We start from the raw sequence: 54,770 nt of genomic DNA on the forward strand, positions 1-54,770 counted from the left end.
ACCCGCGAAGAAATTCTCTATCAGGACTGTCGCTTCCTGCAGGCCGGTGATCGCGACCAGGCCAGCCTGGGTCTGATTCGCGAGGCTCTGAAAAACGGTGGTTCCTGCCGCGAAATCCTGCGCAACTATCGCAAGGACGGCACCCCGTTCTGGAACGAACTGTCCCTGTCGACGGTAAAAAATGCCGACGACGGGCAGACCTACTTCGTCGGCGTGCAAAAGGACGTCACCGTTCAGGTCAAGGCGCAGCAACGGGTTGTGCAGCTGGAAGCCCAGGTGGCGGCACTCGAAGCCGAAGTCGCTGCTTTGAAAGCGACGAACGGCGCAAACAAAACAACGAACTAATTGTCATTAACTACAATCACCAATGACTTTGTAATTATTCATTTCGAGTTAGCCATGCAGCGCGACGCCCTCCTCACTCAGGATGAGCTGGATTTCATCCAGACCATGCAACACAACCCGCAACTCAACGTGCGAGATGCGACGTCGAGCCTGCTGGTCAATGGTGGTTCGCAGATCCGTGATCTGCTCACGCGTCTGGCGGCCCATGAGCAAGTCACCATCCAGGCCAACTTCGAAAATCAGCAGATGACCTTCCCGCTGCATCTGGTGGAAGACGAATTCCACGCCCTGCACCTGCGCCTGGGTGTACCGAGCATTTATGAAGACGGGCCGATGGTGCGCCCATGGCGTCTGACCCTGGAAGAACCGGTGGCACTGGAAAATGCCAAGGGCCAGCCGGGTACGTTGTGGGTGCACGAGGTGTCGCACAAGGGTGTGCTGCTGGAAGTGCGCAACAAGACCAAACCGCCGAAGCATTTTGCCTTGTGGTTCAGCCCCTCGGGCTACGAGCGGATTTCCCTGCGCGGCACGTTCGAGCGGGAAACCGAAAGCGGCTTTTATGCCTACGAGTTAAGCCAGAGTGATGCCGACGAGACCGAGCGTCTGCGCCAGTTCATCCTGCAACAACATCGCCTGACCCACCCAGCCCTGCACACCTGATACTCAGGTGTCCAGCGTCCCCGCCAGAAACTGATTCATGCGCTGGCGCATGGTCGTCCCTTCATTGCCCAGACAGCCGACCGATGATCCGGCCAGGCTGTCCTGCGCCAGATCGGCCGTATCGCCCGCCAGCATCAACTGACAATCAAGACTCAACGCCAGACGGTTCAGCCGTCGCGGCAGCTCGGGGGTCGGGGCGTGATTGGAAAACAGCACCAGGGCCTGGGGTTTGACCCTCTCGCACACCAGCGTCAGTTCGTCGAACGGCTGACCGGTGGTCAACACCCTGACACCCTCGTCATTGCCGCTGAGAAACAGCGCCGCGACCAACAACTCAAGCTCGCGGCACTGACCGGCCAGTGCACTGATGATCACCTTGCGCGGCTGCACGCCCCGCAGCACGACAATCCGCTGCAGCACCTTGGCCCTCAGGAATCCGTCGAAGAACAGCCACTCACTGGTTTGCCCGAACGCATCCTGACGCTGCAGCATTTGCAGCCACAGCGGCATCAGGATGTCCTGAAACACCACGGGCAAGGCATAGGAGGAGAAAATCTGCCCGTAGACCCGATCGAGCAACTGATCGTCGAATGAGCTGACTGCCTGCCTGACCTGTTCTTGCCACTGGAGATAGTCCGCCTGCACCAGATCATCCGGAATGAAGTGGGCCAGCACCTTCGCTGGTTCGGTCTTGGCCAGGATCTTGCCAACCTTGCTCACCGCCACACCCCGATCGATCCAGTCGACGATGCTGCGAACGCGCTCGATATCGGTCATCGAATACAAACGATGCCCGCTTTCGGTGCGCATCGGCTGGATCAACCCGTATCGTCGCTCCCATGCGCGCAACGTCACCGGGTTCACACCGGTCAAACGCGCCACTTCGCGGATAGGGAAAAGATCCTCGCGCTCCAGCGCAACAGATTCCTGCGAAGCAGGGCGAACGTCTGTGATCACAGGCATTGGTGCGGACACGTCCTTGTTGGCAAAGTTGGATCCATTCTACTCCTGATGTCCCATGAGGGTTCAAGCGATCAAATGGAACGAAAGTCTCGGGTTCGTCACGAAAACAAGGAATAATCCTTGCTTGTCAAAAGACGCAGCCTCTACCCCGCGCTGCGTCAGGCGAAGTTCTTACCCGGAACGACGCACATGCAATACGGAGATACACAATGTCTACTTCCCCCGTCACGCTGATGGTCGCGCGTCGTGTCGCCAATGGTCGTTATCAGGATCTGATCGCCTGGCTGCGAGAAGGCGAGCAACTGGCCACCGACTTCCCCGGTTACCTCGGCTCCGGCGTACTGGCTCCGCCTCCCGGCGACGATGAATTCCAGATCATTTTCCGCTTCGTCGACGAACAGACCCTGCACGCATGGGAGCACTCGGCATCGCGCACTGCGTGGCTGGCCCGTGGCAGCGATCTGTTTGCCCACCCGACCGAACATCGGGTCAGCGGGATCGAAGGTTGGTTCGGTGCCGCCGGGCATCGCCCGCCGCGCTGGAAACAGGCCGTGGCGATCTGGCTGGCATTCTTCCCGGTGTCGCTGCTGTTCAATTTCGTCCTGGCTCCGCTGCTTGCGGAAATGAGCCTGTTGCCGAAGATCTTCGTCAGCACGCTGTGCCTGACCCCGTTGATGGTCTACTTCTTCATTCCGCTGTCGACCCGCCTGCTGGCCGGCTGGCTCAACCCGGCGCCTGCGCGCCCGTTGCCCAGCGCCCCGTCCACGCAAAATCGCTGAAGCCGTCGCTCGCGTCGCTGTTATAGTTTTTGCTCTGACTTCGACGCGAGCCGTACATGACTGCTTCCACAGCTCCCATCCTCATCACCGGCGCCGGCCAGCGGGTCGGTCTGCATTGTGCGCAGCGTTTGCTGGAAGACGGCCATCGGGTGATCTTCACCTATCGCAGCGAACGGCCGGGCGTGAAGGTGCTTCGGGATCTGGGCGCCATCGGCTTGCACGCGGACTTTTCCAGCGAAGCGTCGATCCTCGCATTCATCACCGAACTGAAGACCCACACCGACAGCCTGCGCGCCATCGTGCACAACGCTTCGGAGTGGCTGGCGGAAAACGACGACGGCGAAGCCCAAGCCTTCAGTCGCATGTTCAACATTCACATGCTGGCGCCCTACCTGATCAACCTGCATTGCGCCGAACTGCTGCAACGTTCGAGCCCTGCCGACATTGTCCACATCAGCGATGACGTCACGCGCAAGGGCAGCAGCAAACACATCGGCTATTGCGCCAGCAAGGCCGGGCTCGACAGTCTCACGTTGTCCTTCGCTGCGCGCTATGCGCCGTCAATCAAGGTCAACGGCATCGCGCCAGCCCTGCTATTGTTCAATCCCGACGACGACGCGGCGTACCGCGCCAAGGCGCTGGCCAAGTCCGCACTGGGCATCGAACCCGGCAGCGAAGTGATTTATCAGAGCCTGCGCTATCTGCTCGACAACCCTTATGTCACCGGCACGACCCTGACCGTCAACGGCGGGCGGCACGTCAAGTAATACGCCCCCGCGAGGATGCTCCATGACCCGTTCCCTGCCCGAGAATTACCGCGAAATCCTGATCGGTCTCGGTGAAAACCCTGACCGCGAAGGGCTGCTCGACACGCCAGTGCGGGCGGCCAAGGCCATGCAGTATCTGTGTCACGGCTACGAACAGAGCGTCGAGGAGATCGTCAATGGCGCGCTGTTTGCCTCCGACAGCGACGAGATGATCATCGTCGCCGACATCGAACTCTATTCGTTGTGCGAACATCACCTGTTGCCCTTCATCGGCAAGGCCCATGTGGCTTATATTCCGACGGGCAAGGTGCTGGGGCTGTCGAAGATCGCGCGACTGGTGGACATGTTCGCCCGCCGCCTGCAGATCCAGGAAAACCTCACCCGCCAGATCGCCGAGGCGGTCCGGCAAGTCACCGATGCCGCCGGTGTCGCGGTGGTCATCGAAGCCCGGCACATGTGCATGATGATGCGCGGTGTCGAGAAACAGAATTCGACCATGAACACCTCGGTCATGCTCGGCGCCTTCCGCGAGTCGAGCAACACCCGCCAGGAGTTCCTGCAATTGATTGGACGGAGCAAGTAAATGCCACAACTTCAACCGGGAATGGCGCGCATCCGGGTCAAGGATCTGCGCCTGCGCACCTTTATCGGGATCAACGAGGACGAAATCCTCAACAAGCAGGATGTGCTGATCAACCTGACCATCCTGTACGCCGCGCAGGAAGCGGTGCGTGACAACGACATCGACCACGCGCTGAACTACCGCACCATCACCAAGGCGATCATCGCCCACGTGGAAGGCAACCGTTTTGCGCTGCTCGAACGCCTGACCCAGGAGCTGCTGGATCTGGTGATGGCCAACGAATCGGTGCTGTACGCCGAAGTCGAAGTCGACAAGCCGCATGCCCTGCGATTTGCCGAGTCGGTGTCGATCACCCTCGCCGCCAGCCGCTGAACGTGTCTGGCGCTCCGGGCGTCAGACTTTTATCATCCGCGCCACGATTTGACTGCACAGAGCCCATCATGACCGAGCAACAACGCCTCGAACTCGAAGCCGCCGCCTTCCGCCGACTGGTCGCCCACCTGGACAGCCGCAAGGACGTGCAGAACATCGACCTGATGAACCTTGCCGGGTTCTGCCGCAACTGCCTGTCCAAGTGGTACAAGGCCGAGGCCGACGAGCGCCAGATCGAGGTCAGCCTCGACGACGCCCGCGAAGTGGTTTACGGCATGCCGTACGCCGACTGGAAAGCCCAATATCAGCAAGAAGCCAGCGCCGAACAACAAGCGGCGTTCGCCAAAGGAAAACCCCATGACTGATCTGAACACCCTGCGCGCCAGCCTCAAGAGCGGCGAACACGTTTTTGCCGACACCTTGTCCTTCATCGCCGCCGGTTACGACTACCAGCCTCAGGCATTCAACAACGGCGGCGTGGAAAACGCGGCCGGGCAGAATGAAGGTTCGTGCAAGACTCTCGGTCTGGCGCTGCTGGAAGGCCTGAGCGATGAAGAAGCGCTGCTGGCGTTTGGCGAGCACTACCGCTCGGTCGTGGCAACGCCCGAGGGCAGCGATCACGGCAATATCCGTGCGCTGATCCAGCAAGGTCTGGCGGGCGTGAAGTTCGAAGCGCAACCGCTGACACGCCGCTGATTCCGAGCGAATCGCAGGCATAAAAAAACCGGCCAATTGGCCGGTTTTTTCGTTTCTGCGATCTTAGAACGAAGCGTTCTGCAGACCGTCCAGGTAACGCTCGGTGTCCAGTGCCGCCATGCAGCCGGCGCCGGCCGAGGTGATGGCCTGACGGTAAACGTGGTCGGCCACGTCACCGGCAGCGAAGATGCCTTCGACGCTGGTCGCGGTGGCGTTGCCTTCACGACCGCCCTGAACCATCAGGTAGCCGTCTTTCAATTCCAGCTGACCTTCGAACAGCGAGGTGTTCGGGGTGTGGCCGATGGCGATGAACACGCCGTCGACCTTGATTTCGTCGAAGCTGCCGTCGTTGTTCTTCAGACGCGCACCGGTCACGCCCATGTTGTCGCCCAGCACTTCGTCCAGGGTCGCGTTCAGTTTCAGCTCGATCTTGCCTTCGGCCACACGGGCGTTGAGCTTGTCGATCAGGATCTTCTCGGCGCGGAAGGTTTCGCGACGGTGGATCAGGGTGACCTTACTGGCGATGTTGGCCAGGTACAGCGCTTCTTCGACAGCGGTGTTACCGCCACCGACCACGGCCACTGGCTTGTTGCGATAGAAGAAACCGTCGCAGGTCGCGCAGGCCGAAACGCCTTTGCCCATGAACGCTTCTTCCGACGGCAGGCCCAGGTAACGAGCGCTGGCGCCGGTGGCGATGATCAGCGCGTCGCAGGTGTAGGTGCCACTGTCGCCGGTCAGGCTGTATGGCTTGGAAGCGAAGTCCACGGCGTTGATGTGATCGAACACGATCTCGGTTTCAAACCGCTCGGCGTGCTCGCGCATGCGCTCCATCAGTACCGGGCCGGTCAGACCGTGGACGTCGCCCGGCCAGTTGTCGACTTCGGTGGTGGTGGTCAGTTGACCGCCGGCCTGCATGCCGGTGATCAGCAGCGGCTTGAGGTTGGCACGGGCAGCGTAGACAGCAGCGCTGTAACCGGCAGGGCCGGAACCGAGGATGATCACTCGCGAATGACGGACTTCAGACATGAACCTGTCTCCTGTTGACCGGCCGATACATCAGGCGCGGACGCCGGACTGCCGGCGAGAATAAAAAAGGACTGTGGATAACCTTGGGGAAGGCGTGAGCTCGACAGTCCTGTAAAAAGTTGGGTGCAGCGTATCGAGGGGGGCAAGATTAAGGAAATACGGTTTAACAATCCAGCTCATAGGTGGTCTCTATGCCGAGACACTGACGAGATGGATGTCTTTGTTACAGTGAATGTCGATCCCGCTGCCGCGCTTTCACAGGTTCTGCAAAGTCGGTAAGGTCGGCGCGTTTTCCCTTGCTCGGAGCACCTTATGCCCGCCCCTGTTCTGTCCGGCCCGCAATACCTGCGCGAAGGCCTCAAATTGGTCCTCAGCCCCGGCCTGCGCCTGTTCGTGCTGCTGCCGCTGGCCATCAACCTGGTGCTGTTCGTCGGATTGATTTATCTGGCCGGCCACCAGTTCAGCCTGTGGGTCGACACGCTGATGCCGTCGCTGCCCGAATGGCTGAGCTTTCTCAGTTACATCCTGTGGCCACTGTTCGTGGTACTGGTGGCATTGATGGTGTTCTTCACCTTCACGATGCTGGCCAACGTGATCGCTGCCCCCTTCAACGGTTTCCTCGCGGAAAAAGTCGAAGTCGTGGTGCGCGGCACCGACGACTTCCCGGCCTTCAGCTGGGGCGAACTGATCGCGATGATCCCGCGCACCCTGGCCCGGGAAATGCGCAAGCTCGGTTACTTCCTGCCCCGGGCGATCGGCCTGTTCATCCTCTCGTTCATCCCGGTGGTGAACATCGTCGCTGCGCCGCTGTGGCTGCTGTTCGGGGTGTGGATGATGGCGATCCAGTACATCGACTACCCGGCGGACAACCACAAACTCGGCTGGAACGAAATGCTCGCCTGGCTGCGTCAGAAGCGCTGGCAGAGCATGAGTTTTGGCGGCATCGTCTATCTGGTGCTGCTGATTCCGGTGGTCAACATCCTGATGATGCCGGCCGCCGTGGCCGGTGCGACGCTGTTCTGGGTACGCGAGCGCGGGGCCGAGAATCTGGTGACGCAGCGCTGAGGCCGCGTCACAAATCCATCATCCGAACGTCACAACCACGACATGGCCTCAGCCGACACTGAGGTCATGACGACAGCTCTGCATATCACCCTCATCAGCGAAACCTTCCCACCGGAAATCAACGGCGTGGCCAATACCCTTGGCCGCTTGTGCGACGGTTTACGCGCTCGCGGGCATCGAGTGGAACTGGTGCGACCGCGTCAGGCCGAGGATCCGCAGCGCAGTGAAGATGACGCTTTACTGCTGTGCCGCGGCTGGCCGTTTCCGGGTTACCCGGGCTTGCAATGGGGCCAGTCGTCGATGCACAAACTGCTGCGACGCTGGACGCGCCAGCGCCCGGACGTGCTCTATATCGCCACCGAAGGTCCGCTCGGGCTGTCAGCATTGCGCGCGGCACGGCGGCTCGGTATTGCCGTGGTCAGCGGCTTTCATACCAATTTTCAGCAATACACCCACCAGTACGGACTGGGTTTGCTGACGCGCTTGCTTACTCATTATCTGCGCTGGTTTCACAATCGTTCGGCCCTGACCCTGGTGCCGAGCGTCAGCCAGCGCCTGGAGCTGGAGCGTCGGCACTTCGAACGCCTGGCGCTGCTGTCGCGAGGGGTCGACAGTCAACTGTTTCACCCGGCCAAACGCCTGAATGCCTTGCGTGAGCAATGGGGTATTGGCGAGCAGGACATTGCCGTCTTTCACGTAGGACGCCTGGCGCCGGAGAAAAACCTCGGCCTGCTCAAGCGCTGTTTCGAAAAGCTCGCCGGCACTTATCCACAGCGCAACCTGAAGCTGATCGTGGTCGGTGACGGGCCGCAACGAATGGCACTGGAAAAGGAACTGCCCGAGGCGATTTTCTGCGGCTCGCAACGGGGCGAAGCGCTGGCGGCGCACTATGCGTCGGGGGATGTATTTCTATTTCCGAGCCTGACCGAAACCTTCGGCAACGTCGTGCTCGAAGCGCTTGCTTCAGGCCTTGGGGTGGTGGCTTACGACCAGGCTGCTGCGGCCCAGCATATTCGCCATGGCTACAACGGCGTACTGGCGATGCCCGGGGATGAAGAGGCGTTCTGCGAGGCAGCGGCATGGCTGCTGGAAGAGGATGAGAGGTTGCGCTGCGTACGCCTGAACGCACGCCAACACGCCAGCCGTCAGGGTTGGGCAGCTATCGTCGAGCAGTTTGAAAACCATTTGCTGGGGGCTTGCCGCGACCTGCGCGACAAGCCTCCCACTGCAATCAAACCAGCGTCATCAACGCCTCACGGCTGAACGGCAGAATGTCCTGCTCGCGGCCTTCGCGCACTTTCTGCGCCCAGTCCGGATCGACCAGCAGCGCACGCCCCACCGCCACCAGATCGAACTCGTCGTTGTTCAGACGCTCCAGCAGCTTTTCCAGGCTGGCCGGTTGCGCGACCTTGTCGGTGTTGACCATGAACTGCAGGAACTCGCCATCGAGGCCGACGCTGCCGACGGTGATCGTCGGTTTGCCGGTCAGCTTGCGTGTCCAGCCGGCCAGGTTCAGGTCGGAACCGTCGAATTCCGGCTCCCAGAAACGCCGCGTCGAGCAGTGGAAAATGTCCACGCCGGCGTCGGACAGCGGCTTGAGGAACTCGCCCAGCGCTTCGGCAGTTTGCACCAGACGCGCGGTGTAGTCCTGCTGTTTCCACTGCGAGAAGCGGAAGATGATCGGGAAGCCTTCGCCAACAGCTGCGCGTACGGCCTGAATCAGCTCGATGGCGAAACGTGAACGGTTGGCCAGGCTGCCACCGTATTCGTCGGTGCGCTGGTTGCTGCCTTCCCAGAAGAACTGGTCGATCAGGTAACCGTGGGCCCCGTGGATTTCCACGCCGTCCATGCCGATGCGCTGGGCATCTTTGGCCGCCTGGGCAAACGCAGCGATCACATCCTGGATGTCCTGTTGGGTCATGCCGTGCACCACGACCTGACCGTCCTTGAGTTTTTCCGACGGGCCGTAACCCGGCACGCTCGCGTCCGGCTCGGTGCCCAGACGGCGCACATTGCCGACGTGCCACAGTTGCGGAACGATCTTGCCGCCTTCGGCATGCACCGCGTCCACCACTTTTTTCCAGCCAGCCAGCGCAGCTTCACCATAGAAGTGCGGCACGTTCGGGTAACCGTTGGAAGCCAGGTGGCCGACGGTGGTGCCTTCGGTGATGATCAGGCCGACACCGGCCGCCGCGCGACGACGGTAGTATTCAATCACTTTGGAATTGGGTACGCCGCCCGGGGAAAACGAGCGGGTCATGGGCGCCATGACCACGCGGGTCGGCAGTTCGAGGGCACCGAGCTGGAACGGTTTGAACAGGGCTTGCACGGGCATGGGAGGCTCCACGGAAAAATGATTGCCAGGCATGTAACTCATATGACGGCGATAATATGCGCGGTTTCAACCAGCCGATAGCACTATTGATCTGAATGATTAAGGGTCAAAAGGCAGGCGAAAAAAATCGCAGCTCAATGGCTGCGATTTTTGTATTTCAACTCAGGGCTTTTTCAATCGCCGTAATCACCGAAGGATCATCCGGCGCCGTGCGCGGCGAGAAGCGGGCCAGTACCCGACCGTCCTTGCCGAGCAGGAATTTCTCGAAATTCCAGGTGATGTCACCGGGAAACTCCGCGCCCTCGCCCGCCAGCAGACGGTACAGCTGATGCCGGTCGTGCCCGTTGACTTCGAGCTTTTTCGACAACGGAAAACTCACGCCATAGTTGAGGCTGCAGAATTCCTGGATCTCCTGCTCACTGCCCGGTTCCTGACCGGCAAACTGGTTGCACGGCAGGCCCAGCACACTGAAGCCTTTGCCTTTGTATTGCTGATAAAGGTTTTCCAGCGCCGCGTACTGTGGGGTCAAGCCGCATTTGGAGGCGACGTTGACCACCAGCACGACTTGCCCCTTGAAGGGTGCCAGCGGTAGCTCCTGACCATCCAGGGCTGTCAACTTAAGGTCGTGAAAAGCACTCATGACGAACTCCAGATTCCCGTGTTCTACTCGAAACAGCCACTTGGCGAGACCACCAAGGACAGCCGCGGACTAAAAAGGCGCCCTCGGGCGCCTCTCCAGTTCTCTGAGCTTAGCGCAGAAAATCAGTGGTGATGGCCACCTTCGCCATGGACGTGACCATGAGCGATTTCTTCCTGGCTGGCGTCACGGATGGCAACGACCTTCACTTTGAAGTTCAGGCGCTGACCGGCCAGCGGGTGGTTGCCGTCGACGGTGACGTCGTCGCCGTCCAGGTCACGAATGGTGACGATCTGCATCTGGCCGTCCGGCGCCGAAGCGTGGAACTGCATGCCGACTTCCAGCTCGTCAACGCCTTCGAACATGCTGCGGCTCAGGGTGCTGACCAGTTCAGCGGCGTATTCGCCGTAGGCATCTTCCGGCTCGACGGAAACGTCCAGCTCGTTGCCGACTTCTTTACCTTCCAGGGCTTTTTCCAGACCCGGAATGATGTTGCCTGCGCCATGCAGGTAGACCAGCGGAGCGCCGCCGGCGGAGCTGTCGATGACCTCACCAGCGTCGTTGGTCAGGGTATAGTCGATGGAGACAGCCTTATTGGCGGCGATCAGCATGGGGCGAGACCTTTTGCATAAGAATGAAGAACGGACAAGTCTAAACAAGGATTTGCCCGAAAGCGAACACAACCCGGACAGACGGGATCGATTGGCGCCCGTGACCGTCACCGGATTCCATCAGGACGAGGATGGCCACTGGGTCGTCGAGTTGTCCTGCGGCCACACCCAGCACCTGCGCCACCTCCCGCCCTGGCAGTCCCGGGCGTGGGTGCTGGACGCCGCGCAACGTATTGAAAAAATAGGCCAACCCTTTGCTTGCGGTTGGTGCGCACAAGGCTCGGTTAGCGATAACCTTGGCGACTGAATTGCGGCAGATCGGCACACAGAGACGATCGCCATTGCCATGCACCCTTAGAGAATCCGCATGCAAACTTTTTTTATCGCGCCCACCGACTTTGGTGTGGGTCTGACCTCCATCAGCCTCGGGCTGGTGCGTACGCTGGAGCGGGCCGGGCTGAAAGTCGGCTTCTTCAAACCGATTGCCCAACCGCATCCGGGCGACACCGGCCCTGAGCGCTCCACCGAACTGGTGGCCCGCACCCACGGCCTGAAGCCGCCGCAGCCACTGGGCCTGGCCCACGTCGAGCGGATGCTCGGCGACGGTCAGCTCGACGAGTTGCTCGAAGAAATCATCACCCTCTACCAGCAGGCCGCCATCGGCAAAGACGTGCTGGTCGTCGAAGGCATGGTGCCGACCCGCAGCGCCAGCTATGCCGCGCGGGTCAACCTGCACCTGGCCAAGAGCCTCGATGCCGAGGTGATTCTGGTCTCGGCCCCGGAAAACGAAGTGCTGACCGAACTGTCCGGCCGCGTCGAGTTGCAGGCGCAACTGTTCGGCGGGCCGAAAGACCCGAAAGTCCTCGGCGTGATCCTCAACAAGGTCAAGACCGACGAAAGCATGGACGCCTTCGCCGCACGTCTGAAAGAACACTCGCCATTGCTGCGCACGGGGGACTTCCGTCTGCTCGGCTGCATTCCGTTCCAGCCGGAACTCAACGCCCCGCGCACCCGCGACGTCGCCGACCTGATGGGCGCCCAGGTGCTCAACGCCGGCGACTACGAAACCCGGCGCATGAGCAAGACCATCATTTGCGCGCGCACCATGCGCAACACCGTGGATCTGCTCAAGCCCGGCGTGCTGGTGGTAACCCCCGGCGATCGCGACGACATCATCCTCGCGGTCAGCCTCGCGGCCATCAACGGTGTGCCGTTGGCCGGCCTGCTGCTGACCAGCGACACCCTGCCCGATCCACGCATCATGGACCTGTGCCGCGGTGCACTGCAGGCAGGTTTGCCGGTCTTGTCGGTGAGCACCGGTTCCTACGAAACGGCCAACCTGCTCAACGGTCTGAACAAGGAAATCCCCGTCGATGATCGCGAGCGCGCGGAGATCATCACCGATTTCGTCGCCAGCCATCTGGATGCCAAGTGGTTGCACCAGCGCTGTGGCACACCACGGGAAATGCGCCTGTCGCCGGCGGTCTTCCGCTACCAATTGATTCAACGCGCCCAGGCCGCCAACAAACGCATCGTCCTGCCCGAAGGCAGCGAGCCGTTCACCGTGCAGGCGGCGGCGATCTGTCAGGAGCGCGGGATTGCCCGTTGCGTGTTGCTGGCCAAACCGGCAGATGTCGAAGCCGTCGCCCGGGCCCAGGGCATCGCGCTGCCGCCGGGGCTGGAAATCCTCGATCCGGACCTGATTCGCGAGCGCTACGTCGAGCCCATGGTCGCTCTGCGCAAGAGCAAAAGCCTCAACGCGCCGATGGCCGAGCAGCAACTGGAAGACACCGTGGTGATCGGCACCATGATGCTGGCGCTCGATGAAGTCGACGGTCTGGTCTCCGGCGTCATCAACACCACCGCCAACACCATCCGCCCGGCCTTGCAACTGATCAAGACCGCGCCGGGCTGCACGCTGGTGTCGTCGGTGTTCTTCATGCTGTTCCCGGAAGAAGTGCTGGTCTACGGCGACTGCGTGATGAACCCGCATCCAAGCGCCGCCGAACTGGCAGAGATCGCCCTGCAAAGCGCCGACTCGGCCGCCGCGTTCGGCATCACGCCACGAGTGGCGATGATCAGCTACTCCAGCGGTGAATCCGCCACCGGCGAGGAAGTCGAAAAAGTCCGCGAAGCGACTTTGCTGGCCCATGAACAACAGCACTCGCTGCTGATCGACGGGCCGTTGCAGTACGACGCCGCCGCCAACGAAACCGTGGCCCGGCAACTGGCGCCGAACAGCCAGGTGGCCGGTCGCGCCACGGTGTTCGTGTTCCCCGACCTGAACACCGGCAACACCACCCACAAAGCCGTGCAGCGCAGCGCCGATTGCGTCAGCCTCGGCCCGATGCTGCAAGGCCTGCGCAAACCGGTAAACGATCTGCCGCGCGGCGCGCAGGTCGACGACATCGTCTACACCATCGCCCTGACTGCGATTCAGGCTGCCAACCGACCTCTGGATATCTGACCCGATGCTGGCTTTTCTCCCTGCCACCCTGCGCGGCGTAATCGCCGCGCTGCTGCTGGCGCTGAACACGATCCTGCTGTGCTCGTTCCTGTTTCTTGTGGCGCTGATCAAAGTGCTGCCGTTCGACCTCGCGCGCCGCGCCTCGCGCTGGCTGATGAGCCACACCCACGAAGCCTGGATCAGCAACAACAAGGGCTGGATGAACCTGGTGCGCCGCACCCGCTGGCACCTCAGCGGTCTGCAAGGTCTGGACTATCAACACTCGTACCTGATCACCAGCAACCACCAGAGCTGGGTCGACATTCTGGTGCTGCAGTACGTGCTCAACCGACGCATCCAGCCGCTGAAATTCTTCCTCAAGCAGGAACTGATCTGGGTCCCGGTCATCGGTCTGGCGTGGTGGACACTGGGCTTCCCGTTCATGAAACGCTATTCGAAGGCCTATCTGGAAAAACACCCGGAAAAGAAAGGCAAAGACCTGGAAACCACCCGCAAGACCTGCGCGAAATTCCGCGACAATCCGGTGGGCATCTTCAACTTCGTCGAAGGCACACGCTTTACCGCAGGCAAGCACGCGCAGCAGCAGTCACCGTTCAAATACCTGCTCAAGCCCAAGGCCGGCGGCATTGCGTTCGTGCTGGATGCGATGGGTGAACAACTGGAATCGATCGTCAACGTGACCATCCACTACCCCGGCGGACGTCCGGGTTTCTGGGATCTGCTGTGCGGCAATGTGCGGGACGTGGTGGTGCACTTTGAAGAACTGAAGATCCCGCCGCAGTTCATCGGCAAGAACTACGACCAGGACGGCGAGTACCGCCTGCAATTCCAAGGCTGGATCAATCAGTTGTGGCAGGACAAGGATGCGCTGCTTGCGCAGATGCACCGCGAGTATCCGGATCGCCGCTAATCCCCTGCTTGATCGTTTCCGCGCTCTGCGTGGGAACGATCACAGCAAAAAAAACCCGCCGATGATCTCTCATCGGCGGGTTTTTCACTTCTGCACAGCGCTTAGATCGCGCCACGCTTGCGCAGCAGATCCAGCACTTGCTTGACGCTTTCATCCAGCGACAGCGACTGGGTATCGATCACCAGATCGGCATCCAGCGGCACGTCATACGGGAAGGATTCGCCCGGAATGTTGTCGCCACCCGCCGCATACAAACCTTGCGGATCACGCTCGGCGCACACGGTCGGCGACGCCTGAACATAAACCGTCAGCAGACGCTCCTTGCCGATCAGATCCTTAGCCTGTTCACGGCCTTCGGCACTCGGCGCCACGAACGCCGCAAGCGTCAGCAGACCGGCTTCGTTGAACTGACGTGCAACGTGTGCGGCACGGCGCCAGTTCTCGGTGCGACCGGCGCGATCATGCGGCAGACCTTTGTTGAGGTCGTGACGCAGATTCTGGCCATCCAGCACAAACACCGCACGACCGAGGTCGAACAGCTTGCGCTCGACCGCGTACGCCAAGGTGCTCTTGCCCGCGCCGGACAGGCCGCTGAACAGCACGGTGGCCGGTTGCTGACCGAAACGCTGAGCGCGTTCTTCGGTCGCTACATGGGCCAGTTTGCCGTGGTGCGTGGCAGCGCCATGGGTCACGGGCTGGGCGACGATCATGCCGGCGCCGACGGTGCCGTTGGTCAAACGGTCGATGACGATGAAGGCACCCGTGGTGCGGTTGCTGTCGTAACCGTCGAGGGCGATCGGCGCGTCGAGCGCGATCTTGACCTTGCCGATTTCGTTGAGCTGCAACGCGCTCGCCGGGCCTTCTTCGAGGGTGTTGACGTCGACCTTGTTGACGATGCTGGCGATGGAGCCCGGCACGTAACTGGTGGCGCGCTTGATGTCGTATTTCTTGCCCGGCAGCATCGGCTCTTCAGCCATCCACACCAGCATCGCTTCGAAGCTGTCGGTCACTGGCGGAACGTTGTCGGCATGGACCAGCAGGTCGCCACGGGAGATGTCGATTTCGTCTTCCATGGTCAGCGTCACGGCCTGGCCCGGGCCTGCATGCTCCAGCTCACCTTCGAAGGTGACGATGGATTTCACGCGGCTGCTCTTGCCAGACGGCAGCACCACGACTTCGTCGCCCTTCTTGACGATGCCGCTGGCGAGAGTGCCGGCGAAACCGCGGAAGTTCAGGTTCGGACGGTTGACGTACTGCACCGGGAAACGCAGATCGGTGAAGTTGCGGTCGCCCGCCACTTCCACGGTCTCGAGGATTTCCATCAGCGACTGGCCGGTGTACCACGGCGAGCGCTCGGACTTGTTCACCACGTTGTCGCCCTTCAGAGCGGACATCGGCACGAAGTGCATGCTGGTCGGCTTCATCTTCAAGCCTTCGGCGAACTTCAGGTAGTCGGCCTTGATCGACTCGAACACGCCCTGATCGAAGCCCTTGAGGTCCATCTTGTTGATGGCGACGACGATGTGCTTGATGCCCAGCAGGGATGCAATGAAGCTGTGGCGGCGGGTCTGGGTCTGCACGCCGTAACGGGCGTCGACCAGAATGATCGCCAGGTCACAGGTGGAGGCGCCGGTGGCCATGTTGCGGGTGTACTGCTCATGGCCGGGGGTGTCGGCGATGATGAATTTGCGCTTGGCGGTGGAGAAATAGCGGTAGGCGACATCAATGGTGATGCCCTGCTCGCGCTCGGCCTGCAGGCCGTCGACCAGCAACGCCAGGTCGATGTCGTCACCGGTGGTGCCGACTTTCTTCGAATCGCGGGTGATGGCTTCGAGGTGATCCTCGTAGATCATCTTCGAGTCGTGCAGCAGGCGCCCGATCAGGGTGCTCTTGCCGTCATCGACGTTCCCGCAGGTCAAAAAGCGCAGCAGCTCTTTACGTTCGTGCTGGCCCAGGTAGGCGAGGATGTCCTCGCTGATCAAATCAGATGCGTGCGACATGACAGCCCCTTAGAAATAGCCTTGACGTTTCTTGTCTTCCATCGAGCCGGCGCCATCGTGGTCGATGACCCGGCCCTGGCGCTCGGAAGTTCGCGTCAGGAGCATTTCCTGAATGATGTCCGTCAGGCTTTCGGCCTCGGACTCCACCGCGCCCGTCAACGGGTAGCAGCCAAGGGTACGGAAACGCACTTTCTTTTTGACGATGCGCGCCTTGTCCTCGTCGGACAGGTGCTCGAGGATACGCTCGTCGTCGATCATGATCAGCGTGCCGTTCTTCTCGATCACTTCGCGTTCGGCGGCGAAGTACAGCGGCACGATCGGGATGCCTTCGAGGTAGATGTACTGCCAGATGTCCAGCTCGGTCCAGTTCGACAACGGGAACACACGAATGGATTCGCCCTTGTTGACCTTGCCGTTGTAGACGTTCCACAGCTCGGGGCGCTGGTTCTTCGGGTCCCAGCGGTGTTTGCTGTCGCGGAACGAGTAGACGCGCTCCTTGGCGCGGGACTTCTCTTCATCGCGACGGGCGCCGCCGAAGGCCGCGTCGAAACCATGCTTGTCGAGTGCCTGCTTCAGGCCTTCGGTCTTCATGATGTCGGTGTGCTTGGCGCTGCCGTGGGTGAACGGGTTGATGCCCTGCGCAACGCCATCCGGGTTGACGTGGGTGATCAGGTCCAGGCCAAGCTCTTCGACCATCTTGTCGCGGAACTTGTACATCTCCTGGAATTTCCAGCGGGTGTCGACGTGCATCACCGGAAACGGCAGTTTGCCCGGGAAGAACGCCTTGCGTGCCAGATGCAGCATCACGGCGGAGTCTTTACCGATGGAGTACAGCATCACCGGGTTGTCGAACTCGGCGGCCACCTCGCGGATGATGTGGATGCTTTCCGCCTCCAGCTGTTTCAGATGCGTCAGTTTGTCGACCATGGCTACTCACGAAAGCTTTCTTATGAACGGCCAGCGGGCCGTGTTCGAGCGAGGAATCCTAGCACAGCGACCTCTTCTAATCAGGACGCCAACTAGATCGAAAGGGCATATGAATATGCCTGCCCGTTCGGGCGCTCAGATCGGATTCGGGCAGTCGATAAAGATGTGCTCCAACGCAAAACGTTTCGCCAGGTAATCGCCCAGCGCCTGCACGCCGTAGCGTTCGGTGGCGTGGTGGCCGGCGGCGATGAAGCTGATATCGTTTTCCCGGGCGCTGTGGAACGTCTGCTCGGAGGCTTCACCACTGAGAAACAGATCGACGCCGGCGGCGATCGCATTATCGATATAGCCCTGACCGCCACCGGTGCACCAGCCGACCCGACGGATCATCGCGCTGCCTTCGACCAGCAGCGGCTCGCGCCCCATGACTTCCTGCACTTTGCGGGCAAAGTCGCGCGGGGTCATCGGCTCGCTCAGTGAACCGACCAGACCGACGATCTTCAGATTGTCCGGATCCAGCGGTCCCTCGACGGTGATGTCCAGCTGACGGGCCAACTGCACGTTGTTGCCGACGTCCGGATGCAGATCCAGCGGCAGGTGATAGCCGAGCAGGCTGATGTCGTGCTTGAGCAATGTCTTCAGTCGGCGCTGCTTCATGCCGGTGATGCATGGGTTTTCGCCCTTCCAGAAATAACCGTGATGCACCAGCACCAGATCGGCTTCGGCCTCGACAGCGGCATCCAGCAATGCCTGACTGGCGGTGACGCCGCTGACGATGCGCATCACCTGCGGACGCCCCTCGACCTGCAGGCCATTGGGGCAATAATCGGCAATTTTCGCACTGCCAAGGTAACGGTCGGCTTCTTCGACCAGGGTGCTCAGGGCGACGGCCATGAAAGACTCCTAAATATCCCGTTCAGAGGCGCGCGCGGCCTCGTATAATGCGCGACATTATGGGCGGTCTGACCCCGCCTGCAACTTTTCCAGGACGTGCTTAATGCTCAAGGCGCTGCGTTTTTTCGGCTGGCCGCTGTTGGCCGGCGTGCTTATCGCTCTGTTGATTATTCAGCGTTACCCGCAGTGGGTCGGGCTTCCGAGCCTCGATGTCAACCTGCAACAGGCCCCGCAGACCACCAGCGTGCAGCAGGGGCCGGTGTCCTATGCCGACGCGGTGACCATCGCCGCGCCGTCGGTGGTGAACCTGTACACCACCAAGGTCATCGCCAAACCGGCGCATCCGTTGTTCGAGGATCCGCAGTTCCGACGTTTCTTCGGTGACAATTCGCCGAAGCAGAAGCGCATGGAATCGAGCCTCGGCTCCGGCGTGCTCATGAGCCCGGAAGGCTACATCCTGACCAACAACCACGTCACCAGCGGTGCCGACCAGATCGTCGTGGCACTCAAGGACGGCCGTGAAACCCTGGCGCGGGTGATCGGCAGCGACCCGGAAACCGACCTTGCGGTGCTGAAGATCGATCTGAAGAACCTGCCGGCGATCACCGTCGGCCGTTCCGACAACATCCGCATCGGCGACGTCGCACTGGCCATCGGCAACCCGTTCGGCGTCGGCCAGACCGTGACCATGGGCATCATCAGCGCCACCGGCCGCAACCAGCTGGGCCTGAACAACTACGAAGACTTTATCCAGACCGACGCGGCGATCAACCCGGGCAACTCCGGCGGTGCGCTGGTCGACGCCAACGGCAACCTCACCGGCATCAATACCGCGATCTTCTCCAAGTCCGGCGGCTCGCAAGGCATCGGTTTTGCGATCCCGGTGAAACTGGCGATGGAAGTGATGAAGTCGATCATCGAGCACGGTCAGGTGATTCGCGGCTGGCTGGGCATTGAAGTGCAACCGCTGACTCAGGAACTGGCCGAGTCGTTTGGCCTGTCCGGGCGTCCGGGGATCGTGGTGGCAGGGATTTTCCGCGATGGCCCGGCGCAGAAGGCCGGCCTGCAACTGGGTGACGTGATTCTCAGCATCGACGGCGAACCGGCGGGCGATGGTCGCAAGTCGATGAACCAGGTGGCGCGGATCAAGCCGACCGACAAGGTTACGATTCAGGTGATGCGCAATGGCAAGGAGTTGAAGCTGACGGCCGAGATCGGTCTGCGTCCACCACCAGCGCCGATGAAGGAAAAAGAAGAATAAGTACAAATTGCTTGTGGGAGCGAGCGTGCTCCCACAGCAACCTTCTCGGTATCCGCCAGCGAATCCCATAACAACCAAATCGACCAGCCAGCCCGAGCATTATTCAGAATGGTGCTTGGTACCTGTAACTTCTGACAGTTTTTTCTCCCTCCGAATATAAGTAGGCTTTCGAAAAGGCAACTTAATCAGCGCCCATCAGCTTCGGGACGCCAAGGAGATTGAAAATGCAAATAAAGGACAGGAAAGATGGGCAATATTTCGAAGGCGAGATTCGGCTGGTCATCAATGAAAGCAGAATTCTGACTCTCACGGATGTCAGCAGATCTGAGTACAGCGACGGTTTTGGGGGATATTTCAGTGCGTCTGACGGAGAGCGCAGCATCTGGCTGGGCTATCCCAAAACAATTGAAAAGGGAACGAGCGAAGACTTTTCTTATCCGATAGATTTTGCGCGCTCGCCACATATGGGCTGGGTATTTATAGAAAACGGCAAACAGCACCTGATAAAAACCGGGAATATCACCGTCAGTCACGAACCGACGTCAAATTACGAAGGTAGCTTTGATAACTTGTCCGATGAAAACAATCTAAATATCAAAGGTACGTTCGAAATCAATTGGCAAAAATGAAAAATTGCTTCTGACCTCCTGCTCCATAAGAGAGGTAACGCGGAGTTTATTTCCTCCGCGTTTCCAATCATCCATCACGGAAAGACGAGTTATTACAGGTCGCCCAGACCATCGATCAACGCCTGATTCTGCTCCGGCGTGCCGATCGAGATCCGCAGGAACTGAGCAATCCGCGACTGCTTGAAGTGGCGCACGATCACGCCCTGTTCACGCAGTTTGGCCGCCAGCCCCGCCGCATCGTGTTGCGGATGCCGGGCGAAGATGAAGTTCGCCGCTGACGGCAGCACTTCAAAGCCCCTGGCCTGCAACTGCGCAACCACCCATTCGCGACTCTCGATGACCAGCGCGCAGGTCTTGTCGAAGTACTCGCGATCCTCGAACGCCGCGGCCGCGCCGACATTGGCCATGCGATCGATCGGGTAGGAGTTGAAGCTGTTCTTGATCCGCTCCAGCGCCTCGATCAGGTCCGGATGGCCGACCGCCAGACCGACCCGCAGGCCCGCGAGCGAACGGGACTTGGACAGGGTCTGGGTCACCAGCAGGTTCGGATAACGGTCGACCAGGCTGATCGCGGTTTCGCCGCCGAAGTCGATATAAGCCTCGTCGACCACCACCACCGAATCCGGGCTGGCCTTGAGAATCTGCTCGACCGCTTCCAGCGCCAGCAGGCAGCCGGTCGGCGCATTCGGGTTGGGGAAGATGATCCCGCCATTCGGCTTGGCGTAGTCGGCCGGGTTGATCCGGAACTGTGCATCCAGCGGCACCGCGTCGAAGTTGATGCCGTAAAGGCCGCAGTAAACCGGATAAAAGCTGTAGCTGATATCCGGAAACAGGATCGGCTGATCGTGTTGCAGCAGGCCGTGGAAGATGTGCGCCAGCACCTCGTCCGAGCCGTTGCCGAGGAACACCTGATTGCTCTGCACGCCGTAGTATGTGGCGACAGCGTTTTTCAACAGATCGCTGTTCGGATCCGGGTACAGGCGCAGGTTGTCATTCAGTTCAGCCTGCATCGCCGCCAGGGCTTTTGGCGACGGGCCGTACGGGTTTTCGTTGGTGTTGAGCTTGACCAGACGGGTCAGCTTCGGCTGCTCGCCCGGCACATACGGCACCAGATCCTTGACGAACGGGCTCCAGAATTTACTCATGTTCAGTTCCCCTTCACTTCGTCTTTGATGCGGTATTCGGCGCTGCGCGCGTGGGCGCTCAGCGATTCGCCACGGGCCAGGATCGACGCGGTCTTGCCCAGCTCGGAAGCACCGGCCTCGGAGCAGAAGATGATCGACGAACGTTTCTGGAAGTCATACACGCCCAGCGGCGAGGAGAAACGCGCGGTGCCGGAGGTCGGCAACACGTGGTTCGGACCTGCGCAGTAGTCGCCCAGCGCTTCGGAGGTGTGGCGACCCATGAAGATCGCGCCGGCGTGGCGGATCTGCGGCAGCCAGGCCTGCGGGTCGGCGACCGACAGTTCAAGGTGTTCCGGGGCGATGCGGTTGGCGACTTCGATGGCCTGGGCCATGTCGCGCACGTGGATCAGGGCTCCACGACCGTTGATCGAGGTTTCGATGATGGTTGCGCGATCCATGGTCGGCAGCAGTTTATCGATGCTCGCGGCGACCTTGTCGAGGAACTCGGCGTCCGGGCTGACCAGGATGGCCTGGGCGTCTTCGTCGTGCTCGGCCTGGGAGAACAGGTCCATGGCGATCCAGTCCGGATCGGTCTGGCCGTCGCACACCACGAGGATTTCCGACGGACCGGCGATCATGTCGATGCCGACCTGACCGAACACGTGACGCTTGGCGGTAGCAACATAGATGTTGCCCGGGCCGACGACCTTGTCCACCTGCGGCACGCTTTCGGTGCCATAGGCCAACGCGGCAACGGCTTGTGCGCCACCGATGGTGAATACCCGGTCGACGCCGGCGATGCACGCTGCCGCCAGCACCAGCTCATTGACCTCGCCACGCGGGGTCGGCACCACCATGACCACTTCGGTCACGCCGGCGACCTTGGCCGGAATCGCGTTCATCAATACCGACGACGGGTACGACGCCTTGCCGCCCGGCACGTACAGACCGGCGCGATCCAGTGGCGTGACTTTCTGGCCCAGCACCGTGCCATCGGCTTCGGTGTAGCTCCAGGAGTCCTGCTTCTGTTTTTCGTGATAGCTGCGCACCCGGGCGGCGGCTTTTTCCAGCGCTTCGCGTTGTGGCACGGTGATACGGGTCAGGGCCAGTTCCAGGCGCTCGCGCGGCAGGATCAGGTCCGCCATCGAGGCGACTTCGAGGCCGTCAAATTTCTGGGTGAACTCGACCAGCGCCGCGTCACCGCGCTCGCGTACAGCCTTGATGATGTCCAGCACCCGCTGATTGACCGAGTCGTCAGACACACTTTCCCAGCTCAGCAGATGATCCAGATGATGCGCGAAATCCGGGTCAGCAGCGTTGAGTCGGCGAATTGCAGTCGGTGCGGTCATAGCGAGAGCCTCATAGGAATGGCAAAAAACTCAGGCGCCCGAAACTACCATTCGATCCGCTTGGGCACCTGAGATTCTGGCTATGAGGCGGATAGACGGCGCAACTTGACGTCGCGCAGGTAAATCAGCCGCGGTGTCGAGACTCCACTGCCTTGCGCAGGGTGTCGATCAACGCCTGGATTCGGGCGTGTTGCATTTTCATCGAAGCCTTGTTGACCACCAGACGCGAGCTGATCGTGGCGATCAGTTCCTGGGGTTCCAGGCCGTTGGCGCGCAGGGTGTTGCCGGTGTCGACCACGTCGATGATCTTGTCGGCCAGACCGATCAGCGGTGCCAGCTCCATCGAGCCGTACAGCTTGATGATGTCGACCTGACGGCCCTGCTCGGCGTAGTAACGCTTGGCGACATTGACGAATTTGGTGGCGACGCGCAGGCGGCCCTTGGGCTCGACCGCACCGACCTTGCCGGCGGTCATTAACTTGCACTGGGCAATCTGCAGGTCCAGCGGCTCGTACAGGCCTTGCCCCGTGTATTCCATCAGCACGTCTTTACCGGCAACGCCGAGGTCGGCCGCGCCATGCTCGACATAGGTCGGCACGTCAGTGGCCCGCACGATCAACAGGCGAACGTCTTCCTGGGTCGTGGGGATGATCAGCTTGCGGCTCTTGTCCGGATTCTCGGTCGGCACGATGCCCGCTTCGGCGAGAAGCGGCAGGGTGTCGTCAAGGATGCGGCCCTTGGACAGTGCGATGGTCAACATGGGAAACGTCAGTCCTTATCAAGGTACTCATGTCCGGTCGCAATCGGCGCCGGACATACATCGAGGGCGTTGCCACCCCCGATCAAAACGAATTCAACGGACACTTCCCTGTGTCCAGATGCAGCGATTAGCCCGGAACGCGACGGATCTTGGCGCCCAGCATCTGCAGTTTTTCCTCGATGCACTCGTAACCACGGTCAATGTGGTAGATGCGGTCGATCAGGGTATCGCCTTCAGCCATCAGGGCCGAGATCACCAGGCTGGCCGAAGCCCGCAGGTCGGTAGCCATGACTGGCGCGCCCTTGAGGATGTCAGTACCGGTCACGATGGCCGTGTTGCCCTCGACCTGGATCTTGGCGCCCATGCGGTGCAGTTCGTACACGTGCATGAAACGGTTTTCGAAGATCGTCTCGATCACGGCGCCGGTGCCTTCGGCAATGGCGTTCAGCGAGATGAACTGCGCCTGCATGTCGGTCGGGAACGCCGGGTACGGCGCGGTGCGCACGTTGACCGCTTTCGGGCGCTTGCCGTGCATGTTCAGCTCGATCCAGTCTTCACCGCAGGTGATTTCTGCGCCGGCTTCGCGAAGTTTTTCCAGAACGGCTTCGAGGATGGTCGGATCGGTGTCCTTGACCTTCACGCGGCCACCGGTGACCGCAGCGGCCACCAGGTAGGTGCCGGTTTCGATACGGTCAGGCATGACTTTGTAGAAGGTCGAACCCAGACGCTCGACGCCGTCGATGGTAATGGTGTCGGTGCCGGCACCGGATACCTTGGCGCCCATGGCGTTGAGGAAGTTCGCCAGGTCGACCACTTCAGGTTCACGGGCGGCGTTCTGCAACACGCTGCGGCCCTTGGCCAGAGCGGCGGCCATCATGATGTTCTCGGTACCGGTCACGCTGACGGTATCGAAGAAGAAATGCGCACCGCGCAGGCCACCTTCAGGCGCCTTGGCCTTGATGTAGCCGCCTTCGACGTCGATGACCGCACCCATGGCTTCAAGGCCACGGATGTGCAGGTCGACCGGACGCGAACCGATGGCGCAACCGCCAGGCAGTGCGACTTCGGCTTCACCGAAACGCGCAACCATCGGGCCCAGCACCAGGATCGAAGCACGCATGGTTTTCACCAGCTCGTACGGAGCGATCAGGGTCTTGATCGTGCGCGGGTCGATTTCGACGCTGAGCTTCTCGTCGATCACAGGCTCGATACCCATGCGACCGAACAGCTCGATCATGGTGGTGATGTCGTGCAGGTGCGGCAGGTTGCCAACGGTAACCGGGCCATCGCACAGCAGAGTGGCGGCCAGGATCGGCAGGGCGGAGTTCTTCGCCCCGGAGATGCGGATCTCGCCATCAAGACGAGCGCCACCGGTAATAATCAATTTATCCATAAGAATCTCGACGCCCTAGGGCTCAGGTGCGCTCGGCCCAGGCCGCGCTGCTGAAAAATTTCATAGTGACCGCATGGATGCTGCCATCGGCGATCCAAGGGTTCAAATGGGCATAGATGCTTTGCTGACGCTTGACCGGGCTCAACGCCGCCAGTTCATCACTAATCACGTTCAGCTGAAAGTTGCAGCCTTCGCCTTCAACTTCCACCAGCGTTCCTGGCAGCTTTCCTTCAAGGAAGCTCTTCACTTCTACGGCCTGCATGCTCAACCTCAATCGGCGCCCTGTGCGCACGGGTCGGACATCATACAAAAAAGCCCCGCGCCTGCGAACCCCGCTGCGCAGGACTCTGACGGGGGGCTTCTCTATCGATGCGGGTTCAGGGTTGCGCCAACAGCTCGGTCAGTTCGCTGACCTGAGCAATTTCGCGCATGTCTTCAGGCATCCCGCGAATGCTAACCGCCTTACCGGCGGCCTTGGCATCGCGAATGAAGCACAGCAGCAGCGACAGACCGACACTGCTGGACTTCTCCACCGCCGAGCAATCGATCACCAATGCCGGGGCAGTGCACGACTTGATCAGCGCCCTGCCCTGCTCGCGCAGATCAGGGCCGGTGCGGTAATCCAGCACACCGCTGAGCTGCAGCTCACTGGCTTCGTCCAGACGAATGGCCGATTCGGTCATTGGGCAGGCTTCTCGTTCTGGTCGGCCGACTGCTTGGCCTTGGCGACTTCCCCGGCCCAGCCGTTGATGGTCTTGTCCAGATCGTTGCCATTGCGCTGCATCGCGTCGGCGAACTGGTCACGGAACAGCTTGCCAATGTTGATGCCGTTGATGATCACGTTGCGCAGTTTCCACTCGCCGCTGATCTTCTCCAGGGTGTACGACACCGGATAGATCGCGCCGTTGTTGCCCTTGACGGTCATGCCGACACTGGTGCGGTCGCCCGACTCATCCTTGGGTGCATCGACGGTGATGCCCTGGTTATTGTATTCAAGCAGCGCGTTGCCATAGAACTGGAACAGGCCGCGCTTGAAGTTTTCCTCGAAGGTCTTCATCTGCGCCGGCGTTGCCTTGCGCGAATATTTGACCGTCATGATGCTCTTGGAAATACCTTCGGCATCGACTACTGGGCCGACGATGGTGTTCAGCGCCGTATAGAAATCCTGGGGATCCTGCTTGTACTTCTCTTTATTGGCCGACAGATCGGCGAGCATCCGGTTTGTAGTGTCCTGAACCAGATCGTGCGCCGATTGTGCCGCCACGGCGTTAGCCACCAGCGGCAGCGCCGCAAGCAACACCAACAGGCCACGTCGCAAGGTAGAGATCATTCAAAAGCTCCTCATTTGGCGTCTTTGCTAACGGTATTGAGCAGGAATTTACCGATCAGGTCTTCCAGTACCAGAGACGACTGCGTGTCGTGGATGGTTCCACCATCCTTGAGCCGGGTGTCTTCCCCGCCCACGCTGATACCGATGTATTTCTCGCCCAGCAACCCCGCAGTCAGGATAGATGCTGTGGAGTCGGTCGGCAGATTGTCGACGCTTTTATCCACTTGCAGGGTCACCCGGCCGGTGAAACTGTCGCGATCCAGATCGATCGCCGTGACCTTACCGATGGTCACACCCGCCATCGTCACTTTGGCTCTGACCGTCAAACCGGCAATATTGTCGAAATAGGCATAAAGCTTGTAGGTATCAGTGGTCGAAGTCGGAGACAGGCCACTGACCCGCAGGGCAAGCAGCAACAAAGCCAGGATCCCTGCCAGCAGGAACAGGCCGACACCGATTTCCAGGGTGCGGTTTTGCATCAGAAATCTCCAAACATCAAAGCGGTCAGAATAAAGTCCAGGCCGAGGACTGCCAGCGAGGCGTAAACCACGGTCTTGGTGGTGGCACGGCTGATTCCCTCGGAAGTGGGTTCGCAGTCATAGCCTTGAAATACGGCGATCCAGGTGACGACAAAAGCGAATACTGCACTTTTGATGATGCCGTTGAGCACATCGTCACCGAAGCTCACGCTGTTCTGCATGTTCGACCAGTAGGAACCTTCGTAGACGCCCAGCCAGTCGACGGCGACCCACGAACCGCCCCAGATGCCGACCACGCTGAAGATCATCGCCAGCACCGGCAGGGAAATGAAACCGGCCCACAGGCGTGGTGCGATGATGTACTTGAGCGGGTCGACCCCGATCATCTCCAGGCTGGACAGCTGTTCGGTGGATTTCATGTTGCCGATTTCCGCCGTCAGCGCCGAACCGGCACGACCGGCAAACAACAGCGCGGTCACCACCGGCCCCAGCTCACGCAGCAGGGTCAGCGCGACCATCTGGCCGACAGCCTGCTCCGAGCCGTAACTCGACAGGATGTTGAAGCCCTGCAGCGCCAGCACCATGCCGATGAAAATCCCGGACACCACGATGATCACCAGCGACATCACGCCGACGGAATGCAGCTGCTTGACCAGCAGGCCAAAACCGCCGCCGATGCCGCCACGCCCGAGCAGGGCATGAAACAGAAACAGGGTCGAACGCCCGAACACTGCGACGCTGTCGATTCCGGCGAGGCCGAAACGACGCACACGCTCCATTAACGTAATTCTGCGCATCAGCGGCGCTTCCCCAGAAGATCTGCGCGCAAATCCGGCGCTGGAAAGTGATACGGCACCGGGCCATCGGGTTCACCGGTCATGAACTGGCGGATTCGCGGATCGTCCGAGTTCATCAGTTCATCCGGCGTGCCCTGCCCCAATACCTGGCCATCACCGACTACATAGATGTAGTCGGCGATACTCGCCGTTTCGGCGAGGTCGTGGGACACCACGATGCTGGTGATGCCCAGGGCATCGTTGAGCAGACGAATCAGGCGAACCAGCACGCCCATGGCGATCGGATCCTGGCCGACGAACGGTTCGTCGTACATAAGGATCTGCGGGTCGAGAGCAACGGCCCGCGCCAGCGCGACACGACGTTTCATGCCGCCGGACAGCTCGTCAGGCATCAGCTCGATCGCACCGCGCAGGCCTACTGCCTGCAACTTGAGCAGCACGATGTCGCGGATCATCTCGTCCGGCAGGTCGGTATGAACGCGCAGCGGGAAGGCGACGTTCTCGAATACATCGAGATCGGTGAACAGTGCACCGCTCTGAAACAGCACGCCCATGTGCTTGCGCGCATCGAACAGATCGCTGCGCGACAGCTTCGGCAGATTCTGGCCGTTGACCCAGACTTCGCCTTTGGATGGCCGCAACTGGGCCCCCATCAGGCGCAACAGTGTGGTCTTGCCACACCCGGAAGGCCCCATGATGCCGGTGACCTTGCCACGCGGGATGCGGATATCGATGTTATTGAAAATGCTCCGCGCACCGCGCTTGAAGGAGACTCCCTTCAGCTCGACCGCGTAGGCGTTATCGGCACTCATCTAAACTCCTTGCGATGCAGCCTCTCACTCGGACGCCTGGCTTTCTTGAGAAAACCCCTACATCCCGGGCAGGCCGAACTGGCGGCGAACTATATCACTGCAAAGGGCAAGCGCCCAAGGCCTGCGCCGGCCCGGATTCTGCGTACCGAAGGGGCCGAAGCCTTATTTACAGAGTTTTGGTAACGAGGAATGACAAAGCACGACGAACTTGCGTGAGGCTTTTCAACATAACCGCTATAATCGCCGCCTTTTCATCGGGCTATACGATTTCTGACATGAGCCAAACCAGCGACCTGATTCAATCGGCACAACGCACCATCCGCCTCGAAGTGGAAGCCGTACAAGGCTTGTTGCCCCATATCGACGCCGATTTCGTACGCGCTTGCGAGATGATTCTGGCCAGCAAGGGCCGTGTTGTAGTAGTCGGCATGGGCAAGTCCGGGCACATCGGCAACAAGATTGCCGCGACCCTGGCCAGCACCGGCACCCCGGCGTTTTTCGTGCACCCGGCCGAGGCCAGCCACGGCGACATGGGCATGATTACCCGTGACGACGTGATTCTGGCCCTGTCGAACTCCGGCTCCACCAATGAAATCGTCACCCTGCTGCCACTGATCAAGCGCCTGGGCATCCAGCTGATCAGCGTCACCGGCAACCCGCAATCGCCATTGGCCAAGGCCGCCGAGGTCAATCTCAACGTTCACGTCGAGCACGAAGCCTGCCCGCTGAACCTGGCACCGACCTCCTCGACCACCGCCGCGCTGGTCATGGGCGACGCCCTGGCCGTGGCACTGCTGGAGGCGCGCGGCTTCACTGCCGAAGATTTCGCCTTTTCCCACCCGGGTGGCGCACTGGGCCGACGCCTGCTGCTGAAAGTGGAAAACGTCATGCACGCCGGACAGGAACTGCCGCAGGTGAAGCGCGGCACCCTGCTCAAGGACGCGCTGATGGAAATGACCCGCAAAGGCCTGGGCATGACCGTCATTCTGGAAGCCGATGGCAAACTGGCCGGGATTTTCACCGACGGCGACCTGCGTCGCACCCTGGATCGCAGCATTGATATCCACAGCGCCACCATCGACCAGGTGATGACGGTGCACGGCAAGACCGCACGCGCCGAGATGCTTGCCGCCGAAGCCCTGAAAATCATGGAAGACCACCGAATCAACGCGCTGGTTGTCGTGGATGAAGAGGATCGCCCGATCGGCGCCTTCAACCTCTCCGACCTGCTGCGCGCAGGAGTGATGTAAATGAGCACCGATCTGCTGCAACGCGGCAAAGCCATCAAACTGGCGGTCTTCGACGTCGATGGCGTCCTCACCGATGGGCGCCTGTACTTCCTTGAAGACGGCAGCGAGTTCAAGACTTTCAATACGCTCGATGGCCAGGGCATCAAGATGCTGATGAACGCGGGCGTACAGACTGCCATCATCAGCGGTCGCAAGACCCCGGTGGTCGAGCGTCGAGCCAAGAACCTGGGCATCCCTCATCTGTTTCAGGGACGCGAAGACAAACTGGTGGTTCTCGACGGTCTTCTGGAACAACTGGGCCTAAGCTATGAACAAGTGGCATATCTCGGTGACGACCTGCCCGACCTGCCCGTGATCCGTCGCGTGGGGCTGGGCATGGCCGTGGCCAATGCCGCAGCTTTCGTGCGCGAACACGCTCACGGCATCACCCTCGCCCGTGGCGGCGAAGGTGCCGCCCGCGAATTCTGCGAACTGATCCTGCGCGCTCAAGGCAGCCTCGACGCCGCCAACAACGCGTACCTGTGAGTCCAATCATGTTTAGCAAAAAGTTTCGCAACATCCTGCTGTTCGGTTGCATCGCAGCGATTTTTGGTGCGGTCGGCTACTGGAACATCAGCCCGGAACGCTTCCTCGACAAACCGCCGGTTTCGGCAGAGGAAAGCCCGATCGACTGGTATGCGACCAATACCCACACGATCCAGTACCTCGAAGACGGCAAAGTGCAGTACGAAATGACGTCCGACAAGGCTGAGCACGTCAAGGCGACCGACATTACACTGGTCACCAAACCCGACCTGAACATGTTTCGTGGCACCGACTTCCCATGGCACGTGACGAGTGAACGCGGCGAAGTGAACTCCGGCGGCACCGAGGTCGAACTGATCGACTCGGTACGCGTCAAGCGCACCGACGAAAAGAACCGCGACACCCTGATCACCTCCACTCGCATGACGGTGTTCCCACAGCAGCAATATGCGCAGACCCAGCAACCCGTTAGAATCGACGGCGCTGGCGGTGTATCGACTGGCGTAGGAATGAAAGCGTATTTGAAGGAAAGCAGGATACACCTGCTATCGAACGTAAGAGGACAGTATGAGGCTCGTTAAAACCCTCCCTATTTTGCTCAGTCTGGGCGCAGCACTGGGAAGCGTGAGCGCCTGGGCTCTGCCGAACGATCAAGAGCAGCCAATCCGCATTCAGGCCGACGATGCCCAGCTGGACGACAAGAACGGCGTTGCCACCTATAAAGGCGACGTGATCATCACCCAGGGTTCGATGATCGTCAAAGGCAACACCGTGACCATGACCCGTGCGCCCAACGGCGACATCGACGTTGTGACTTCGGTGGGCAACCTCGCCTACTTCGAACAGCTGCAGACTGCCGGCGACACCAAGCCTGTTCAGGGCTGGGGCGTGACCATTCAGTACCACGCACAGCAGAACCGCGTTGTGCTGATCGACAAGGCAAAAGTCGTCGACAAGGACAACAACACCACTCAGGGCGAGAAGATCGTCTATGACACGGTGAAAAAACTGGCCAGCGCCGGTCGCGCTACCGGCAGCAAGGTCACCGAGGCGCGTCCGCGCATCGACATGGTGATCCAGCCGAAGAAGAAAACCGACGAGAAAACCCAGTAATGGCAACTCTGAAAGCTCAGCACCTGGCCAAGGCCTATAAAAGCCGCCAGGTCGTGCGCGACGTCAGCCTGTCGATCGACAGCGGTCAGATCGTCGGCCTGCTCGGCCCGAACGGCGCCGGCAAGACCACGTGTTTCTACATGATCGTCGGCCTGGTTCAGGCCGATCAGGGTCGCGTACTGATCGACGACCTGGACGTCAGTCACCAGCCAATGCACGGTCGTGCCAAGGCCGGTATCGGCTATCTACCGCAAGAAGCGTCGATCTTCCGCAAACTGTCGGTAGCCGACAACATCATGGCCATTCTCGAGACTCGTCAGGAGCTCGACAAGGCCGGTCGTCGCAAGGAGCTGGAAAGCCTGCTGCAGGAATTCCACATCAGCCACATCCGCGACAACCTCGGCATGAGCCTTTCCGGTGGTGAGCGCCGCCGAGTGGAAATCGCCCGCGCACTGGCCACGGCACCGAAATTCATCCTGCTCGACGAACCGTTCGCCGGTGTCGACCCGATCTCGGTCGGCGACATCAAGCAGATCATCCACCACCTCAAGGCCAAGGGTATTGGTGTACTGATCACCGACCACAACGTCCGCGAGACGCTGGATATCTGCGAAACCGCCTACATCGTCAACGACGGTCAGTTGATCGCCGAAGGCGACTCCGCGACCATCCTCGCCAACGATCTGGTGAAGGAAGTGTATCTGGGTCACGAGTTCCGCCTGTAAGCACGACGGCATTCGACCAGCCGTCCGGGTGCTGTAACGTTGAAGCGCCTTTTTATACGCTTTTATTGTTACAGCGCTCTAGGCAAACACGACAGTTTCAGGCATATAATTTGCTTAAGTTTGGCGCCTCGGCGCCCTGTAGTGGATGGCGCATAGCGCCGGCGAATAAGGTGTTAAGCCCCTGCCATGAAACCATCGCTAGTCTTGAGAATGGGCCAGCAGCTGACGATGACACCGCAGCTGCAACAGGCCATCCGCCTGCTCCAATTGTCGACCCTGGATCTGCAACAGGAAATCCAGGAGGCTCTGGAATCCAATCCGATGCTCGAACGCCAGGAAGACGGCGACGACTTCGACAACTCCGATCCCATGGCCGACAACGCCGAACAGAAGCCCAACACCGAGATCCAGGAACCCTCCTACCAGGAGACCGCGCCGACAGTCGATAACCTCGAAGACGGCGAATGGAACGAGCGAATCCCCAACGAACTGCCAGTCGACACCGCCTGGGAAGACGTCTACCAGACCAGCGCCAGCAGCCTGCCAAGCAGCGACGATGACGAGTGGGACTTCACCACCCGCACTTCCGCCGGTGAGAGTCTGCAAAGCCATCTGCTGTGGCAGTTGAACCTGGCACCGATGTCCGACACCGATCGCCTGATCGCCGTGACCCTGATCGATTGCATCAACAATCAAGGCTACCTCGACGAGACCCTCGAAGAGATCCTTGACGCCTTCGATCCGGAGCTCGATATCGAACTGGACGAAATCGAAGCGGTCCTGCACCGTATCCAGCAGTTCGAACCGGCTGGCATCGGCGCACGCAACCTGGGCGAATGCCTGCTGCTGCAATTGCGCCAGCTGTCGGCCAAGACCCCTTGGCTGGCCGAAGCCAAGCGCCTGGTTACCGATTACATCGATCTGCTCGGCAGCCGCGACTACAGCCAGCTGATGCGTCGCATGAAACTCAAGGAAGACGAACTTCGCCAGGTCATCGAACTGGTGCAGAGCCTCAACCCGCGCCCCGGTTCGCAGATCGAGTCGACCGAAGCCGAATACGTGGTGCCTGACGTGATCGTGCGCAAGGACAACGAACGCTGGCTGGTGGAGCTGAACCAGGAGTCGGTGCCCCGCCTGCGGGTCAACGCCCAGTACGCCGGTTTCGTGCGCCGCGCCGACACCAGCGCCGATAACACCTTCATGCGCAATCAGTTGCAGGAAGCCCGCTGGTTCATCAAGAGCCTGCAAAGCCGCAACGAAACCCTGATGAAAGTGGCCACCCAGATCGTCGAGCATCAGCGCGGTTTTCTGGAGTACGGCGACGAAGCGATGAAGCCCCTGGTCCTGCATGACATCGCAGAAGCGGTGGGCATGCACGAGTCGACGATTTCCCGCGTGACTACGCAAAAATTCATGCATACCCCTCGGGGCATATATGAACTGAAATACTTTTTCTCCAGCCATGTGAGCACCTCCGAAGGCGGCGAATGCTCGTCCACGGCGATCCGCGCGATCATCAAGAAACTGGTCGCCGCGGAAAATCAGAAAAAGCCGTTGAGTGACAGCAAGATCGCTGGTTTACTGGAGGCACAAGGCATTCAGGTGGCTCGCCGCACCGTCGCCAAGTACCGCGAATCCCTCGGGATCGCGCCTTCGAGCGAACGCAAGCGGTTGATGTAAGCCACGTTACAGCGTTCCAGTGGCAGGCTCTTCGGCCTGCCGCTTTATGCACTGGCAACGAAGGAGAAGCTGTATGCAAGTCAACATCAGTGGACACCAACTGGAAGTGACCCAGCCTCTGCGCGAGTACATCGAGCTCAAGCTCAAGAAGCTCGAAGGGCATTTCGACAAGATCACCAACGTGCAAGTCACGATGTGTGTCGAAAAGCTGAAGCAGAAAATCGAAGCCACGCTGCATATTCCCGGCAATGAGGTCGTCGCCAACGCGGAACATACCGATATGTACGCTGCGATCGACGCGCTGACCGACAAGCTCGATAAACAACTCAAAAAGCATAAGGAAAAGACCCAGAGCCTGCTTCAGGGCGCTACCGGTCGATAACCCCCACCCCCATGATCCGACTTGAAAGTATCCTGACCCCCGGCCGTTCCCTGGTGAACGTGCCGGGCGGCAGTAAAAAGAAAGCCCTCGAACAAATTGCCAACCTGATCGCCCGGGAAGTCCCGGATCTGGAGATGCAAGATGTCTTCGAGGCATTGATTGCCCGTGAAAAACTGGGTTCTACCGGTTTTGGCAACGGCATCGCCATCCCCCACTGCCGCCTCAAGGGCTGTGAAGCGCCGATCAGTGCGCTGATGCACCTTGATGCCCCCATCGATTTCGACGCCATCGACGGCGCGCCCGTGGACCTGCTGTTCGTCCTGCTGGTGCCGGAAGCCGCCACCGATGCGCACCTGGAGCTGTTACGCCAGATCGCCAGCATGCTCGACCGCAAGGACGTGCGCGAAAGACTGCGCAGCGCGCCAAGCAACGAAGCCTTGTACCAGGTTGTACTGGAAGAACAGAACAGGCCGTAACCATGCGCTTGATCATTGTCAGTGGCCGTTCCGGCTCGGGTAAAAGTACCGCCCTGGATGTCCTTGAGGACAACGGCTACTACTGCATCGATAACCTGCCGGCCGGTCTACTGCCGGAACTGGCCGAACGGGCCCTGATTCATACCGAGCTGGCGCAGCCACTGGTGGCAGTATCGATCGATGCACGCAATCTGCCGAGCCATCTGACCCGTTTTCCGGAATTACTTGAAGACGCACGCGCCAAGCATATTCAATGCGATGTCCTGTACCTGGATGCCGACGAAGAAACCCTGCTCAAGCGTTTCTCTGAAACTCGCCGCCGCCACCCACTGAGCAACGCCAATCGTTCGCTGGCAGAGGCCATTCAGGATGAAAGCACGCTGCTCGGCCCCATTGCCGATCTCGCCGACCTGAAGATCAATACCACCCATCTCAACCTGTACCAGCTACGCGACACGATCAAGTTGCGCCTGCTGAATCAGCCGGAACCTGGCACCGCGTTTCTGGTCGAGTCGTTCGGTTTCAAACGCGGCATGCCGGTGGATGCGGATCTGGTGTTCGATGTACGCTGCCTGCCGAACCCATACTGGAAACCGGAACTGCGCGCGCAATCCGGTCTCGATCAGCCGGTCGCCGAGTATCTGGCGGCGCAGCCTGAGGTCGAGGAGATGTATCAGGATATTTACACGTACCTGCACAAATGGTTGCCGCGCTTTGCCGCGAGCAACCGCGCTTACGTCACCATTGCCATCGGCTGCACCGGCGGGCATCACCGTTCCGTTTACCTGACCGAACGTCTTGGCCAGGCGCTGCAGAAGACCCTGAAGAACGTCCAGGTTCGCCACCGCGACCTCAGCTAAAGGATTCACACCGCGATGCCTGCTCGGGAAATAGAAATCATCAACAAGCTGGGCCTGCATGCCCGCGCATCGGCAAAATTCGTCGGCGTGGCGGGCCAGTTTCCCGATTGCGCGATCAGAGTCGGCCGCACCCCGGACACCACGGTTGACGGTAAAAGCATCATGGCGATGATGATGCTTGCTGCGGGTAAGGGCACCAAAATCCACCTGAGCACCGAAGGCCACCAGGAACAGGAAGCCATGGATGCGCTGGTTGCGTTGATCAATAACTACTTCGATGAAGGTGGTTGAAAACGCTTGAAGCGAGGGAGCAAGCTCCCTCCTGCGTTTCAGCCCAATGCCGTATCCATCACCATCATCAGGCAGAAGCCAATCAACAATCCCAAGCTTGCCAGCTTCTCGTGACCATTGCGTCGCGACTCCGGAATGACCTCGTGAGTCACCACCAGCAGCATGGCGCCCGCCGCCAACGCCAGCCCCAAGGGCAGTAACAATTCGGCAAGGCTGACCAGCCACGCGCAAAGCAGCGCGAACACCGGTTCGACCAGACCTGACGCTGCGCCAATCAAAAACGCCTTGACCCGCGACATCCCGGCACCGGCCAGTACCAGCGCAATCACCAGCCCTTCCGGTACATCCTGCAAGGCAATCCCCATCGCCAGACTGTCTGCGTCAGGCATTCCACCGCCAGCCGAGACACCGACCGCCATGCCTTCCGGGATGTTATGGGCGATGATGGCGAACACGAACAGCCAGATCCGCGGCGGAATCACCGGATGCTCGACAGTGCCGATGAGCATTTCCGGCGAGGCGCCCGACACTCGGCGATCAACCAGATACAGGCCGAATGCCCCCAGCAGGATGCCAAAACAGATCAGGCCACTGGCGCCCCATGGGCTCAGCCCCAGGCTTTCGGCGGCGGAGATTCCCGGCACGATCAGCGAAAAGGCGGTCGCTGCCAGCATCACGCCGGCGCCAAAACCCAACAGCGTATCCCCCAGTGCCTGAGGCATGTTGCGGATCACCAGCACCGGAACCGCGCCGAGCGCGGTGCCAAGGGCGCATATCGCCCCGCCCTGCAACGCCCGCGACAACCTCGGCTCCAGGTTCAGCCATTCCAGTGCGTGGGCGACCAGCAAAGTCATACCCGCCAACAGCAGCAGCGATCCGATTGCGTAACGAAACATGCGCCCACTTCCGATCGCCAGTGTCTCAGTGCCCATAGTCAGCCTTGTATTGTTTTTATAGAAGACTTAAACCAGCGCTGCCCGATAGCGCGCAGCGACTTGTGGCCAGTTGATCACGTTGTAGAAAGCGCTGATGTATTCCGGCCGATGGTTCTGATAACGCAAGTAGTAGGCGTGCTCCCACACATCCAGACCGAGAATCGGCGTATTGCCGTTCATCAGCGGGCTGTCCTGATTGCCGCTGCTTTCTACCACCAGTTTCTTGTCCGGCGTCACGCTGAGCCACGCCCAGCCACTGCCGAAGCGGGTCAGCGCAGCTTTGGTGAAGGCCTCCTTGAAACTGTCGAGGCCACCCAGTTGCTCATCAATTGCCTTGGCCAGCGCACCGTCCGGCTTGCCACCGCCGTTAGGCACCATGACTTCCCAGAACAACGAATGGTTGGCATGACCACCACCCTGGTTGATCACCGCCGCCCGGAGTTTTTCCGGCAGTTGCCGGACGCTGGCGACCAGTTTTTCCACCGGCCACTCCGCGAACTCAGTGCCCTCGACCGCAGCGTTCAGATTATTGATGTAGGTCTGGTGATTCTTGGTGTAGTGGATCTCCATGGTTTGCGCATCGATGTGCGGCTCCAGTGCGTCGTAGGCGTAAGGCAAGGCTGGCAGGGTAAAAGCCATTTCAATGGACTCCATGGTGATGTGGGGCAGGCGCGCGGCGAGCATTGCCGGTGTCCGGATGCAGCAAACGCTGGGTACGCGGGTATTCGCCGTGCTCGCTGATGAAATTGAGCAGCTCGACGTAGGTCTTGCTGCTCTGGCGCAGCGCCGCTTCACGCAGGGCCGGGCGCAGGCGCTCGTCCTGCATGGTCTGCAACAACCGTTGATGGATCGCGCACAGGTACTCGGCGCTCTCCTCCGGCTGATTCAGCTGCAGATGCAGATCCGCCAGGTTGTGATGGGAAATGACGCAAGCCGCCACCGCTTCGTCGGCATCGGCCCAGCGCTCGAACAACACCTGCGCTAAAGCCAGGGCTTGCAGGTAGGCCTCGCGGGCATCGATCAGCTCGCCCAGGATGAAGCAGCGATTGGCCCGTTCGATCGTGCGTTTCCAGTGCTCCATGGTGAACCTCCAAAGCGGTTGCGGTGCTTATACGCCGCCGGCAGTGAGTTTTTCGGGATTGAGCAACGTTTCCAGCTGACTGCGCGACAGGTCGGTGTGTTCCAGCGCGACGTCGATCACCGGGCGCCCCTGTTTGTAGGCCTGCTTGGCGATCTCGGCCGCTTTCTGGTAACCGATGATCGGGTTGAGCGCGGTCACCAGAATCGGGTTGCGCGACAGCGCTTCCTTGAGGCGCGAGTCGTTGACCTTGAAGGTGGCGATGGCCTTGTCACCCAGCAAACGGCTGGAGTTGGCCAGCAACTCGATGCTGCTCAACAGGTTCTGGGCAATGATCGGCAGCATCACGTTCAGTTCGAAATTGCCTGACTGCCCGGCGATGGTGATCACCGAGTCATTGCCGATCACTTGCGCAGCGACCATGGCGGTGGCTTCCGGAATCACCGGATTGACCTTCCCCGGCATGATCGACGAGCCCGGTTGCAGACCTTCCAGTTCAATTTCCCCGAGGCCGGCGAGCGGGCCGGAGTTCATCCAGCGCAGATCGTTGGCGATTTTCATCAGCGACACGGCAGTGGCTTTGAGCTGGCCCGACACCGCCACGGCGGTGTCCTGCGAGCCGATCAGGGCGAACAGATTCTTGCCAGGCGTGAACTGGACATTGGTCAACTGGCTGAGCTGGCGGCTGAAACGCACAGCAAATTCCGGATGCGCATTGATCCCGGTACCGACTGCCGTGCCACCCTGGGCCAGGGATTGCAGGCTTGGCAGCAGATCCTGCAGGTGACCGATATTGGCCTTGAGCTGCTGCGCCCAACCGTTCAGCGCCTGGCTCATGCGCACCGGCATGGCGTCCATCAGGTGCGTGCGACCGGTCTTGACGTGGTGATGGACCTGCTCGGCCTTGCGCTCGATCACCTGCACCAGGTGCAGCAGCGCCGGCAGCAGTTGTTCGTGCAGGGCCAATGCGGCGCTGACGTGGATAGTCGTCGGAATGATGTCGTTGCTGCTCTGCCCGCAGTTGACGTGATCATTGGCATTGACCGGTTCGTCGAGCAAGCGGCTGGCCAGGGTGGCGATCACTTCGTTGGCGTTCATGTTGGAGCTGGTGCCGGAACCGGTCTGGAAGATGTCCACCGGAAAATGCCGCATGAAGTCGCCTTCCAGCAACCCTTGAGCGGCATCGCTGATGGCTTTGCCTTGGGCGGCGCTGATCTGGTTGAGTTCAACGTTGGCGCGCGCGGCGGCCGCTTTGGCCAGAATCAGGGCGCGGATGAACTGGGTCGGCATCGGCTTGCCGCTGATGGGGAAGTTATCCACTGCGCGCTGGGTTTGCGCGCCGTAGAGAGCGTCCACCGGCACCTGCAGTTCGCCCATGCTGTCGCGCTCAATACGTGTCTTGGTCATCTGAAAATCCTTGCACCAGTTCTATGAGAGGAATCGAGGGTTGCAATTCGCAGGTGGCGAGCTGCCAGGTGTAGCTCTGCCAGCGCTTTAGCCGGCATTTGCACAATGACAGGCGCTCCATTTCACGCAGCGGGCGCCAGGCTTGATCGAGACAGAGGCTGCGCCAATGCCACGGCAACGCGATGTCGGTGGCCGTGTCGAGCAGCAGACGGAAAGAGGTTTCAGCGATCATCCAGGGTGAGGTCGCCGTGCAGCAGGCCAGATAACGACCTTCGGCCAGGTAGTGTTCGATCAGTCGCGGTTCGTCAGGATCCATCGCGCAACGGATCTGGCGACTCATCCAGCGCCAGCTTTCAAGGTACGGCTGCTCGTGCAAGGCAGAACTCATGATCCTGGGCTCATCCGATAATGAGATTTATTATTAGATGATAATGAGAACCAAAAACAAGCACGGCTTTTTAGCTGCCCTGATCAGCCCAAAAGATTTGCAGGCATAAAAAAAGGCGCGCCACCCAATCGGGTGACGCGCCTTCTGTGTACCGGCCTGGACTTAGCTGCCCGCGACAGTCATCTTCTCGATCAACACCGAACCGGTGCGAATGTTGCTGCGCAGCTCCAGATCGTTACCCACCGCGACGATCTGCTTGAACATGTCACGCATGTTGCCGGCGATGGTCACTTCCTGCACCGCGAACTGGATCTCCCCGTTCTCGACCCAGAAACCCGCCGCACCGCGCGAGTAATCACCGGTCACCATGTTCAGACCATGGCCCATCAGCTCGGTGACCAGCAACCCGCGCCCCATTCGTCGCAGCAAGGCAGCCTGATCTTCATCGCCATGAGTGACGAACAGGTTATGCACGCCGCCTGCGTTGGCGGTACTCGGCATGCCCAGTTTGCGCCCGGAATAGGTGCCGAGGATGTACGAAACCAACTCACCCTTTTCGACGAACGGTTTGGCATAGGTCGCCAGACCGTCGCCGTCATACGACGCACTGCCCATGGCGCGCATCAGGTGTGGACGCTCGTCGATGGTCAGCCATTCCGGGAACAGCTTCTGCCCCAAAGTGCCTTCGAGGAACGACGATTTGCGATACAGACTGCCGCCGGAAATCGCCGACAGGAAGCTGCCGAACAACCCGCCCGCCAGTTCCGCCGAAAACAATACAGGCACTTCGCAGGTCGGCACCGGACGCGCGCCCAGACGGCTCGCCGCCCGCTGTGCCGCACGCTGGCCAATGCTTACCGGATCCGCCAGCAAACTGCCCTGGCGGTTCACGTCGTACCAGTAATCACGCTGCATCTGGCCATCGGCCTCGGCGATCATCACGCAGCTCAGGCTGTGTCGGGTCGAAGCATAACCGCCGATGAAACCATGGCTGTTTCCGTACACGCGGCAGCCCTGATGAGTGCTCAACGTGGTGCCATCGGCATTCTTGATGCGCGCATCGGCGTCGAACGCGGCAGCTTCACAGAGCAACGCCTTCTCGATGGCCTGCTCCGGCGTGATCTCCCATTCGTGGAACAGGTCGAAATCCTGTAGATCCCTGGCCATCAGCGCGGCATCGGCCAGCCCCGAGGCTTCGTCCTCCGAAGTGTGCCTGGCAATCGCCAGCGCCGCAGCGACAGTCTCGCGAATGGCATCCGGACCGGTGGCGGAGGTGCTGGCCGAGCCCTTGCGCTGGCCGACATACAAGGTGATGCCAAAGCCCTGATCGCGGTTGAATTCGACCGTTTCGACTTCACGCTGCCGCACCGACGTCGACAGGCCCTGCTCCAGCGACACCGCCACTTCGCAGGCACTGGCACCCTGGCGCTTGGCTTCGGCGATGATCTGCTCGACCTGTTCCTGCAGTGCCGGCAATGCCTGCGGGCCGACGCTTTCAACTGCACTCATGCTCATCTCCACTCAAATTCTGCTTTCGGCTGGGGCCTTCGAGCGACCGGGCCGGACAAGCGGCCCCCGACTGGTTATCATGGCGGCGTTTCTTTGCGGACTGCCACCATGGTTGATTCTTACGACGACTCCCTCGATACGGGAGAAAAAAGCAAATCCCAGGTCAAACGCGAGCTGCATGCTCTGGTTGACCTTGGCGAGCGCCTTACAACGCTCAAGCCCGACTTGCAGGCAAAACTGCCGTTGACCGACGCTTTGCGCCGGGCCCTGGCCGATGCGCCCAAGCACACCGCGAACATCGCGCGTAAACGGCATTTGCAGTTCATCGGCAAACTGATGCGCGATCAGGACACTGACGCGATTCTCACCTTGCTCGATCAACTCGATGCCTCTACCCGTCAGTACAACGAGCGTTTCCACAACCTCGAACGCTGGCGTGACCGCCTGATCGCCGGTGACGATGCCGTGCTGGAGAAATTCGTCGTCGATTACCCGGACGCCGACCGCCAGCAACTGCGTTCCCTGATCCGTCAGGCCCAGCACGAGGTTGCGCATAACAAACCTCCTGCCTCGAGCCGCAAGATCTTCAAATACATCCGTGAGCTGGACGAGACTCAACGCGGTCTGCGCTGATATTCGCCACCGGGTGGCCGCACTGCGCGCCACCCGAAGCTCCATCCCTTCTTATGCGCCCGTGCCACCCACGGTGATCGCATCGATTTTCAGGGTCGGCTGACCGACACCCACCGGCACCGACTGTCCGTCCTTGCCACACGTGCCCACACCGCTGTCCAGCGCCAGATCGTTACCGACCATCGACACCCGGCTCATCGCTTCCGGACCGTTGCCGATCAACGTTGCGCCTTTGACCGGTGCAGTGATCTTGCCGTCCTCGATCAGGTAAGCCTCGCTGGTGGAGAACACGAACTTGCCGCTGGTGATGTCGACCTGACCGCCGCCAAGGTTGGCGCAGTAGATGCCCTTCTTCACCGACGCGATGATTTCCGACGGATCGCTCTGGCCACCGAGCATGTAGGTGTTGGTCATCCGTGGCATCGGCAAGTGCGCGTAGGATTCACGGCGACCGTTACCGGTGCGGGCCACGCCCATCAGCCGCGCATTGAGCTTGTCCTGCATATAACCTTTGAGCACACCGTTTTCGATCAGCGTGGTGCACTCGGTCGGGGTGCCTTCGTCGTCGACGCTCAGGGAACCGCGACGACCGCTCAGGGTGCCGTCATCGACGATGGTGCAGAGTTTCGAGGCAACCATTTCGCCCATGCGACCGCTGTAGGCCGAACTGCCCTTGCGGTTGAAATCGCCTTCCAGACCGTGACCGACCGCTTCATGCAGCAACACGCCGGACCAGCCCGAACCCAGAACCACCGGCAATGTCCCGGCCGGTGCCGGAATCGCTTCCAGGTTCACCAGCGCCTGACGCAGCGCCTCACGGGCATAGCCCATGGCGCGGTCTTCGGCGAGGAAATAACGGTAGTCGGTACGCCCGCCGCCGCCATGGCCACCGCGTTCGCGACGGCCGTTCTGCTCGACGATCACGCTGACGTTGAAACGCACCAGCGGACGCACGTCGGCCGCCAGGCCGCCGTCGGTCGAGGCCACCAGAATCCGCTCCCATACCCCGGCCATGCTCACGCTGACCTGCTGGATACGCGGGTCGAGGGCGCGGGTCGCCACATCGATGCGCTTGAGCAGTTCGACTTTTTCAGCGCGGCTCAGGACTTCCAGCGGATTGTCCGGCGCATACAGCTGGGCGACGTCCTGCGTGCTGAACGCCTGTACCGTGCCGTTCTGCCCGGCGCGGGAAATCGAACGGGCCGCACGAGCCGCCGCGCCGAGGGCTTCGAGGGTGATCGCGTTGCTGTAGGCGAAACCGGTTTTCTCACCGGACTGTGCCCGCACGCCGACACCTTGGTCGAGGTTGAAACTGCCTTCCTTGACGATGCCGTCTTCCAGCGACCAGGACTCGGAAATCTGCCCCTGGAAATACAGGTCGGCCGCATCGATGCCTGGACCCGCCAGATCACCGAGCACGCCTTGCAGGCTCTCGATCGTCACGCCGCCAGGCGCCAACAGGTGATCACTGACTGAGGACAACAACTCGCTCATAGGTTTTACGCCTTAAATTCGTGTTCTGAAGCAGGTCGCTGTGCGCCCTGCGAAAAAAACCGCCGATGACCCGTCACCGGCATTCGCGCCCGGATGGACGCCTGTTCGTTGCTGTCGCGCTCGGCCAGCAACACGGCTTCGCCCTGTTCCTGCTGCGCCAGAATCCGCCCCCAAGGGTCGACAATCGCCCCATGGCCAAAGGTTTCCCGCGGCCCCGGATGTGTCCCGCCCTGAGCGGCTGCCAGTACATAGCACTGGGTTTCAATGGCCCGAGCGCGGATCAATACATCCCAGTGCGCCGCCCCCGTCACGGCGGTGAAGGCCGACGGTGCGGTAATCAGTTCAGCCCCGGCAGCACGCAATTCGCTGTACAGCTCCGGGAAACGCAGGTCGTAGCACACCGTCAGACCCAATCGCCCGACCGGCGTGTCCGCAACCACCACGCCACTGCCATAAGCATAGTCGTCGGATTCTCGGTAACGGCCGCGATTGTCCGCCACATCGACATCGAACAGGTGCAACTTGTCATAGCGTGCAACGATTTCGCCCTGATCGTTCACCAGCAGCGAGCAGGCATGGGACTTGGCCTCGGGCTGCCCCACCGGCGGCAACGGCAAAGTGCCGGCGACAATCCATAACCTGAGGTCGCGGGCGGTCTGTTTCAACCACGGCAGGATCGGGCCTTCGCCAAGCGCTTCGGCGCGGCCGATATCGGCGATGTCGCGACGGCCCATGGCGGCGAAGTTTTCCGGCAGCACCGCCAGCTTCGCACCCGCGTTGGCCGCCTGTTCGAGCAACCGTCGGGCATCGCGCAGATTGGCCAGCACATCGCTCTGGCTGACCATTTGAATCACCGCTAAAGACATGGCGCACTCCGCAAGAGGTATGCAGCCATGCTACTCCATCGGTTCAGGGGCTGGCTGTTCAAAAAGGCTTGTCGAAGGTGATTTTCGGCTCTTTCCACGGGCCCTTGACGGTGTATTTGACGCTGGCGAAGCGTGCCACGCGATCGCCGATCAGCTTGTCGATCAGGAACAAGGCGCCGCCGACCGCCGGCGCGCCGACAATCAGCGCGGCGATCGGCAGGTTATTGGTCACCGGCAGAGTCACGAGCAACTTGGCATCGACCTGATCGCCCACCAGATCCAGCGTGCCGTCCAGTTCCAGGTTGCTTGAGGGACCGGTCAACCTGATCGGCTCTTTCGTCACGTAAACGCCATTGGTCGCCACCAGCAATCCCTTGACCCGGTCATAGCTCAAGCCCTTGCCGAACAGGTCGGAGAAGTCGAGGCGCAGTCGGCGGCCAATCGAGTTGAAGTTGAGCAGACCGAACACTCGCAACGCCTGGGCGCCACCCTCGACTTCGACGAACTGGCCTTTGTTAAGGGACGCATCGAGTGTGCCGGAGAAGCGCTTGGTCGCCAGCCACGCCGGCGAGCCAGGCCAGCGGCCGTCGACATCCATGTGGAATTCTTCGCTGGTCACGCTCGGCGCAAAGCCCCAGCCCTTGAGGACATCGGCGAGGTTCTTGCCGCCGATCCGCCCCTTGTACCAACTGGTCGTGGCACCGGGCGTACCTTCCCATCCCCCGCTGCCCTGCAAGAGGATGCCCTTGAGGCCCAGATCGAGGTTGTTCAGGGCGATGCCCTTGGCGGTCGGCCGAATTTTGAGCGACCAGCCACCGACCAGATCCTGGCCCTGGAACAATTGATTGATGGTGATATCCAGCGCCGGAATCTTGCCTGGATCGACCGAGGCCAGTGGATCCGGCGCATTCTCGTCGGCCTGCACCGTCGGGTCCGGCGCCGGCAACCGCACATATTGCAAATTCACCGCGATTGGCGCGCCCTTGGCGTCGGGGATGCCGGCTGTGCCTTTGGCCTGCTGACTGTCGAGGGCCAACGCCCAGGCAGCGGACTTGCGATTCACCTGCACGGCCGCCTGATCCAGCGTGGTGCCGAAGGCCGTGAGTTTGCCGATCTTGAAATCCGCGCTGCTGAGCAACTGTTTGGCATCGCCGCCCGGATCCTGGCCGGCGTATTTGTCCAGCAGGTCCTGCCAGGGTTTGACGTCCAGCTCCGACAACACACCGCGCACCCGCAGGCCTTTGTTGCCCGGCAACACCGCTTCACCGGCACCGAGGAACAACTCACCACGGCCATCGGCGAAACTGCTCGGTGGCGCAGCGAAAGTGAAATTAGCCAGTTGATCGTAATTGACCCAGTAACGCCGCTCCTGCCCTTGCAGGGTCATGCGGAACACCGTGTCACGCCCGACATTGGCAGCCATGCCGAACGGCGCCGGCAGATCCACCGCCACCCCCTTCAGACTGGAGCTGACCATCAATTGGCTGTCGGCACCGTCCAGATTCACTTGCAGCTGATAAGGAATCGTCCCGGAGACCGGCAACGGTTGAGTCACGCCCAGCCAGTCGGTCAGTTTCCTGACCTCGACCTGGCCTGACGCTGCTACCCGGGTCCTGAGTTGGCCCGGACCGCCGTCGGCGAAGATCTGCGCGGTCACCGGCTTGTCGAAGGCCCTGGCACTGATGTTCTGCCCGCTCAGGCCCTTGGCGCTGTCGAAGCGGAAATCGCCCTTGAGCTGGCTCAACTCCAGCTTCGGTTCCGCCAGCTTCAATCGCGCATTGGCGGTCTTGAAGTCGACGAGGATTTTCGGCTGATCGCCCTTGGCCAACGGCACATCGAGTTTGAGCTTGCCTTGCAGATCGCCCTCGCCTTCCCAACCGGCAAAGGTGTCGGCGGTGCCGATGGGTGCCTCCTGAAGAATCTTCAGACCATCGCCCAGCCCGCCGGCGAAGGTGCCATCGAGGAACATATGGCTGTGCTCGCCGCTCGGCACGTGGGGAATATTGACGAAAACGTCGCTGACCTGGGTGCCGAGCAACTGGCCCTTGCTGGCCAGAATCCGCACGCCGCTGTCTTCGATGAACACGTCACCGTTGACCTTGCTCACGTGCGGCCAGCCCGGCTGGAACGCCAGCTCGGCGTCGTGCACCTTGAAGAACAGACTGATACTGCGATCCGCTTCCCCGGCGTTCTTGTTCAGTGAACCCTGATACTGGAAGAATCCCTGATCCACCGCACCCTTGAGAATCGCCGTGCGCAGCCACTCGTCGAGGGCCGGGCTCAGGACTTGCGGCAGGTACTTGGCGGTGTAGCGACCGTCGCCCTCCACCAGGCCGACCCGCAGGTCCATGTAGTCTTCCTGGCTGTGATCGAAATGCAGGCGGATCAGGAAATCGCCGGCAATCTTGCCTTCCTCGCCGAGCACCTTCAGGTACGGCGCGATCAGGGTGAAACCTTCTTTATCGAGTTTCCAGGTCAACCGGGCGTTGGCCTGAATGTATTGCCATGGCTTGGCGAAAATCGGATCGAGGTGCAGGACGAAATCCTTGCTGTCCATGCGCAGCTCGCCGCCGCCGAGATTGCCGGTAAGGCTGCCGCTGACATTCCGTGCCGCCGGCGCACCGTGATAGGCGTCGAAACCGACCTGATCGAGGTTGGCGGCGAAGCTGAATTTGCTGTCGTCGGTGGCGTTCGGCCGGAAATCCAGCAGCACGTTACGCAGGCCGCCGGTCACTTTCAGGCGCTCGACCACGGTAGCGAAGCCTTGGGGCAACGGGCCGAGGGCATTGAGCAGGGGCGTGATCGGCGTCAGGTCGAGACGGTCGGCCTGCAGATGCCAGAGTTCTTCGGCCTTGTCGGTAGCGGCAGTCTGTTTGACCTGGACATGGGATTCCCAGCGGGTTTCGCCGACATTCATCGCCAGCGAATCAAGCGTGACAGTGGCCCCTTCGGGACCGCGCTGGAAGTAGCCGTTGAGCGCCAGATTGTTGATCTGAATGGGCTTGCGTTCAGCGTAGGCGCCAGTCAGTTGCGGCGCGTTGAGACGGATCGCAGCACTCTGCAAAGCCCCCTCGCGCCAGTTGACCCACAGCTCGCCACCGGCCTTGATCTCGGAGAAATTCCATTGTTGGGTCAGGCGCTCGGGCAGCCATTTTGACCAGTCGCTCTGCGGCAGACTGACATAACCTTCCAACTCGCTGTTCTGCCACTGATTCGGACGAAGTCGTGTGCGCAGGCTCAGCGCCACAGGCTGACCGTCGGGCAGGGTCAGGCGCGCATCGAGGCGTTGGCGGCTGGTACCGGTCTTTAGATTGAGGCCGACATACGTGAGGGTCAGCGGCGCCTGCTCCCGCGGCTGCAACGTCACCTGACTGTCGAGCACGGACAGTTGCTGAATCATTTGCAGGCGGTTGAACAGTTGCTCGGGATCCATGGGCTGATCCTGCTGCACCGGCAAGCCTTCCAGCGCCCACTTTCCGTCTTCGCCTTCCTTGAGGCTGATCTTCAGACCGTTGAGTTCAAGATGAGCGATGCGCACTTCGCGGGCCATCAGGCTGGCCCACAGATCCGGCACGGCACGCACCCGATCCAGGCGCAAGGCGTTGGCGCCGCTGCCGACCATCACGTCGTGAGCCAGCAGGATCGGGGCAAATCCGCGCCAGTTGCCTTCCAGCTCGCCAATCTGCAGCGGCATGCCCAGGGCGGCACTGGCCTTGTCTTCGATATCGGCGCGGTATTCGGCCACCAGTGGCGTGAGTTCCCGGCCAAGACTGACGTACAACGCCATCAATACCAGAACCAACGCACACAGGCCCAGACCCCAGCGGGTCAGTGCGGCCAAAATGCGTGTCAGACGTTCCATGTCAGTTGGCTCCCATGGCAAAAATACTGCAAAAAGCTGAGGCCAGCCGTTTCAGGAAAAGGGTGATGCAGGGGTTCAGAGCAGCACCACGTCATATTGTTCCTGGGAATACATGGTTTCCACCTGAAAGCGTATGGTGCGCCCGATAAAACCTTCAAGTTCGGCAACGTTACCGGACTCTTCATCAAGCAGGCGATCCACCACTTTCTGGTTCGCCAGCACCCGGTAACCCTCGGCCTGATAGGCCCGGGCTTCACGCAGGATCTCGCGGAAAATCTCGTAGCAAATGGTTTCCGGGGTTTTCAGCTTGCCCCGGCCCTGACAGCTGCTGCACGGTTCGCACAACACTTGCTCGAGGCTTTCGCGGGTGCGCTTGCGCGTCATCTGCACCAGGCCCAACTCGGTGATGCCGATGATGTTGGTCTTGGCGTGATCGCGCTCGAGTTGTTTTTCCAGGGTACGCAGCACCTGACGCTGGTGTTCTTCGTCTTCCATGTCGATGAAATCGATGATGATGATCCCGCCCAGATTACGCAGGCGCATCTGCCGGGCAATCGCGGTCGCGGCTTCGAGGTTGGTCTTGAAGATGGTTTCCTCAAGGTTGCGGTGACCGACGAACGCCCCGGTATTCACATCGATGGTGGTCATGGCTTCCGCCGGGTCGACCACCAGATAACCGCCGGACTTCAGCGGCACCTTGCGTTCCAGGGCTTTCTGGATTTCGTCTTCGACGCCGTACAGGTCGAAGATTGGTCGTTCGCCCGGGTAGTGCTCCAGACGATCGGCGATTTCCGGCATCAGTTCGGCGACGAACTGCGTGGTTTTCTGGAAGGTTTCCCGGGAGTCGATGCGAATCTTCTCGATCTTCGGGCTGACCAGATCGCGCAGGGTGCGCAGCGCCAGGCCGAGGTCTTCGTAGATCACGCTCGGTGCGCCGATGGTCTTGATCTGTTCGTTGATCTGATCCCACAGACGGCGCAGGTAGCGGATGTCCATCAGGATCTCATCGGCCCCTGCACCTTCGGCGGCGGTACGCAGAATGAAGCCGCCGGCCTCCTTGATGCCTTCTTTGGCCACGCAATCGCTGACCACCTGCTTGAGGCGTTCACGCTCGGCTTCGTCTTCGATCTTCAGGGAAATGCCGACGTGGGCCGTGCGCGGCATGTACACCAGATAGCGCGACGGGATCGAAAGCTGCGTGGTCAGCCGCGCACCTTTGGAACCGATCGGATCCTTGGTGACTTGTACCACCAGGCTCTGGCCTTCGTGCACCAGAGCGCTGATGCTTTCCACCGCCGGACCTTCGCGCAGGGAAATTTCCGAGGCATGAATGAAGGCCGCACGATCCAGGCCGATGTCGACGAATGCTGCCTGCATGCCGGGAAGAACCCGCACGACCTTGCCTTTATAGATGTTGCCGACGATCCCGCGTTTTTGCGTACGCTCGACGTGCACTTCTTGCAGCACACCGTTTTCGACCACCGCCACGCGCGACTCCATCGGCGTGATGTTGATCAGAATCTCTTCACTCATGGCAGGGTCTCGTTCAGGCATGTTCACGATAATGGCCGTATCTTGTCCGTTCGACGCTCAATGCGCGTCCAGGGTTTGCCAACAGGGTATGCCGAAATGGCCGAGCAGTTCTGCGCTTTCGCACACCGGCAAGCCGACGACCGCCGAGTAACTGCCATTGAGACTCGCGACGAACACCGCGCCGAGCCCCTGAATGCCGTAGCCACCCGCCTTGTCCCGAGGCTCGCCGCTGGCCCAGTAGGCGGCGGCTTCTTCACGACTGATCGACCGAAAACGCACCAGGCTGCGCACCACCCGGGACTCGCAGCGCTCGCCGTCAAGCACGGCAATCGCCGTCAGCACCTCATGCTCCTTGCCGGACAACATCATCAGCATGGCGCATGCATCGGCTTCGTCCACCGGTTTGCCAAGAATTTTGCCGTCCAGCACCACGGCGGTGTCGGCGCCCAGTACGCAAAACGGTACGTCGCGGACAACGGTACGCCGCCCGGCTTCGGCCTTGCCGCGCGCCAGACGCTCGACATAGGCCGATGGGGATTCATTGGCTAGAGGGGTTTCGTCAATATCCGCACTGATGGCGGTAAACGGGATGCCGATCTGCGTGAGCAATTCGCGCCGACGCGGCGATCCTGAGGCAAGGTAAAGCGGCTTCATCCAAACATCTCCCTTTTGAGTGCCCTGCCTCATGGCACCGGTGGGGGCCCATGCCTGACCGAATCAGTTGATTTTGTAGCGCCGGCGCAATCCACGCAAAGCGAAGCTGACCCATGGCCAGAGCAAGGCACTGACCAGTGCCGGCAGGACCAGCGCAAGGGTCGGCTGACGGTTGCCGGTCAAAGCGCTGAGCCAGAGTTGTACGAGCTGGGCGAGACCGAAGATCACCAGGATCACCAGGCTCTGCTGCCACATCGGGAACATTCGCAGGCGTTGCTGCAACGACAGCACCAGGAACGTGATCAGGGTCAGGATCAAGGCATTCTGACCGAGCAGATCGCCTTGCAGCACGTCTTCGGCCAATCCCAGGCAGAAGGCCGTGACCATGCCGACGGTGTGCGGCAAATACAAAGCCCAGAACGTCAGGAGCAAGGCCAGCCACAGCGGGCGCAGGATTTCCATGAAAATGGGCAGTGGCGATACGCTGAGCAGTATGCCGACAATAAACGTCAGCCAGATAATCCAGCCGTTACGCGATGCGGTAGCCCCGACCATTATTCTTGCCTCCCGGTGGTAGCCGGCGCAGTGACAGGCGGTTTGGCCGCAGGTCGAGCCGCCGGCTGATTCACCGGTGGTTTACTGGCCGCTGGTGTGGCTGCAGGCGGTTTGCTCGCAGCAGGTTTGGCCGGCGTGGTGCTGGCAGCAGGCGCAGACGACGGTGTCGCAGTGGCAGGGGTTGCTGCTGCGGCAGGCGGGGTGACGACTTTCGACACCGTGGCCGGAATCACCGGGCCGCCACCAAAGGCATCGAGGTTTTCCTGAGCCTGCGCGGCATCGTTGGCGCGTTCTTCGGCCGTGCGGTTGTCACTGAATACCAGCAGCAGGTAACGGCTGCGATTCAATGCGGCGGTCGGCACGGCACGAACGATGGCAAAAGGCTGGCCGGAATCGTGGATGACTTCCTTGACCGTCGCCACCGGGTAACCGGCCGGGAAGCGTTGGCCGAGACCGGAGCTGACCAGCAGGTCCCCTTCCTTGATATCGGCAGTGTCGGCGACATGGCGCAACTCAAGGCGCTCCGGGTTGCCAGTCCCACTGGCGATCGCCCGCAGACCGTTACGGTTCACCTGTACGGGGATGCTGTGGGTCGAGTCGGTCAGCAACAATACGCGGGAGGTGTACGGCATCAGTTCGACCACCTGCCCCATCAAGCCGCGTGCATCGAGCACCGGCTGACCGAGCACCACGCCATCACGCTCACCTTTGTTGATGATGATGCGATGGGTGAAGGGGTTGGGGTCCATGCCGATCAGCTCGGCCACTTCGACCTTCTCGTTGACCAGCGCGGAGGAATTGAGCAACTCGCGCAGCCGGACATTCTGCTCGGTGAGGGCGGCAAGCTTCTGCATGCGGCCCTGCAACAGCAGGTTCTCCGACTTGAGTTTTTCATTTTCAGCGACGAGCTCGGTACGACTGCCGAACTGGCTGGCGATACCTTCCCACAGCCGTCCGGGCAGGTCAGTAATCCAGTAGGCATCCATCAGCACCAGAGAGGCCTGGCTGCGTACGGGTTTAAGCAGACTGAAACGCGCATCAACGACCATCAGCGCGACCGACAGTACGGCCAGCACCAGCAAGCGCACGCCCAGTGAGGGGCCCTTGGCGAAAAGCGGTTTAATAAGCCGCTCCTCCCAGGCAAATGTTCTGTTTATTCATACGGCATCAAACCGGCCTGGATGAAGACTGACAGAAGATAAACGCCAACAGGCAGCACTGCAAAGTGCTGCCTGTGCGCTCACCCACGTATTGCACCCGGCGATTATTCGCTGGAGAGCAGGTCCATGGTGTGTTTGTCCATCATTTCCAATGCACGGCCACCGCCGCGAGCTACGCAGGTCAGCGGATCTTCGGCAACGATCACCGGCAGACCGGTTTCCTGGGCCAGCAGCTTGTCGAGGTCACGCAGCAGCGCGCCACCACCGGTCAGCACCAGGCCACGCTCGGCGATGTCGGAAGCCAGTTCCGGCGGCGATTGCTCCAGCGCGCTTTTCACGGCCTGAACGATGGTTGCCAGGGACTCTTGCAGAGCTTCCAGCACTTCGTTGGAGTTCAGGGTGAATGCGCGAGGAACACCTTCGGCCAGGTTGCGACCACGAACGTCGACTTCGCGAACTTCGCCGCCCGGGTAGGCCGTACCGATTTCCTGCTTGATGCGCTCGGCGGTGGATTCGCCGATCAGGCTGCCGTAGTTGCGACGCACGTAGGTGATGATCGCTTCGTCGAAGCGGTCGCCGCCAACACGTACGGATTCGGCATAGACCACACCGTTCAGGGAGATCAGCGCGATTTCGGTAGTACCACCACCGATATCCACGACCATCGAGCCGCGTGCTTCTTCAACCGGCAGGCCGGCACCGATAGCAGCCGCCATCGGCTCTTCGATCAGGAACACTTCGCGGGCACCGGCGCCAAGGGCCGATTCACGGATGGCGCGACGCTCAACCTGGGTGGATTTGCATGGAACGCAGATCAGCACACGAGGGCTGGGCTGCAGAAAGCTGTTTTCGTGAACCTTGTTGATAAAGTATTGCAGCATCTTTTCGCAGACGCTGAAGTCGGCGATCACGCCATCCTTCATCGGACGAATGGCAGCAATGTTGCCCGGCGTACGGCCGAGCATGCGCTTGGCCTCGGTGCCGACAGCGACGACACTTTTCTGGTTACCGTGTGTCCGAATGGCCACAACCGATGGCTCATTCAGGACGATACCGCGCTCGCGCACGTAAATAAGGGTGTTGGCAGTGCCCAGGTCAATGGAAAGATCGCTGGAAAACATGCCACGCAGTTTCTTGAACATGGGAAAGGGACCCTAGGCAACGCGTGGGTAAAAAAGTGCGGCAAACTCTAACAACGACAGGGATTTTGGGCAAGGCGCCAATATGTTAAATTGGCCGCTTTTCTGTGCACCAAGCCCCACAATCGCGGCCTTATGACCGTAGAAGTGCGGTAGTGTTCCGACAATCTAACACACGGACGCCGTCCGTCCTGTTTTCCACTGGAGAAACCCGATGGCGCTAGAACGCTCCGACGTGGAAAAAATCGCTCATCTGGCCAGCCTTGGCCTTGATGACGCCGATCTTCCACACATCACTTCGGCCCTCAACAGCATTCTCGGGCTGGTCGACGAAATGCAGGCGGTCAATACCGACGGTATCGAACCGCTGGCCCACCCGCTGGAAGCCAGTCAGCGCCTGCGCGCCGACGTCGTGACCGAAAGCAATAACCGCGAGGCTTATCAGTCCATCGCACCAGCGGTCGAAAACGGCCTGTACCTGGTTCCGAAAGTCATCGACTAAAGGGAAAGAGCCTGCAATGCATCAATTGACTCTGGCCGAGATCGCCCGCGGTCTCGCCGATAAAAAGTTTTCTTCCGAAGAGCTGACCAAAGTCCTGCTGGCGCGCATTACCCAGCTCGATCCGCAGCTCAACAGCTTCATCAGCCTCACCGAAGAACTGGCCCTCGAGCAGGCGAAAGCCGCCGACGCGCGCCGGGCCAAGGGTGAGAGCGGCGCCTTGCTGGGTGCGCCGATCGCCCACAAGGACCTGTTCTGCACCCAGGGCATCCGCACCAGCTGCGGCTCGAAGATGCTCGACAACTTCAAGGCCCCGTACGACGCCACTGTGGTGTCGAAGCTGGCCGCCGCCGGCACCGTGACCCTGGGCAAGACCAACATGGACGAATTCGCCATGGGTTCGGCCAACGAGTCGAGCTGGTACGGCGCGGTGAAAAACCCGTGGAACCTCGAACACGTGCCCGGCGGTTCGTCCGGTGGTTCGGCTGCCGCTGTTGCTGCTCGTCTGTTGCCAGCCGCTACGGCCACCGACACCGGCGGTTCGATCCGTCAGCCGGCTGCGTTCACTAACCTCACCGGCCTGAAGCCGACCTACGGTCGTGTGTCGCGCTGGGGCATGATCGCTTACGCCTCCAGCCTCGATCAGGGCGGCCCTCTGGCTCGCACCGCCGAAGACTGCGCGATTTTGTTGCAAGGCATGGCCGGCTTCGATCCGAACGACTCCACCAGCATCGATGAGCCAGTGCCGGACTACACCGCCGGTCTGAACGGCTCGCTGCAAGGCCTGCGCATCGGTGTGCCGAAGGAATACTTCGGTGCCGGTCTCGACCCGCGCATTGCCGACCTGATCCAGAACAGCATTAAAGAGCTGCAGAAGCTCGGTGCCGTGATCAAGGAAATCAGCCTGCCGAACATGCAGCACGCGATCCCCGCTTATTACGTGATCGCCCCGGCAGAAGCGTCCTCGAACCTGTCGCGTTTCGACGGCGTGCGCTTCGGCCACCGTTGCGCAGACCCGAAGAACCTGGAAGACCTGTACAAGCGCTCCCGTGGCGAAGGCTTCGGTGCCGAAGTGCAGCGCCGGATCATGGTCGGTGCCTACGCACTGTCCGCCGGTTACTACGACGCCTACTACCTGAAAGCGCAGAAGATCCGTCGCCTGGTGAAGAACGACTTCATGGCGGCATTTAATGAAGTTGACGTCATCCTCGGCCCGACCACGCCAAACCCGGCCTGGAAACTCGGCGCCAAGAACAGCGACCCGGTCGCTGCCTACCTGGAAGACGTCTACACCATTACCGCCAACCTCGCGGGCCTGCCGGGCCTGTCGATGCCGGCCGGTTTCGTCGACGGTCTGCCGGTCGGCGTGCAACTGCTCGCTCCGTATTTCCAGGAAGGCCGTTTGCTCAACGTTGCGCATCAGTATCAGTTGAACACTGACTGGCACACTCGCACCCCAACCGGCTTCTGAGGAGACACACATGCAATGGGAAGTCGTGATCGGGCTGGAGATTCACACCCAGCTCACCACCCGGTCGAAAATCTTTTCCGGTAGTTCCACCCAGTTCGGCTCCGAGCCGAACACCCAGGCCAGCCTGATCGATCTGGGCATGCCCGGCGTGCTGCCGGTGCTCAACCAGGAAGCGGTGCGCATGGCAGTGATGTTCGGTCTGGCGATTGACGCCGAGATCGGTCAGCACAACGTGTTCGCCCGCAAGAACTACTTCTACCCGGACCTGCCGAAGGGCTACCAGATCAGCCAGATGGAGTTGCCGATCGTCGGCA

The 54,770-nt window shown here is 60.6% G+C and carries 61 protein-coding genes (2 of these 61 only partly in view); 29 read left to right on the forward strand and 32 right to left on the reverse strand.

Features of this window, described 5'->3' with window-relative positions:
* Together ACKJSM_RS19355 and ACKJSM_RS19360 are read left to right on the forward strand one after the other, a co-directional pair.
* On the forward strand, positions 1-345 hold the 3' portion of the coding sequence (locus tag ACKJSM_RS19355; RefSeq protein ID WP_236178172.1) for a PAS domain-containing protein. Its footprint begins 132 nt before the window's first position; only the last 345 of its 477 coding nucleotides appear in the window; the start codon falls outside the window, past its left edge; it ends in the stop codon at positions 343-345.
* A 54-nt stretch (positions 346-399) separates the two neighbouring features.
* Entirely contained in the window at positions 400-1,005 is a 606-nt protein-coding gene (locus ACKJSM_RS19360; RefSeq protein ID WP_007957217.1) for a hypothetical protein, read from the forward strand.
* 3 nt (positions 1,006-1,008) lie between these two features.
* Here ACKJSM_RS19360 and ACKJSM_RS19365 read toward each other — a convergent pair whose 3' ends face one another.
* On the reverse strand, positions 1,009-1,968 hold the full coding sequence (locus ACKJSM_RS19365) for a MerR family transcriptional regulator (protein WP_236178171.1): 960 nt from the start codon (positions 1,966-1,968) through the stop codon (positions 1,009-1,011).
* Positions 1,969-2,177: 209 nt separating this feature from the next.
* Here ACKJSM_RS19365 and ACKJSM_RS19370 point away from each other — a divergent pair, with 209 nt between their 5' ends.
* From ACKJSM_RS19370 to ACKJSM_RS19395, 6 genes are all read left to right on the forward strand, one after another.
* Entirely contained in the window at positions 2,178-2,747 is a 570-nt protein-coding gene (locus tag ACKJSM_RS19370) for an antibiotic biosynthesis monooxygenase (protein WP_236178170.1), read from the forward strand.
* A 56-nt stretch (positions 2,748-2,803) separates the two neighbouring features.
* Positions 2,804-3,514, forward strand: coding sequence for a dihydromonapterin reductase (folM, locus tag ACKJSM_RS19375; protein ID WP_236178169.1), 711 nt, complete (start codon positions 2,804-2,806; stop codon positions 3,512-3,514).
* A 22-nt stretch (positions 3,515-3,536) separates the two neighbouring features.
* The gene (gene folE / locus ACKJSM_RS19380) at positions 3,537-4,097 is read left to right on the forward strand and encodes a GTP cyclohydrolase I FolE (protein ID WP_410238575.1); all 561 of its coding nucleotides are present in this window, start codon (positions 3,537-3,539) and stop codon (positions 4,095-4,097) included.
* The gene (folX, locus tag ACKJSM_RS19385) at positions 4,098-4,469 is read left to right on the forward strand and encodes a dihydroneopterin triphosphate 2'-epimerase (protein WP_007957207.1); all 372 of its coding nucleotides are present in this window, start codon (positions 4,098-4,100) and stop codon (positions 4,467-4,469) included.
* Between the two features lie 68 nt (positions 4,470-4,537).
* Complete coding sequence (locus ACKJSM_RS19390) at positions 4,538-4,834, forward strand: DUF1244 domain-containing protein (protein WP_236178166.1); 297 nt, start codon at positions 4,538-4,540, stop codon at positions 4,832-4,834.
* The gene (locus ACKJSM_RS19395) at positions 4,827-5,165 is read left to right on the forward strand and encodes a HopJ type III effector protein (RefSeq protein ID WP_410238576.1); all 339 of its coding nucleotides are present in this window, start codon (positions 4,827-4,829) and stop codon (positions 5,163-5,165) included. The genes ACKJSM_RS19390 and ACKJSM_RS19395 overlap by 8 nt, the downstream gene beginning before the upstream one ends.
* A gap of 63 nt (positions 5,166-5,228) precedes the next feature.
* On the opposite strand, the gene trxB is transcribed toward ACKJSM_RS19395, so the two are convergent.
* Positions 5,229-6,191 (reverse strand): thioredoxin-disulfide reductase, encoded by a 963-nt coding sequence (trxB, locus tag ACKJSM_RS19400; RefSeq protein ID WP_410238577.1) that lies wholly within the window; start codon positions 6,189-6,191, stop codon positions 5,229-5,231.
* A gap of 312 nt (positions 6,192-6,503) precedes the next feature.
* On the opposite strand from trxB, the gene cysZ reads away from it, so the two are divergent.
* Positions 6,504-7,256 carry a sulfate transporter CysZ gene (cysZ, locus tag ACKJSM_RS19405; RefSeq protein WP_011332493.1) on the forward strand — a complete coding sequence of 251 codons (753 nt, stop codon included), beginning with the start codon at positions 6,504-6,506 and terminating at the stop codon, positions 7,254-7,256.
* Between the two features lie 42 nt (positions 7,257-7,298).
* Complete coding sequence (locus tag ACKJSM_RS19410; RefSeq protein ID WP_410238578.1) at positions 7,299-8,519, forward strand: glycosyltransferase family 4 protein; 1,221 nt, start codon at positions 7,299-7,301, stop codon at positions 8,517-8,519.
* On the opposite strand, the gene ACKJSM_RS19415 is transcribed toward ACKJSM_RS19410, so the two are convergent.
* The 3 genes from ACKJSM_RS19415 to ACKJSM_RS19425 all read right to left on the reverse strand — a co-directional run bounded on the left by ACKJSM_RS19415 (position 8,488) and on the right by ACKJSM_RS19425 (position 10,839).
* Complete coding sequence (locus ACKJSM_RS19415; RefSeq protein ID WP_236178156.1) at positions 8,488-9,591, reverse strand: NADH:flavin oxidoreductase; 1,104 nt, start codon at positions 9,589-9,591, stop codon at positions 8,488-8,490. The two genes, ACKJSM_RS19410 and ACKJSM_RS19415, sit on opposite strands and share 32 nt — an antisense overlap.
* Before the next feature lie 157 nt (positions 9,592-9,748).
* Positions 9,749-10,231, reverse strand: coding sequence for a glutathione peroxidase (locus tag ACKJSM_RS19420; protein WP_007959082.1), 483 nt, complete (start codon positions 10,229-10,231; stop codon positions 9,749-9,751).
* Between the two features lie 122 nt (positions 10,232-10,353).
* Positions 10,354-10,839 (reverse strand): peptidylprolyl isomerase, encoded by a 486-nt coding sequence (locus ACKJSM_RS19425; protein WP_007959084.1) that lies wholly within the window; start codon positions 10,837-10,839, stop codon positions 10,354-10,356.
* Here ACKJSM_RS19425 and ACKJSM_RS19430 point away from each other — a divergent pair.
* The 3 genes from ACKJSM_RS19430 to ACKJSM_RS19440 are packed head-to-tail and all read left to right on the forward strand — an operon-like array spanning position 10,808 to position 14,216.
* Positions 10,808-11,146 (forward strand): DUF3565 domain-containing protein, encoded by a 339-nt coding sequence (locus ACKJSM_RS19430; RefSeq protein WP_236178155.1) that lies wholly within the window; start codon positions 10,808-10,810, stop codon positions 11,144-11,146. The two genes, ACKJSM_RS19425 and ACKJSM_RS19430, sit on opposite strands and share 32 nt — an antisense overlap.
* 60 nt (positions 11,147-11,206) lie before the next feature.
* Positions 11,207-13,306, forward strand: a complete 2,100-nt coding sequence (pta, locus tag ACKJSM_RS19435; RefSeq protein ID WP_410238579.1) for a phosphate acetyltransferase — start codon at positions 11,207-11,209, stop codon at positions 13,304-13,306.
* 4 nt (positions 13,307-13,310) lie between these two features.
* Entirely contained in the window at positions 13,311-14,216 is a 906-nt protein-coding gene (locus tag ACKJSM_RS19440; RefSeq protein ID WP_236178153.1) for an acyltransferase, read from the forward strand.
* A gap of 101 nt (positions 14,217-14,317) precedes the next feature.
* On the opposite strand, the gene cysN is transcribed toward ACKJSM_RS19440, so the two are convergent.
* The 3 genes from cysN to ACKJSM_RS19455 form a co-directional block, all read right to left on the reverse strand.
* A complete protein-coding gene (gene cysN, locus ACKJSM_RS19445; protein WP_236178152.1) occupies positions 14,318-16,216 on the reverse strand; it encodes a sulfate adenylyltransferase subunit CysN in 1,899 nt (632 codons plus the stop codon).
* 9 nt (positions 16,217-16,225) lie between these two features.
* On the reverse strand, positions 16,226-17,143 hold the full coding sequence (gene cysD / locus ACKJSM_RS19450; RefSeq protein WP_007953546.1) for a sulfate adenylyltransferase subunit CysD: 918 nt from the start codon (positions 17,141-17,143) through the stop codon (positions 16,226-16,228).
* A gap of 135 nt (positions 17,144-17,278) precedes the next feature.
* Positions 17,279-18,037 (reverse strand): Nif3-like dinuclear metal center hexameric protein, encoded by a 759-nt coding sequence (locus ACKJSM_RS19455; protein WP_011332485.1) that lies wholly within the window; start codon positions 18,035-18,037, stop codon positions 17,279-17,281.
* A gap of 103 nt (positions 18,038-18,140) precedes the next feature.
* Between ACKJSM_RS19455 and algW the strand changes: the two genes are divergently transcribed.
* Both algW and ACKJSM_RS19465 read left to right on the forward strand, forming a co-directional pair.
* Positions 18,141-19,298 (forward strand): Do family serine endopeptidase AlgW, encoded by a 1,158-nt coding sequence (gene algW, locus ACKJSM_RS19460; RefSeq protein WP_410238580.1) that lies wholly within the window; start codon positions 18,141-18,143, stop codon positions 19,296-19,298.
* 224 nt (positions 19,299-19,522) lie between these two features.
* On the forward strand, positions 19,523-19,927 hold the full coding sequence (locus tag ACKJSM_RS19465; protein WP_410238581.1) for a hypothetical protein: 405 nt from the start codon (positions 19,523-19,525) through the stop codon (positions 19,925-19,927).
* Positions 19,928-20,019: 92 nt separating this feature from the next.
* On the opposite strand, the gene hisC is transcribed toward ACKJSM_RS19465, so the two are convergent.
* The 10 genes from hisC to ACKJSM_RS19515 form a co-directional block, all read right to left on the reverse strand.
* Positions 20,020-21,072, reverse strand: coding sequence for a histidinol-phosphate transaminase (hisC, locus tag ACKJSM_RS19470; RefSeq protein ID WP_410238582.1), 1,053 nt, complete (start codon positions 21,070-21,072; stop codon positions 20,020-20,022).
* Positions 21,073-21,074: 2 nt separating this feature from the next.
* On the reverse strand, positions 21,075-22,400 hold the full coding sequence (gene hisD, locus ACKJSM_RS19475) for a histidinol dehydrogenase (protein ID WP_007953552.1): 1,326 nt from the start codon (positions 22,398-22,400) through the stop codon (positions 21,075-21,077).
* A gap of 124 nt (positions 22,401-22,524) precedes the next feature.
* Positions 22,525-23,160, reverse strand: a complete 636-nt coding sequence (gene hisG, locus ACKJSM_RS19480) for an ATP phosphoribosyltransferase (RefSeq protein WP_007953554.1) — start codon at positions 23,158-23,160, stop codon at positions 22,525-22,527.
* A 127-nt stretch (positions 23,161-23,287) separates the two neighbouring features.
* On the reverse strand, positions 23,288-24,553 hold the full coding sequence (gene murA / locus ACKJSM_RS19485; RefSeq protein ID WP_236178148.1) for a UDP-N-acetylglucosamine 1-carboxyvinyltransferase: 1,266 nt from the start codon (positions 24,551-24,553) through the stop codon (positions 23,288-23,290).
* 22 nt (positions 24,554-24,575) lie between these two features.
* Positions 24,576-24,815 (reverse strand): BolA family protein, encoded by a 240-nt coding sequence (locus ACKJSM_RS19490; RefSeq protein ID WP_039769303.1) that lies wholly within the window; start codon positions 24,813-24,815, stop codon positions 24,576-24,578.
* A 115-nt stretch (positions 24,816-24,930) separates the two neighbouring features.
* On the reverse strand, positions 24,931-25,236 hold the full coding sequence (locus tag ACKJSM_RS19495; protein WP_039769302.1) for a lipid asymmetry maintenance protein MlaB: 306 nt from the start codon (positions 25,234-25,236) through the stop codon (positions 24,931-24,933).
* Positions 25,233-25,883, reverse strand: coding sequence for a phospholipid-binding protein MlaC (locus ACKJSM_RS19500; protein WP_236178147.1), 651 nt, complete (start codon positions 25,881-25,883; stop codon positions 25,233-25,235). The genes ACKJSM_RS19495 and ACKJSM_RS19500 overlap by 4 nt, the downstream gene beginning before the upstream one ends.
* A gap of 11 nt (positions 25,884-25,894) precedes the next feature.
* Positions 25,895-26,362, reverse strand: a complete 468-nt coding sequence (mlaD, locus tag ACKJSM_RS19505; RefSeq protein ID WP_007953559.1) for an outer membrane lipid asymmetry maintenance protein MlaD — start codon at positions 26,360-26,362, stop codon at positions 25,895-25,897.
* Positions 26,362-27,159, reverse strand: coding sequence for a lipid asymmetry maintenance ABC transporter permease subunit MlaE (gene mlaE / locus ACKJSM_RS19510; RefSeq protein ID WP_007953561.1), 798 nt, complete (start codon positions 27,157-27,159; stop codon positions 26,362-26,364). The genes mlaD and mlaE overlap by 1 nt, the downstream gene beginning before the upstream one ends.
* A complete protein-coding gene (locus ACKJSM_RS19515; RefSeq protein WP_410238583.1) occupies positions 27,159-27,971 on the reverse strand; it encodes an ATP-binding cassette domain-containing protein in 813 nt (270 codons plus the stop codon). The genes mlaE and ACKJSM_RS19515 overlap by 1 nt, the downstream gene beginning before the upstream one ends.
* A 275-nt stretch (positions 27,972-28,246) precedes the next feature.
* Here ACKJSM_RS19515 and ACKJSM_RS19520 point away from each other — a divergent pair, with 275 nt between their 5' ends.
* The 10 genes from ACKJSM_RS19520 (at position 28,247) to ACKJSM_RS19565 (ending at position 35,273) form a co-directional block, all read left to right on the forward strand.
* Positions 28,247-29,221, forward strand: coding sequence for a KpsF/GutQ family sugar-phosphate isomerase (locus ACKJSM_RS19520; protein ID WP_236178145.1), 975 nt, complete (start codon positions 28,247-28,249; stop codon positions 29,219-29,221).
* Entirely contained in the window at positions 29,222-29,746 is a 525-nt protein-coding gene (locus ACKJSM_RS19525) for a KdsC family phosphatase (RefSeq protein WP_236178144.1), read from the forward strand. It begins immediately after the preceding gene.
* A gap of 8 nt (positions 29,747-29,754) precedes the next feature.
* Positions 29,755-30,327, forward strand: a complete 573-nt coding sequence (lptC, locus tag ACKJSM_RS19530; protein ID WP_007953568.1) for an LPS export ABC transporter periplasmic protein LptC — start codon at positions 29,755-29,757, stop codon at positions 30,325-30,327.
* On the forward strand, positions 30,314-30,859 hold the full coding sequence (gene lptA / locus ACKJSM_RS19535) for a lipopolysaccharide transport periplasmic protein LptA (protein ID WP_115076561.1): 546 nt from the start codon (positions 30,314-30,316) through the stop codon (positions 30,857-30,859). Before lptC ends, lptA begins: the two co-directional genes overlap by 14 nt.
* Positions 30,859-31,584, forward strand: a complete 726-nt coding sequence (lptB, locus tag ACKJSM_RS19540; protein ID WP_007953572.1) for an LPS export ABC transporter ATP-binding protein — start codon at positions 30,859-30,861, stop codon at positions 31,582-31,584. Before lptA ends, lptB begins: the two co-directional genes overlap by 1 nt.
* A 186-nt stretch (positions 31,585-31,770) precedes the next feature.
* Positions 31,771-33,264, forward strand: coding sequence for an RNA polymerase factor sigma-54 (locus ACKJSM_RS19545; RefSeq protein ID WP_011332472.1), 1,494 nt, complete (start codon positions 31,771-31,773; stop codon positions 33,262-33,264).
* A 73-nt stretch (positions 33,265-33,337) separates the two neighbouring features.
* On the forward strand, positions 33,338-33,646 hold the full coding sequence (hpf, locus tag ACKJSM_RS19550; RefSeq protein ID WP_011332471.1) for a ribosome hibernation-promoting factor, HPF/YfiA family: 309 nt from the start codon (positions 33,338-33,340) through the stop codon (positions 33,644-33,646).
* 11 nt (positions 33,647-33,657) lie between these two features.
* Positions 33,658-34,122: a PTS IIA-like nitrogen regulatory protein PtsN gene (ptsN, locus tag ACKJSM_RS19555; protein WP_236178142.1), complete on the forward strand. Its 465-nt coding sequence runs from the start codon at positions 33,658-33,660 to the stop codon at positions 34,120-34,122.
* 2 nt (positions 34,123-34,124) lie between these two features.
* Positions 34,125-34,982 (forward strand): RNase adapter RapZ, encoded by an 858-nt coding sequence (rapZ, locus tag ACKJSM_RS19560; RefSeq protein ID WP_236178141.1) that lies wholly within the window; start codon positions 34,125-34,127, stop codon positions 34,980-34,982.
* A 15-nt stretch (positions 34,983-34,997) separates the two neighbouring features.
* Positions 34,998-35,273 carry an HPr family phosphocarrier protein gene (locus ACKJSM_RS19565; RefSeq protein ID WP_236178140.1) on the forward strand — a complete coding sequence of 92 codons (276 nt, stop codon included), beginning with the start codon at positions 34,998-35,000 and terminating at the stop codon, positions 35,271-35,273.
* Positions 35,274-35,311: 38 nt separating this feature from the next.
* Here the strand turns inward: ACKJSM_RS19565 and ACKJSM_RS19570 are convergent, their stop codons facing one another.
* The 6 genes from ACKJSM_RS19570 to pmbA all read right to left on the reverse strand — a co-directional run bounded on the left by ACKJSM_RS19570 (position 35,312) and on the right by pmbA (position 40,590).
* Positions 35,312-36,205 (reverse strand): ZIP family metal transporter, encoded by an 894-nt coding sequence (locus ACKJSM_RS19570; protein WP_339485906.1) that lies wholly within the window; start codon positions 36,203-36,205, stop codon positions 35,312-35,314.
* A gap of 30 nt (positions 36,206-36,235) precedes the next feature.
* Positions 36,236-36,847: a superoxide dismutase gene (locus ACKJSM_RS19575; RefSeq protein WP_410238584.1), complete on the reverse strand. Its 612-nt coding sequence runs from the start codon at positions 36,845-36,847 to the stop codon at positions 36,236-36,238.
* A gap of 1 nt (position 36,848) precedes the next feature.
* Complete coding sequence (locus ACKJSM_RS19580; RefSeq protein ID WP_236178138.1) at positions 36,849-37,289, reverse strand: hypothetical protein; 441 nt, start codon at positions 37,287-37,289, stop codon at positions 36,849-36,851.
* A 27-nt stretch (positions 37,290-37,316) separates the two neighbouring features.
* Positions 37,317-38,693: a class II fumarate hydratase gene (locus ACKJSM_RS19585; RefSeq protein ID WP_410238585.1), complete on the reverse strand. Its 1,377-nt coding sequence runs from the start codon at positions 38,691-38,693 to the stop codon at positions 37,317-37,319.
* Positions 38,674-39,081 carry a FagA protein gene (locus tag ACKJSM_RS19590; RefSeq protein ID WP_236178136.1) on the reverse strand — a complete coding sequence of 136 codons (408 nt, stop codon included), beginning with the start codon at positions 39,079-39,081 and terminating at the stop codon, positions 38,674-38,676. The genes ACKJSM_RS19585 and ACKJSM_RS19590 overlap by 20 nt, the downstream gene beginning before the upstream one ends.
* A 162-nt stretch (positions 39,082-39,243) precedes the next feature.
* Entirely contained in the window at positions 39,244-40,590 is a 1,347-nt protein-coding gene (gene pmbA / locus ACKJSM_RS19595; RefSeq protein WP_410238586.1) for a metalloprotease PmbA, read from the reverse strand.
* 108 nt (positions 40,591-40,698) lie between these two features.
* On the opposite strand from pmbA, the gene yjgA reads away from it, so the two are divergent.
* Entirely contained in the window at positions 40,699-41,223 is a 525-nt protein-coding gene (yjgA, locus tag ACKJSM_RS19600) for a ribosome biogenesis factor YjgA (protein WP_115076552.1), read from the forward strand.
* A 51-nt stretch (positions 41,224-41,274) separates the two neighbouring features.
* On the opposite strand, the gene tldD is transcribed toward yjgA, so the two are convergent.
* The 8 genes from tldD to mreB form a co-directional block, all read right to left on the reverse strand.
* Positions 41,275-42,717 carry a metalloprotease TldD gene (gene tldD / locus ACKJSM_RS19605; protein ID WP_410238587.1) on the reverse strand — a complete coding sequence of 481 codons (1,443 nt, stop codon included), beginning with the start codon at positions 42,715-42,717 and terminating at the stop codon, positions 41,275-41,277.
* A gap of 5 nt (positions 42,718-42,722) precedes the next feature.
* A complete protein-coding gene (locus ACKJSM_RS19610) occupies positions 42,723-43,583 on the reverse strand; it encodes a carbon-nitrogen hydrolase family protein (RefSeq protein ID WP_236178134.1) in 861 nt (286 codons plus the stop codon).
* 58 nt (positions 43,584-43,641) lie between these two features.
* Positions 43,642-47,445, reverse strand: a complete 3,804-nt coding sequence (locus ACKJSM_RS19615; RefSeq protein ID WP_410238588.1) for a YhdP family protein — start codon at positions 47,443-47,445, stop codon at positions 43,642-43,644.
* A gap of 75 nt (positions 47,446-47,520) precedes the next feature.
* The gene (gene rng / locus ACKJSM_RS19620) at positions 47,521-48,978 is read right to left on the reverse strand and encodes a ribonuclease G (RefSeq protein WP_065260839.1); all 1,458 of its coding nucleotides are present in this window, start codon (positions 48,976-48,978) and stop codon (positions 47,521-47,523) included.
* Between the two features lie 57 nt (positions 48,979-49,035).
* Entirely contained in the window at positions 49,036-49,632 is a 597-nt protein-coding gene (locus ACKJSM_RS19625) for a Maf family protein (RefSeq protein ID WP_410238589.1), read from the reverse strand.
* Between the two features lie 63 nt (positions 49,633-49,695).
* A complete protein-coding gene (gene mreD, locus ACKJSM_RS19630) occupies positions 49,696-50,187 on the reverse strand; it encodes a rod shape-determining protein MreD (protein ID WP_236178131.1) in 492 nt (163 codons plus the stop codon).
* Positions 50,187-51,311: a rod shape-determining protein MreC gene (gene mreC, locus ACKJSM_RS19635; protein WP_276574196.1), complete on the reverse strand. Its 1,125-nt coding sequence runs from the start codon at positions 51,309-51,311 to the stop codon at positions 50,187-50,189. The genes mreD and mreC overlap by 1 nt, the downstream gene beginning before the upstream one ends.
* 140 nt (positions 51,312-51,451) lie before the next feature.
* A complete protein-coding gene (mreB, locus tag ACKJSM_RS19640; protein WP_002555108.1) occupies positions 51,452-52,489 on the reverse strand; it encodes a rod shape-determining protein MreB in 1,038 nt (345 codons plus the stop codon).
* 211 nt (positions 52,490-52,700) lie between these two features.
* On the opposite strand from mreB, the gene gatC reads away from it, so the two are divergent.
* The 3 genes in view from gatC to gatB are tightly spaced (at most 16 nt apart) and all read left to right on the forward strand, a layout consistent with a single transcriptional unit that may run on beyond the window.
* Positions 52,701-52,988, forward strand: a complete 288-nt coding sequence (gene gatC, locus ACKJSM_RS19645; RefSeq protein WP_236178129.1) for an Asp-tRNA(Asn)/Glu-tRNA(Gln) amidotransferase subunit GatC — start codon at positions 52,701-52,703, stop codon at positions 52,986-52,988.
* 16 nt (positions 52,989-53,004) lie between these two features.
* On the forward strand, positions 53,005-54,456 hold the full coding sequence (gatA, locus tag ACKJSM_RS19650; RefSeq protein WP_410238590.1) for an Asp-tRNA(Asn)/Glu-tRNA(Gln) amidotransferase subunit GatA: 1,452 nt from the start codon (positions 53,005-53,007) through the stop codon (positions 54,454-54,456).
* A 10-nt stretch (positions 54,457-54,466) separates the two neighbouring features.
* On the forward strand, positions 54,467-54,770 hold the 5' end (the start) of the coding sequence (gatB, locus tag ACKJSM_RS19655; protein WP_114881417.1) for an Asp-tRNA(Asn)/Glu-tRNA(Gln) amidotransferase subunit GatB. 1,142 nt of this gene lie beyond the right edge of the window; 304 of the gene's 1,446 nt are visible here — the first part of the coding sequence; it begins with the start codon at positions 54,467-54,469; its stop codon lies beyond the right edge, outside the window.

Source organism: Pseudomonas sp. PHC1 (genome assembly GCF_046487845.1).
Classification (GTDB): Bacteria; Pseudomonadota; Gammaproteobacteria; order Pseudomonadales; family Pseudomonadaceae; genus Aquipseudomonas; species Aquipseudomonas sputi.

Bases quoted from the DNA above. Each gene is read 5' to 3' on its own strand.
- ACKJSM_RS19360 (WP_007957217.1), top strand. From the start codon at position 400: ATGCAGCGCGACGCCCTCCTCACTCAGGATGAGCTGGATTTCATCCAG.
- ACKJSM_RS19365 (WP_236178171.1), bottom strand. From the start codon at position 1,968: ATGCCTGTGATCACAGACGTTCGCCCTGCTTCGCAGGAATCTGTTGCG.
- ACKJSM_RS19370 (WP_236178170.1), top strand. From the start codon at position 2,178: ATGTCTACTTCCCCCGTCACGCTGATGGTCGCGCGTCGTGTCGCCAAT.
- folM (WP_236178169.1), top strand. From the start codon at position 2,804: ATGACTGCTTCCACAGCTCCCATCCTCATCACCGGCGCCGGCCAGCGG.
- folE (WP_410238575.1), top strand. From the start codon at position 3,537: ATGACCCGTTCCCTGCCCGAGAATTACCGCGAAATCCTGATCGGTCTC.
- folX (WP_007957207.1), top strand. From the start codon at position 4,098: ATGCCACAACTTCAACCGGGAATGGCGCGCATCCGGGTCAAGGATCTG.
- ACKJSM_RS19390 (WP_236178166.1), top strand. From the start codon at position 4,538: ATGACCGAGCAACAACGCCTCGAACTCGAAGCCGCCGCCTTCCGCCGA.
- ACKJSM_RS19395 (WP_410238576.1), top strand. From the start codon at position 4,827: ATGACTGATCTGAACACCCTGCGCGCCAGCCTCAAGAGCGGCGAACAC.
- trxB (WP_410238577.1), bottom strand. From the start codon at position 6,191: ATGTCTGAAGTCCGTCATTCGCGAGTGATCATCCTCGGTTCCGGCCCT.
- cysZ (WP_011332493.1), top strand. From the start codon at position 6,504: ATGCCCGCCCCTGTTCTGTCCGGCCCGCAATACCTGCGCGAAGGCCTC.
- ACKJSM_RS19410 (WP_410238578.1), top strand. From the start codon at position 7,299: ATGGCCTCAGCCGACACTGAGGTCATGACGACAGCTCTGCATATCACC.
- ACKJSM_RS19415 (WP_236178156.1), bottom strand. From the start codon at position 9,591: ATGCCCGTGCAAGCCCTGTTCAAACCGTTCCAGCTCGGTGCCCTCGAA.
- ACKJSM_RS19420 (WP_007959082.1), bottom strand. From the start codon at position 10,231: ATGAGTGCTTTTCACGACCTTAAGTTGACAGCCCTGGATGGTCAGGAG.
- ACKJSM_RS19430 (WP_236178155.1), top strand. From the start codon at position 10,808: ATGGAGACAGCCTTATTGGCGGCGATCAGCATGGGGCGAGACCTTTTG.
- ACKJSM_RS19425 (WP_007959084.1), bottom strand. From the start codon at position 10,839: ATGCTGATCGCCGCCAATAAGGCTGTCTCCATCGACTATACCCTGACC.
- pta (WP_410238579.1), top strand. From the start codon at position 11,207: ATGCAAACTTTTTTTATCGCGCCCACCGACTTTGGTGTGGGTCTGACC.
- ACKJSM_RS19440 (WP_236178153.1), top strand. From the start codon at position 13,311: ATGCTGGCTTTTCTCCCTGCCACCCTGCGCGGCGTAATCGCCGCGCTG.
- cysN (WP_236178152.1), bottom strand. From the start codon at position 16,216: ATGTCGCACGCATCTGATTTGATCAGCGAGGACATCCTCGCCTACCTG.
- cysD (WP_007953546.1), bottom strand. From the start codon at position 17,143: ATGGTCGACAAACTGACGCATCTGAAACAGCTGGAGGCGGAAAGCATC.
- ACKJSM_RS19455 (WP_011332485.1), bottom strand. From the start codon at position 18,037: ATGGCCGTCGCCCTGAGCACCCTGGTCGAAGAAGCCGACCGTTACCTT.
- algW (WP_410238580.1), top strand. From the start codon at position 18,141: ATGCTCAAGGCGCTGCGTTTTTTCGGCTGGCCGCTGTTGGCCGGCGTG.
- ACKJSM_RS19465 (WP_410238581.1), top strand. From the start codon at position 19,523: ATGCAAATAAAGGACAGGAAAGATGGGCAATATTTCGAAGGCGAGATT.
- hisC (WP_410238582.1), bottom strand. From the start codon at position 21,072: ATGAGTAAATTCTGGAGCCCGTTCGTCAAGGATCTGGTGCCGTATGTG.
- hisD (WP_007953552.1), bottom strand. From the start codon at position 22,400: ATGACCGCACCGACTGCAATTCGCCGACTCAACGCTGCTGACCCGGAT.
- hisG (WP_007953554.1), bottom strand. From the start codon at position 23,160: ATGTTGACCATCGCACTGTCCAAGGGCCGCATCCTTGACGACACCCTG.
- murA (WP_236178148.1), bottom strand. From the start codon at position 24,553: ATGGATAAATTGATTATTACCGGTGGCGCTCGTCTTGATGGCGAGATC.
- ACKJSM_RS19490 (WP_039769303.1), bottom strand. From the start codon at position 24,815: ATGCAGGCCGTAGAAGTGAAGAGCTTCCTTGAAGGAAAGCTGCCAGGA.
- ACKJSM_RS19495 (WP_039769302.1), bottom strand. From the start codon at position 25,236: ATGACCGAATCGGCCATTCGTCTGGACGAAGCCAGTGAGCTGCAGCTC.
- ACKJSM_RS19500 (WP_236178147.1), bottom strand. From the start codon at position 25,883: ATGATCTCTACCTTGCGACGTGGCCTGTTGGTGTTGCTTGCGGCGCTG.
- mlaD (WP_007953559.1), bottom strand. From the start codon at position 26,362: ATGCAAAACCGCACCCTGGAAATCGGTGTCGGCCTGTTCCTGCTGGCA.
- mlaE (WP_007953561.1), bottom strand. From the start codon at position 27,159: ATGCGCAGAATTACGTTAATGGAGCGTGTGCGTCGTTTCGGCCTCGCC.
- ACKJSM_RS19515 (WP_410238583.1), bottom strand. From the start codon at position 27,971: ATGAGTGCCGATAACGCCTACGCGGTCGAGCTGAAGGGAGTCTCCTTC.
- ACKJSM_RS19520 (WP_236178145.1), top strand. From the start codon at position 28,247: ATGAGCCAAACCAGCGACCTGATTCAATCGGCACAACGCACCATCCGC.
- ACKJSM_RS19525 (WP_236178144.1), top strand. From the start codon at position 29,222: ATGAGCACCGATCTGCTGCAACGCGGCAAAGCCATCAAACTGGCGGTC.
- lptC (WP_007953568.1), top strand. From the start codon at position 29,755: ATGTTTAGCAAAAAGTTTCGCAACATCCTGCTGTTCGGTTGCATCGCA.
- lptA (WP_115076561.1), top strand. From the start codon at position 30,314: ATGAGGCTCGTTAAAACCCTCCCTATTTTGCTCAGTCTGGGCGCAGCA.
- lptB (WP_007953572.1), top strand. From the start codon at position 30,859: ATGGCAACTCTGAAAGCTCAGCACCTGGCCAAGGCCTATAAAAGCCGC.
- ACKJSM_RS19545 (WP_011332472.1), top strand. From the start codon at position 31,771: ATGAAACCATCGCTAGTCTTGAGAATGGGCCAGCAGCTGACGATGACA.
- hpf (WP_011332471.1), top strand. From the start codon at position 33,338: ATGCAAGTCAACATCAGTGGACACCAACTGGAAGTGACCCAGCCTCTG.
- ptsN (WP_236178142.1), top strand. From the start codon at position 33,658: ATGATCCGACTTGAAAGTATCCTGACCCCCGGCCGTTCCCTGGTGAAC.
- rapZ (WP_236178141.1), top strand. From the start codon at position 34,125: ATGCGCTTGATCATTGTCAGTGGCCGTTCCGGCTCGGGTAAAAGTACC.
- ACKJSM_RS19565 (WP_236178140.1), top strand. From the start codon at position 34,998: ATGCCTGCTCGGGAAATAGAAATCATCAACAAGCTGGGCCTGCATGCC.
- ACKJSM_RS19570 (WP_339485906.1), bottom strand. From the start codon at position 36,205: ATGGGCACTGAGACACTGGCGATCGGAAGTGGGCGCATGTTTCGTTAC.
- ACKJSM_RS19575 (WP_410238584.1), bottom strand. From the start codon at position 36,847: ATGGCTTTTACCCTGCCAGCCTTGCCTTACGCCTACGACGCACTGGAG.
- ACKJSM_RS19580 (WP_236178138.1), bottom strand. From the start codon at position 37,289: ATGGAGCACTGGAAACGCACGATCGAACGGGCCAATCGCTGCTTCATC.
- ACKJSM_RS19585 (WP_410238585.1), bottom strand. From the start codon at position 38,693: ATGACCAAGACACGTATTGAGCGCGACAGCATGGGCGAACTGCAGGTG.
- ACKJSM_RS19590 (WP_236178136.1), bottom strand. From the start codon at position 39,081: ATGAGTTCTGCCTTGCACGAGCAGCCGTACCTTGAAAGCTGGCGCTGG.
- pmbA (WP_410238586.1), bottom strand. From the start codon at position 40,590: ATGAGTGCAGTTGAAAGCGTCGGCCCGCAGGCATTGCCGGCACTGCAG.
- yjgA (WP_115076552.1), top strand. From the start codon at position 40,699: ATGGTTGATTCTTACGACGACTCCCTCGATACGGGAGAAAAAAGCAAA.
- tldD (WP_410238587.1), bottom strand. From the start codon at position 42,717: ATGAGCGAGTTGTTGTCCTCAGTCAGTGATCACCTGTTGGCGCCTGGC.
- ACKJSM_RS19610 (WP_236178134.1), bottom strand. From the start codon at position 43,583: ATGTCTTTAGCGGTGATTCAAATGGTCAGCCAGAGCGATGTGCTGGCC.
- ACKJSM_RS19615 (WP_410238588.1), bottom strand. From the start codon at position 47,445: ATGGAACGTCTGACACGCATTTTGGCCGCACTGACCCGCTGGGGTCTG.
- rng (WP_065260839.1), bottom strand. From the start codon at position 48,978: ATGAGTGAAGAGATTCTGATCAACATCACGCCGATGGAGTCGCGCGTG.
- ACKJSM_RS19625 (WP_410238589.1), bottom strand. From the start codon at position 49,632: ATGAAGCCGCTTTACCTTGCCTCAGGATCGCCGCGTCGGCGCGAATTG.
- mreD (WP_236178131.1), bottom strand. From the start codon at position 50,187: ATGGTCGGGGCTACCGCATCGCGTAACGGCTGGATTATCTGGCTGACG.
- mreB (WP_002555108.1), bottom strand. From the start codon at position 52,489: ATGTTCAAGAAACTGCGTGGCATGTTTTCCAGCGATCTTTCCATTGAC.
- gatC (WP_236178129.1), top strand. From the start codon at position 52,701: ATGGCGCTAGAACGCTCCGACGTGGAAAAAATCGCTCATCTGGCCAGC.
- gatA (WP_410238590.1), top strand. From the start codon at position 53,005: ATGCATCAATTGACTCTGGCCGAGATCGCCCGCGGTCTCGCCGATAAA.